The 54,891-nt window shown below is 63.6% G+C and carries 56 protein-coding genes (2 of these 56 running past the window's edge); 21 read left to right on the forward strand and 35 right to left on the reverse strand.

Translation table 11 applies throughout. The annotated features are described in order from the left end of the window. Positions 1-765 carry the 3' portion of an SDR family oxidoreductase gene (locus tag B9A31_RS03365; RefSeq protein ID WP_016712242.1) on the forward strand. Its footprint begins 3 nt before the window's first position, so only the last 765 of its 768 coding nucleotides appear in the window; the start codon falls outside the window, past its left edge; its stop codon occupies positions 763-765. Positions 766-846: 81 nt separating this feature from the next. Here B9A31_RS03365 and B9A31_RS03370 read toward each other — a convergent pair whose 3' ends face one another. The 3 genes from B9A31_RS03370 to B9A31_RS03380 all read right to left on the reverse strand — a co-directional run bounded on the left by B9A31_RS03370 (position 847) and on the right by B9A31_RS03380 (position 3,287). Further along, positions 847-1,944, reverse strand: coding sequence for an AGE family epimerase/isomerase (locus B9A31_RS03370; protein WP_019098908.1), 1,098 nt, complete (start codon positions 1,942-1,944; stop codon positions 847-849). A gap of 43 nt (positions 1,945-1,987) precedes the next feature. Continuing rightward, complete coding sequence (locus tag B9A31_RS03375) at positions 1,988-2,623, reverse strand: TetR family transcriptional regulator (RefSeq protein ID WP_019098907.1); 636 nt, start codon at positions 2,621-2,623, stop codon at positions 1,988-1,990. Between the two features lie 121 nt (positions 2,624-2,744). Beyond that, on the reverse strand, positions 2,745-3,287 hold the full coding sequence (locus B9A31_RS03380; RefSeq protein ID WP_028698492.1) for a hypothetical protein: 543 nt from the start codon (positions 3,285-3,287) through the stop codon (positions 2,745-2,747). A gap of 341 nt (positions 3,288-3,628) precedes the next feature. On the opposite strand from B9A31_RS03380, the gene B9A31_RS03385 reads away from it, so the two are divergent. Then, positions 3,629-5,695, forward strand: coding sequence for an AsmA family protein (locus B9A31_RS03385; protein ID WP_019096787.1), 2,067 nt, complete (start codon positions 3,629-3,631; stop codon positions 5,693-5,695). A gap of 66 nt (positions 5,696-5,761) precedes the next feature. On the opposite strand, the gene B9A31_RS03390 is transcribed toward B9A31_RS03385, so the two are convergent. After that, positions 5,762-6,292, reverse strand: coding sequence for a ferritin-like domain-containing protein (locus B9A31_RS03390; RefSeq protein WP_016712237.1), 531 nt, complete (start codon positions 6,290-6,292; stop codon positions 5,762-5,764). A gap of 42 nt (positions 6,293-6,334) precedes the next feature. Continuing rightward, positions 6,335-6,676 (reverse strand): osmotically-inducible lipoprotein OsmE, encoded by a 342-nt coding sequence (gene osmE, locus B9A31_RS03395; RefSeq protein ID WP_016712236.1) that lies wholly within the window; start codon positions 6,674-6,676, stop codon positions 6,335-6,337. 123 nt (positions 6,677-6,799) lie between these two features. Between osmE and B9A31_RS03400 the strand changes: the two genes are divergently transcribed. After that, the gene (locus B9A31_RS03400; protein WP_020424232.1) at positions 6,800-7,690 is read left to right on the forward strand and encodes an esterase/lipase family protein; all 891 of its coding nucleotides are present in this window, start codon (positions 6,800-6,802) and stop codon (positions 7,688-7,690) included. Here the strand turns inward: B9A31_RS03400 and B9A31_RS03405 are convergent. Further along, complete coding sequence (locus B9A31_RS03405) at positions 7,687-8,559, reverse strand: DMT family transporter (RefSeq protein WP_019096785.1); 873 nt, start codon at positions 8,557-8,559, stop codon at positions 7,687-7,689. The genes B9A31_RS03400 and B9A31_RS03405 overlap by 4 nt on opposite strands. Before the next feature lie 124 nt (positions 8,560-8,683). Here B9A31_RS03405 and B9A31_RS03410 point away from each other — a divergent pair, with 124 nt between their 5' ends. The 3 genes from B9A31_RS03410 to B9A31_RS03420 all read left to right on the forward strand — a co-directional run bounded on the left by B9A31_RS03410 (position 8,684) and on the right by B9A31_RS03420 (position 10,901). Beyond that, entirely contained in the window at positions 8,684-9,472 is a 789-nt protein-coding gene (locus B9A31_RS03410) for an AraC family transcriptional regulator (protein WP_084296655.1), read from the forward strand. Between the two features lie 63 nt (positions 9,473-9,535). Further along, a complete protein-coding gene (locus B9A31_RS03415) occupies positions 9,536-9,823 on the forward strand; it encodes a PsiF family protein (protein WP_025754342.1) in 288 nt (95 codons plus the stop codon). A gap of 70 nt (positions 9,824-9,893) precedes the next feature. Then, positions 9,894-10,901, forward strand: a complete 1,008-nt coding sequence (locus B9A31_RS03420; protein WP_016712232.1) for an AI-2E family transporter — start codon at positions 9,894-9,896, stop codon at positions 10,899-10,901. A 36-nt stretch (positions 10,902-10,937) separates the two neighbouring features. Here the strand turns inward: B9A31_RS03420 and B9A31_RS03425 are convergent, their stop codons facing one another. Continuing rightward, positions 10,938-12,209 carry an Hsp70 family protein gene (locus B9A31_RS03425; protein WP_016712231.1) on the reverse strand — a complete coding sequence of 424 codons (1,272 nt, stop codon included), beginning with the start codon at positions 12,207-12,209 and terminating at the stop codon, positions 10,938-10,940. A 164-nt stretch (positions 12,210-12,373) separates the two neighbouring features. Here B9A31_RS03425 and cbpA point away from each other — a divergent pair, with 164 nt between their 5' ends. Together cbpA and B9A31_RS03435 are read left to right on the forward strand one after the other, a co-directional pair. Continuing rightward, a complete protein-coding gene (gene cbpA / locus B9A31_RS03430; protein WP_019098567.1) occupies positions 12,374-13,330 on the forward strand; it encodes a curved DNA-binding protein in 957 nt (318 codons plus the stop codon). A gap of 2 nt (positions 13,331-13,332) precedes the next feature. Continuing rightward, positions 13,333-13,638 (forward strand): chaperone modulator CbpM, encoded by a 306-nt coding sequence (locus B9A31_RS03435; protein ID WP_019098566.1) that lies wholly within the window; start codon positions 13,333-13,335, stop codon positions 13,636-13,638. 68 nt (positions 13,639-13,706) lie between these two features. On the opposite strand, the gene B9A31_RS03440 is transcribed toward B9A31_RS03435, so the two are convergent. From B9A31_RS03440 to cbiE, 17 genes are all read right to left on the reverse strand, one after another. Continuing rightward, a complete protein-coding gene (locus B9A31_RS03440; RefSeq protein ID WP_019098565.1) occupies positions 13,707-14,222 on the reverse strand; it encodes a GNAT family N-acetyltransferase in 516 nt (171 codons plus the stop codon). A 31-nt stretch (positions 14,223-14,253) separates the two neighbouring features. Beyond that, complete coding sequence (gene urtE / locus B9A31_RS03445; RefSeq protein ID WP_084296656.1) at positions 14,254-14,952, reverse strand: urea ABC transporter ATP-binding subunit UrtE; 699 nt, start codon at positions 14,950-14,952, stop codon at positions 14,254-14,256. 19 nt (positions 14,953-14,971) lie between these two features. Then, positions 14,972-15,829 (reverse strand): urea ABC transporter ATP-binding protein UrtD, encoded by an 858-nt coding sequence (gene urtD, locus B9A31_RS03450; RefSeq protein ID WP_016712226.1) that lies wholly within the window; start codon positions 15,827-15,829, stop codon positions 14,972-14,974. Then, positions 15,826-16,905, reverse strand: a complete 1,080-nt coding sequence (gene urtC / locus B9A31_RS03455) for an urea ABC transporter permease subunit UrtC (RefSeq protein WP_019098563.1) — start codon at positions 16,903-16,905, stop codon at positions 15,826-15,828. The genes urtD and urtC overlap by 4 nt, the downstream gene beginning before the upstream one ends. Next, positions 16,905-18,425 carry an urea ABC transporter permease subunit UrtB gene (urtB, locus tag B9A31_RS03460; protein WP_371105410.1) on the reverse strand — a complete coding sequence of 507 codons (1,521 nt, stop codon included), beginning with the start codon at positions 18,423-18,425 and terminating at the stop codon, positions 16,905-16,907. The genes urtC and urtB overlap by 1 nt, the downstream gene beginning before the upstream one ends. 88 nt (positions 18,426-18,513) lie before the next feature. Beyond that, positions 18,514-19,779, reverse strand: a complete 1,266-nt coding sequence (urtA, locus tag B9A31_RS03465) for an urea ABC transporter substrate-binding protein (protein ID WP_016712223.1) — start codon at positions 19,777-19,779, stop codon at positions 18,514-18,516. Between the two features lie 184 nt (positions 19,780-19,963). After that, complete coding sequence (gene cycA, locus B9A31_RS03470; RefSeq protein ID WP_019098561.1) at positions 19,964-21,370, reverse strand: D-serine/D-alanine/glycine transporter; 1,407 nt, start codon at positions 21,368-21,370, stop codon at positions 19,964-19,966. A 159-nt stretch (positions 21,371-21,529) separates the two neighbouring features. Continuing rightward, a complete protein-coding gene (locus B9A31_RS03475) occupies positions 21,530-22,897 on the reverse strand; it encodes a PepSY-associated TM helix domain-containing protein (RefSeq protein ID WP_084296657.1) in 1,368 nt (455 codons plus the stop codon). A 58-nt stretch (positions 22,898-22,955) separates the two neighbouring features. Then, entirely contained in the window at positions 22,956-25,022 is a 2,067-nt protein-coding gene (locus B9A31_RS03480) for a TonB-dependent copper receptor (protein WP_028698500.1), read from the reverse strand. A gap of 66 nt (positions 25,023-25,088) precedes the next feature. Beyond that, entirely contained in the window at positions 25,089-25,520 is a 432-nt protein-coding gene (locus tag B9A31_RS03485; RefSeq protein ID WP_016712219.1) for a DUF2946 domain-containing protein, read from the reverse strand. Between the two features lie 22 nt (positions 25,521-25,542). After that, a complete protein-coding gene (locus B9A31_RS03490) occupies positions 25,543-26,028 on the reverse strand; it encodes a copper chaperone PCu(A)C (protein ID WP_019098902.1) in 486 nt (161 codons plus the stop codon). A 46-nt stretch (positions 26,029-26,074) separates the two neighbouring features. Next, positions 26,075-26,464, reverse strand: coding sequence for a DUF2946 domain-containing protein (locus tag B9A31_RS03495; RefSeq protein ID WP_019098903.1), 390 nt, complete (start codon positions 26,462-26,464; stop codon positions 26,075-26,077). A gap of 145 nt (positions 26,465-26,609) precedes the next feature. After that, positions 26,610-27,464: an SPFH domain-containing protein gene (locus B9A31_RS03500; protein ID WP_016712216.1), complete on the reverse strand. Its 855-nt coding sequence runs from the start codon at positions 27,462-27,464 to the stop codon at positions 26,610-26,612. Positions 27,465-27,490: 26 nt separating this feature from the next. Then, positions 27,491-27,928 carry an NfeD family protein gene (locus tag B9A31_RS03505; protein WP_016712215.1) on the reverse strand — a complete coding sequence of 146 codons (438 nt, stop codon included), beginning with the start codon at positions 27,926-27,928 and terminating at the stop codon, positions 27,491-27,493. 89 nt (positions 27,929-28,017) lie between these two features. Beyond that, positions 28,018-28,737, reverse strand: coding sequence for a cobalt-precorrin-6A reductase (locus B9A31_RS03510; protein ID WP_019098904.1), 720 nt, complete (start codon positions 28,735-28,737; stop codon positions 28,018-28,020). Then, positions 28,734-29,828 (reverse strand): cobalt-precorrin-5B (C(1))-methyltransferase, encoded by a 1,095-nt coding sequence (locus B9A31_RS03515; protein ID WP_084296658.1) that lies wholly within the window; start codon positions 29,826-29,828, stop codon positions 28,734-28,736. The genes B9A31_RS03510 and B9A31_RS03515 overlap by 4 nt, the downstream gene beginning before the upstream one ends. Then, positions 29,821-31,032: a precorrin-6y C5,15-methyltransferase (decarboxylating) subunit CbiE gene (gene cbiE, locus B9A31_RS03520; protein WP_084296659.1), complete on the reverse strand. Its 1,212-nt coding sequence runs from the start codon at positions 31,030-31,032 to the stop codon at positions 29,821-29,823. Before cbiE ends, B9A31_RS03515 begins: the two co-directional genes overlap by 8 nt. Before the next feature lie 139 nt (positions 31,033-31,171). Between cbiE and cobG the strand changes: the two genes are divergently transcribed. The 7 genes from cobG to B9A31_RS03555 all read left to right on the forward strand — a co-directional run bounded on the left by cobG (position 31,172) and on the right by B9A31_RS03555 (position 37,686). After that, the gene (gene cobG, locus B9A31_RS03525) at positions 31,172-32,503 is read left to right on the forward strand and encodes a precorrin-3B synthase (RefSeq protein ID WP_019099777.1); all 1,332 of its coding nucleotides are present in this window, start codon (positions 31,172-31,174) and stop codon (positions 32,501-32,503) included. Beyond that, positions 32,496-33,122: a precorrin-8X methylmutase gene (locus B9A31_RS03530; protein ID WP_016489386.1), complete on the forward strand. Its 627-nt coding sequence runs from the start codon at positions 32,496-32,498 to the stop codon at positions 33,120-33,122. The genes cobG and B9A31_RS03530 overlap by 8 nt, the downstream gene beginning before the upstream one ends. Next, on the forward strand, positions 33,119-33,853 hold the full coding sequence (locus B9A31_RS03535; RefSeq protein ID WP_178092332.1) for a precorrin-2 C(20)-methyltransferase: 735 nt from the start codon (positions 33,119-33,121) through the stop codon (positions 33,851-33,853). Before B9A31_RS03530 ends, B9A31_RS03535 begins: the two co-directional genes overlap by 4 nt. After that, entirely contained in the window at positions 33,841-35,538 is a 1,698-nt protein-coding gene (cobJ, locus tag B9A31_RS03540) for a precorrin-3B C(17)-methyltransferase (protein WP_081741844.1), read from the forward strand. Before B9A31_RS03535 ends, cobJ begins: the two co-directional genes overlap by 13 nt. A 99-nt stretch (positions 35,539-35,637) precedes the next feature. Further along, positions 35,638-36,327 carry a hypothetical protein gene (locus tag B9A31_RS03545; protein WP_025754332.1) on the forward strand — a complete coding sequence of 230 codons (690 nt, stop codon included), beginning with the start codon at positions 35,638-35,640 and terminating at the stop codon, positions 36,325-36,327. Positions 36,328-36,389: 62 nt separating this feature from the next. Next, positions 36,390-37,076: a hypothetical protein gene (locus tag B9A31_RS03550; protein ID WP_019099781.1), complete on the forward strand. Its 687-nt coding sequence runs from the start codon at positions 36,390-36,392 to the stop codon at positions 37,074-37,076. After that, positions 37,063-37,686, forward strand: a complete 624-nt coding sequence (locus B9A31_RS03555; protein ID WP_019099782.1) for a hypothetical protein — start codon at positions 37,063-37,065, stop codon at positions 37,684-37,686. Before B9A31_RS03550 ends, B9A31_RS03555 begins: the two co-directional genes overlap by 14 nt. On the opposite strand, the gene B9A31_RS03560 is transcribed toward B9A31_RS03555, so the two are convergent. The 9 genes from B9A31_RS03560 to B9A31_RS03600 form a co-directional block, all read right to left on the reverse strand. Beyond that, entirely contained in the window at positions 37,683-38,279 is a 597-nt protein-coding gene (locus B9A31_RS03560) for a MarC family protein (RefSeq protein ID WP_016712205.1), read from the reverse strand. The two genes, B9A31_RS03555 and B9A31_RS03560, sit on opposite strands and share 4 nt — an antisense overlap. A gap of 37 nt (positions 38,280-38,316) precedes the next feature. Next, positions 38,317-41,088, reverse strand: coding sequence for a hybrid sensor histidine kinase/response regulator (locus B9A31_RS03565; RefSeq protein WP_019099783.1), 2,772 nt, complete (start codon positions 41,086-41,088; stop codon positions 38,317-38,319). Positions 41,089-41,223: 135 nt separating this feature from the next. Then, entirely contained in the window at positions 41,224-42,519 is a 1,296-nt protein-coding gene (gene purD, locus B9A31_RS03570) for a phosphoribosylamine--glycine ligase (protein WP_019099784.1), read from the reverse strand. A 182-nt stretch (positions 42,520-42,701) separates the two neighbouring features. Further along, on the reverse strand, positions 42,702-44,309 hold the full coding sequence (gene purH, locus B9A31_RS03575) for a bifunctional phosphoribosylaminoimidazolecarboxamide formyltransferase/IMP cyclohydrolase (protein WP_019099785.1): 1,608 nt from the start codon (positions 44,307-44,309) through the stop codon (positions 42,702-42,704). 81 nt (positions 44,310-44,390) lie between these two features. Continuing rightward, entirely contained in the window at positions 44,391-44,711 is a 321-nt protein-coding gene (fis, locus tag B9A31_RS03580; protein ID WP_019099786.1) for a DNA-binding transcriptional regulator Fis, read from the reverse strand. Next, on the reverse strand, positions 44,708-45,721 hold the full coding sequence (gene dusB, locus B9A31_RS03585; RefSeq protein ID WP_019099787.1) for a tRNA dihydrouridine synthase DusB: 1,014 nt from the start codon (positions 45,719-45,721) through the stop codon (positions 44,708-44,710). The genes fis and dusB overlap by 4 nt, the downstream gene beginning before the upstream one ends. Positions 45,722-45,896: 175 nt before the next feature. Continuing rightward, positions 45,897-47,249, reverse strand: coding sequence for a DUF3426 domain-containing protein (locus B9A31_RS03590; RefSeq protein WP_084296660.1), 1,353 nt, complete (start codon positions 47,247-47,249; stop codon positions 45,897-45,899). Between the two features lie 42 nt (positions 47,250-47,291). Further along, the gene (gene prmA, locus B9A31_RS03595) at positions 47,292-48,170 is read right to left on the reverse strand and encodes a 50S ribosomal protein L11 methyltransferase (protein WP_019099789.1); all 879 of its coding nucleotides are present in this window, start codon (positions 48,168-48,170) and stop codon (positions 47,292-47,294) included. A 114-nt stretch (positions 48,171-48,284) separates the two neighbouring features. Then, on the reverse strand, positions 48,285-48,740 hold the full coding sequence (locus B9A31_RS03600; protein WP_019099790.1) for a MaoC family dehydratase: 456 nt from the start codon (positions 48,738-48,740) through the stop codon (positions 48,285-48,287). 143 nt (positions 48,741-48,883) lie between these two features. Here B9A31_RS03600 and B9A31_RS03605 point away from each other — a divergent pair, with 143 nt between their 5' ends. The 3 genes from B9A31_RS03605 to B9A31_RS03615 are packed head-to-tail and all read left to right on the forward strand — an operon-like array spanning position 48,884 to position 50,559. Continuing rightward, positions 48,884-49,246, forward strand: a complete 363-nt coding sequence (locus B9A31_RS03605; protein WP_019099791.1) for a CidA/LrgA family protein — start codon at positions 48,884-48,886, stop codon at positions 49,244-49,246. After that, positions 49,243-49,959 carry an LrgB family protein gene (locus B9A31_RS03610; protein ID WP_025754329.1) on the forward strand — a complete coding sequence of 239 codons (717 nt, stop codon included), beginning with the start codon at positions 49,243-49,245 and terminating at the stop codon, positions 49,957-49,959. Before B9A31_RS03605 ends, B9A31_RS03610 begins: the two co-directional genes overlap by 4 nt. A 9-nt stretch (positions 49,960-49,968) precedes the next feature. After that, positions 49,969-50,559 (forward strand): LON peptidase substrate-binding domain-containing protein, encoded by a 591-nt coding sequence (locus B9A31_RS03615; RefSeq protein WP_016712194.1) that lies wholly within the window; start codon positions 49,969-49,971, stop codon positions 50,557-50,559. Between the two features lie 14 nt (positions 50,560-50,573). Here the strand turns inward: B9A31_RS03615 and B9A31_RS03620 are convergent, their stop codons facing one another. Together B9A31_RS03620 and B9A31_RS03625 are read right to left on the reverse strand one after the other, a co-directional pair. Beyond that, positions 50,574-51,890, reverse strand: a complete 1,317-nt coding sequence (locus tag B9A31_RS03620) for a bifunctional DedA family/phosphatase PAP2 family protein (RefSeq protein WP_019099046.1) — start codon at positions 51,888-51,890, stop codon at positions 50,574-50,576. A 2-nt stretch (positions 51,891-51,892) separates the two neighbouring features. Next, on the reverse strand, positions 51,893-52,561 hold the full coding sequence (locus B9A31_RS03625) for a DNA-3-methyladenine glycosylase (RefSeq protein ID WP_019099047.1): 669 nt from the start codon (positions 52,559-52,561) through the stop codon (positions 51,893-51,895). A gap of 295 nt (positions 52,562-52,856) precedes the next feature. Between B9A31_RS03625 and B9A31_RS03630 the strand changes: the two genes are divergently transcribed. The 3 genes in view from B9A31_RS03630 to rsfS are tightly spaced (at most 43 nt apart) and all read left to right on the forward strand, a layout consistent with a single transcriptional unit that may run on beyond the window. Next, a complete protein-coding gene (locus B9A31_RS03630; RefSeq protein WP_027610061.1) occupies positions 52,857-54,128 on the forward strand; it encodes a glutamate-5-semialdehyde dehydrogenase in 1,272 nt (423 codons plus the stop codon). Beyond that, positions 54,097-54,789: a nicotinate-nucleotide adenylyltransferase gene (gene nadD / locus B9A31_RS03635; protein WP_019098025.1), complete on the forward strand. Its 693-nt coding sequence runs from the start codon at positions 54,097-54,099 to the stop codon at positions 54,787-54,789. The genes B9A31_RS03630 and nadD overlap by 32 nt, the downstream gene beginning before the upstream one ends. Before the next feature lie 43 nt (positions 54,790-54,832). Continuing rightward, a protein-coding gene (gene rsfS / locus B9A31_RS03640; protein ID WP_016712189.1) for a ribosome silencing factor crosses the window boundary here: on the forward strand, positions 54,833-54,891 show its start. Its footprint extends 361 nt past the window's final position; 59 of the gene's 420 nt are visible here — the first part of the coding sequence; it begins with the start codon at positions 54,833-54,835; its stop codon lies off the right edge, out of view.

Below are 54,891 nucleotides of genomic sequence, written 5' to 3' on the forward strand. Positions count from 1 at the left end.
ACGTCCACCGTATTCATCACTGGCGCCACGTCCGGTTTCGGCGAGGCCACCGCCCGCCGCTTTGCCGAGGCCGGCTGGAAACTGGTGCTCACTGGCCGTCGCAAGGAGCGCCTGGACGCCCTGTGCGCGGAACTGTCGGCCAAGACCGAAGTGCATGGCCTGGTGCTGGACGTACGTGACCGCAAGGCCATGGAACAGGCCATCGCCACCCTGCCGGCCGGTTTCGACAAGCTGCGCGGCCTGGTGAACAACGCTGGCCTGGCGCTGGGCGTGGACGCAGCGCAGAACTGCAGCCTGGACGACTGGGAAACCATGGTCGACACCAACATCAAGGGCCTGATGTACACCACCCGCCTGCTGCTGCCACGCCTGATCGCCCACGGCCGAGGTGCATCGATCCTCAACGTGGGTTCTGTGGCGGGCAACTACCCGTACCCGGGCAGCAACGTGTATGGCGGCACCAAGGCCTTTGTCGGCCAGTTCTCGCTGAGCCTGCGCTGCGACCTGCGCGGCACGGGTGTGCGCGTGAGCAATATCGAGCCGGGCCTGTGCGAGAGCGAGTTCTCGCTGGTGCGCTTCGGCGGTGACCAGGCCAAGTACGACGCTACCTATGCCGGTGCGGAGCCGATCCAGCCGCAGGACATTGCCGAGACCATCTTCTGGATCCTCAACCAGCCGGCGCACATCAACATCAACAGCCTGGAGCTGATGCCGGTGAGCCAGGATTGGGCAGGGTTCTCCATCGACCGTACGGTCAAGGGTTAGATTTGATGGCCTATTCGCGGGTAAACCCGCTCCCACAGGGCTTGTGCAATACCTGTGGGAGCGGGTTTACCCGCGAAAGCGTCAGCTCAGGCGCTGCAAACCTTCCAGGCAGGTCGCCAAGTGGTAGGGCGTAGTCGAAGGCATATCATGCCGGCTGACATTACCTTCCCCATCCCGGCATTCATACCAGCCCGCTTCCCGCAGGAACCGCGCTTCCAGCGCCTGCATCTGGGTAGCCAATTTCGCCTCACCCGCCTCACGTAGCACCAGCGCTCGCAGGTACTCCGCCTGCGCCCAGATCCGCTGGGTGGCGTCGATCACCTTGCCCTCCACATCCAGCATCGCCAATACCGCCCCTTCTTTCACCCCGTATTGCTCGGCAAAGCCGAATGCCCGGTCGATGGACGCATGCAGCGGCGTATCACGCAGCAGCGGCGAGGTATGCAGCAGGTAGAACCACTCGAACTGGTGCCCCGGCTCAAACCAGTTATCCACAGCCCCGCGTGGCTTTTCCAGCATCAGGCCGTGGGCCGGTTCGATGAAGTGTGTTTGCAGTGCCTCGCACAGTTGCAGCAGCGACTGTTGGGTATGCCCGTCATCACGCACCGCCAGCACTTGCAGGAACGCTTCGGCCAGGTGCATCTGCGGGTTCTGCAGCGGGCCGCTGCCCAGGTCGGCCCAGTCTTCGCCCAGGCTGGCTTCGTACAGGCCGTCGTCACGGGCGAACTGCTGATCGATGATGTCCAGCGCGGCGTTCAGGGTGGACTCGACCAGGTTTTCGCGTACCTTGCCCCAGTAGTGCGCGCAGGCGAAGACGATGAATGCGTGGGTGTACAGATCCTTTCGGCTGTCCAGCGGTTTGCCCTGGGCATCGATGCTGTAGAACCAGCCACCGTGCTCGGCGTCGTGGAAGTGCTTTTGCAGCGAGCGGAACAAGGCGGCTGCGCGCTCGGCTGCGCCCGGTTGGCCGATACGGCTGCTGAACAGGTACAGCTGGCGTGCGCAGGCCATGGCCCGGTAGCGCTGCACTGGCAATGGCTGATGCTGATTGTCCAGCGCCTCGTAGGGCAGGGCCATGTCGGCATTCCAGCCCGGGCCTTGCCACAGCGGTACGATGCGCTCGGCGAAGTGCTGGTTGAAACGGGCCAGTTCGGGCAGGGTGTGGCGGGGGTTGGACATGTCGGCGCTCGTCGCTGTCGGGCAGGGCGCCATGGTAGCAGAACTAGGGTTGTGGGTTGCCCAGCCCTTGCCAATGCCGCGCCCCGACAAAGATGAAGCGCAATTGCTGGGTGATTTTTTCCTGCGGCGTCAGTGCCTGTGGATAACCCGGTTCCGGGCTGTCGATAAGCTCTGGCAGGGTGGCAAACACCGTTTTCACCACCAAGTCGGCCATCACCGCCAGCGCGGCGCTGTCCAGGTGCTGCCAGCGTTTCATGCGCGCAAGGTCGGTGGCCAGGTCGTCGCTGATGTCCTGGCGCAGGCGGGCAATGGCTTGGCGCACGGCTTGTGAACCTCCGTACTGCTCGCGGGCCAGGAACAGGAACTGCGCGCGGTGGGCGGCCACCACGTCGAGGAAGATGCGCACCGAGGCGTCGGTGATGCCGCCCAGTTCGAATTCGTTTTGCCGTACCAGGCGGATGGTCTGACGGAAGGTTGTGTCGATTTCGGCCACCAGGGCCAGGCCCAAGGCGTCCATGTCGGAAAAATGCCGGTAGAACCCGGTGGGCACGATGCCTGCCGTCTTGGCCACTTCACGCAGGCTGATACTGCCGAACCCCCGGCCGCTCTCCATCAGCAGGCAGGCGGCATCGAGCAGGGCCTGGCGGGTCTGTAGCTTCTGTTCGGCGCGCGGCAGCATGGTGCGGGCTTCTGTGACGGTAAGGCTGGGCACTCTAGTTAAAAAAACAAAGCCCGGTCAATGACCGGGCCTGGAGGGGAGCAAGCGTTGTGACATGAGTTGTTCTTTTCGACCATGGCGATCAGCTCACACGGCTGAGTTCAACCAGGCGATCCGAACCACCTTCAGCGACGCGGCCACTGCGTTCGATCAGGCGATCAGAACCACCTTCGGCGACGCGACCACTGCGTTCGATCAGGCGATCAGAGCCACCTTCGGCGACGCGACCACTGCGTTCGATCAGGCGATCAGAGCCACCTTCGGCGACGCGACCACTGCGTTCGATCAGGCGATCAGAGCCACCTTCGGCGACGCGACCACTGCGTTCGATCAGGCGATCAGAACCACCTTCAGCGACGCGACCACTGCGTTCGATCAGGCGATCAGAGCCACCTTCGGCGACGCGGCCACTGCGTTCGATCAGGCGATCAGAGCCACCTTCGGCGACGCGGCCACTGCGTTCGATCAGGCGGTCAGAACCACCTTCGGCTACGGTTTTCAGCGGTTGGGCGATTTCGGCAGCGCTGGAGCGCGATTCAGCGGTCAGGTGTTGTTCGGCGGCTGGCAGGGCAAACGCGTTGGCAGCCAGGATGGACAGGGTCAGGGTCAGCAGATGACGTTTCATGATTTCGGTGCTCCTCTCGGGGGCTGGAAAGTGGGTACGGAGCCAATGCTACGCCGCGTAACGCCAGAGAGAAGTTCATACGGGTAATGGTAACAATCGACCGCATTGATAGAGGTGGGAAACGGCTCTATTCCGTACCTTGCAGGGATAGGCGCGGCGAGTTTCCCCTGCTGCGGGCGGGTAACAGGTAGGGCCTGGCGCGACAAATTGCTGAGCAAAAGGCCAGGAAAAACTTCGCTATCATGGCGCCATCGATAAAACCCTGCGGGTTTTCATCAGTCCCAGATATCAAGTGCCACCGCTGCGCCCGTTTTGTGCCATGCCGCAAGGAGAACCCCGCAATGACGCGTCCCGCCAGAATTCTCGTCTGGACCCTCACCAGCCTGCTGACACTGCTGGCGATCCTGGTGGTTGTGATTGCCACCTTTGACTGGAACCGCGTCAAGCCGCTGCTGAACGAGAAGGTGTCCGAGGCCCTGCACCGGCCTTTTGCGATCAATGGCAACCTTGCCGTCCAGTGGCATACCGAGCCCGAAGAAGGTGGCTGGCGTGCCTGGGTGCCATGGCCGCACTTCATCGCCGAAGACCTGACGTTGGGCAACCCCGACTGGCTCAAGGAGCCGAAGATGGTCGGCCTGGAGCGTGTCGAGTTCCGCCTGGCGCCGCTGCCGTTGCTGTTCCAGCAGATCAGCATCCCGCGCATCAACCTCACCAAACCGACGGCCAGCCTCACCCGCCTGGCCGATGGCCGGGCCAACTGGACCTTTGACCTCGGGCCAAAAGACGAAAACGCAGAACCTTCAAAATGGCAGCTGGACATCGGCGCCATCGGTTTCGACCAAGGTAATGTCAGCTTCGACGACCAGACCCTGCAAACCAGCATGAAGGTGCAGATCGACCCGCTGGGCAAACCGATCCCGTTCAGCGACATCGTCGGCAAGGCCAGCGCCGAAAAAGTCGGTGGTGCCCAGGACTACGCCTTCGGGCTCAAGGCCCAGGGCCGCTACAAGGGCCAGCCGGTGTCCGGCACCGGCAAAATCGGCGGCCTGTTGGCATTACAGGACGCCAGCCAGCCGTTCCCGCTGCAGGCCGACGTGCGGATTGCCGATACCCATGTGGTGCTCGCCGGCACCCTGACCGATCCACGCAACCTCGGCGCCCTCGACCTGCGCCTGCGCTTGTCCGGCGCCAGCCTGGGTAACCTCTATCCATTGACCGGCGTGACCCTGCCAGACACCCCGGCCTACTCCACTGACGGCCGCCTCAACGCCAACCTGCACGCGGCGCAAGGGGCGACATTCAACTATCAGGGCTTCAACGGCAAGATCGGTGACAGCGATATTCACGGTGACCTGGCCTTCGTCGCCAGCCAGCCACGGCCCAAGTTGTCCGGCAACCTGGTTTCGAACCAGTTGCTGTTCAAGGACCTGGCACCGCTGATCGGCGCCGACTCCAACGCCGAACAGAAGGCCCGTGGCGGTGCCAGCAAGCAGCCGACGGGCAAGGTGCTGCCGGTGGAAGAGTTCCGCACCGAGCGTTGGCGCGCCATGGACGCGGATGTCACCTTTGCCGGCAAGCGCATCGTGCACAGCGCGCAACTGCCGTTCAATGACTTGTCGGCCCACGTGATTCTGGAAGACGGCCTGCTGCGTCTGGAGCCCCTGCGGTTTGGCGTGGCGGGCGGCAACCTGGCCTCGAAGATCCGCCTGGACGGGCGCAACGTGCCATTGCAGGGGCGTGCCCAGCTGACTGCACGTGGTTTCAAGCTCAAGCAACTGTTCCCTTCCTTTGCACCGATGCAGACCAGCTTTGGCGAGCTGAACGGTGATGCCGACATCAGCGGCCGTGGCAACTCGGTAGCGGCTTTGCTGGGCACGGCCAATGGTGACCTGCGCATGCTGATCAACGATGGCGCCATCAGTCGCAGCTTGATGGAGATTGCCGGTTTGAACGTGGGCAACTACGTGGTCGGCAAACTGTTTGGTGACGAGGATGTGAAGATCAATTGCGCGGCGGCAGATGTGGGGATCAAGGATGGCCTGGCCACAACGCGCCTGTTCATCTTCGATACCGAGAACGCCATCATCTACATCAACGGCACGGCCAATTTCGCCAGCGAGCAGTTGGACTTGAAGATCACGCCGGAATCGAAAGGGCTGCGGCTGTTCTCGCTGCGATCGCCGCTGTATGTGCGCGGGCCGTTTGCCAAGCCCAGTGCCGGGGTGCAGGCGTTGCCGCTGGCGCTACGCGGTGCGGGAATGGTGGCGCTCGGTGTCGTGGCCGGGCCGGCGGCGGGGTTGCTGGCGCTGATTGCGCCCAGCAGTGGGGATGATCCCAACCAGTGCACGCCGCTGTTGCAGCAGATGAAGGCGGGCAAGGCGCCGGCTGCGGTGAAAGGCAAGAAATGATAGGGGGCCGCGTTGCGGCCCAATCGCCGGCAAGCCGGCGATTGGCTGCAGAGCAGCCCCTTGCGATTACAGCCCTTGTAGCAGATCGGACATATCGTCCGCGTGCTCTTCTTCCTGCGCCAGGATGTCCTCGAAGATGCGCCGCGTAGTCGGGTCTTTATCGCCGATGTACTGAATGATCTCGCGGTAGCTATCAATGGCAATTCGCTCCGCCACCAGATCCTCCAGCACCATCTCCTTCAATGAATTACCCGCGACATATTGGGCATGGGAATTCTTGCTCAGGTTATCCGGGTTGAAATCTGGCTCCCCGCCCAGCTGCACGATGCGCTCCGCCAGTTTGTCGGCATGCTCGGCTTCTTGGTTGGCATGCTCCAGAAACTCGCTGGCCGCCACACTGGCCTTGATGCCGCTGGCCATGAAGTAGTGGCGCTTGTAGCGCAGCACGCAGACCAGCTCGGTGGCCAGTGACTCGTTCAGCAGGCGCAGGATCTCCGTGCGGTCGGCGTTGTAGCCCTCGGTCACCGCGCCTTGCTCGACATGCTGGCGGGCACGCTCGCGCAGGGTTTGCACATCGGTCAGTTCAACGTTGCTCATGGTTATCTCCAGACGGGTCAGGACGGTAGATCAGGGTGGGACTCAGGCGCCATGCAAGGCGTCGCTGTCCTCTTGGCGTTGTTTGCAGGTTTTGAAGCCCTTGGCGTCGACATGGCCGGTGGCGTCGAAGCGCACGTAGTAGGGCTGCTGTTTGCCGTCGCGGTTGAGGATGTAGTCGTTGCAGGTGCCCCCGTGCGGCAGGTCGATTACGTTCGACGGGCTGCCGCCGATGGCGATGACCTTCTGCATGGTCATGCCGTGTTCCACTTGCTTGACCAGTGGTTCGTCGCGGTAGGTGACGTAGTCCACCGGGTTTTCCGGGCGGCTGCCGCAGGCGGCCAGGGTGGCACTTGCCAGAAGGATTGCCAGGGTCTGCTTGTACATGGTCCCGCTCCTTGCAAAGGGTCTGTGTGGTTTGGAACCACAGCGCGCGCCAGGAGTTCGATTGCGATGGTCATGATGGCCGCTGTAGTGTTGGCCGGTCGTCCACGGAAAGGGGCTGGGGCAATGCAGCAGGAATTGGCCACGCGATACCCGTTGGTGCTGGTGCCGGGCATGCTCGGGTTTGTCCGGTTGGTGCTCTATCCGTACTGGTTCGGCATCGTGCCGGCCCTGCGCAAGGGCGGGGCACGGGTGTTTCCGGTGCAGGTTTCGCCGCTGCACTCAAGCGAGGTGCGTGGCGAGCAGTTGCTGGCGATCATCGAAGACATTTGCCAGCGCACCGGCGCCGCCAAGGTCAACCTGATCGGCCATAGCCAGGGTGCCCTGAGTGCGCGCTACGCTGCGGCCAAGCGGCCGGATCGGGTGGCTTCGGTCACCTCGGTGGCTGGCCCCAACCACGGCTCCGAGCTGGCTGACCACCTGGAGCGCACGGCACCGGGCGATTCCCCCCAGGGCCGTATTCTCAAGGCCGTATTGCATGGTTTTGCCGTGTTGCTGGTGTGGCTGGAAACCGGTTGGCGCCGCGACCCGCTGCCGGTTGATGTGCACGCCTCGCACCAGTCGCTGACCCGCGCCGGGGTGGGGCTGTTCAACCAGGCTTATCCACAGGGGCTGCCGCAGACCTGGGGTGGGGAAGGGGCATATGAAGTCGATGGCGTGCGCTATTACTCGTGGTCCGGCACCTTGCAGCCCGGCCTGACCGACCAGGGGCGCAACCGCTTTGACGGCAGCAACCGCTTCTGCCGCCTGTTCGCGCGCAGCTTCGTCAAGGAAAAGGGCCAATGTGACGGCATGGTCGGGCGTTTCAGTTCGCACCTGGGTCAGGTGATTGGTGACGACTACCCGTTGGACCATCTGGATATCGTCAACCAGTCGCTCGGCGCCGTGGGTAAAGGTGCAGAGCCGGTGCGGCTGTTCACTGAACATGCCGCCCGGCTCAAGGCTGCAGGGCTTTAGCGGCGAATGGGCGTGGTCCAGCGCTCGGCCAGCACCACCCCGGCCAAGGTCAGCAAGCCGCCGACCAGGTGATAGCGGGCCAGTTGCTCGTCGAGCACCACGGCGGCGATCACTGCGGTGACAACCGGCAGCAGGTTGAAGAACAGCGTGGTGCGACTTGGCCCCAGGCGATGCACAGCTTGCATCCACACCAGCGGCGCGATCATCGAGGCCAGCACGCAGGCGTACAGCACCAGGCCGATGTTGTGGCTGTTCAGGCCGGTCTTGTCCGACAGCAGGAACAACGGCAGCAGCACGACGATGGCCACCAGCACCTGCAGGTACAGCAACTGCAGGGGCGGCAGGCGCAGCTGCCATTTCTTCAGCAGGAAGCTGTACAGCGCGTAAGCCAGGGTGGCCACCAGCATCAGCAGGTCGCCGCTGTTCAGGCCATGCGCCAGCAGGCTGGCGGGATGGCCGGCGCTGACCACTTCCAGTACGCCAAAGAACGACACCACTGCGCCCAGCAGGGCACCGTAGCTCAGGCGCTGGCCCAGCCAGGCGATGGAAAGTGCCAGTGACATCAGCGGCATCAGCGAGAGGATGATGCCCATGTTGGTGGCGCTGGTAATGCCGGCGGCGAAGTAGGCCAGGCTCTGGTACAGCGCCATGCCCAGCACGCCCAGCACGAACACCTTGCCCAGGTGCGGGCGGATCGCCGCGCGGTTGCGCCACACGGCAGGCAGCAGGAACGGGGTGAACAGCAGGGCGGCCAGCAGCCAGCGGTAGAAGCCGATTTCGGCGGGGTGGATGGCACCGGCGGACATCTTGGTGACCACGGTGTTGCCGGCCCAGATGAGGATGGCGGTGAGGGGGAACAGGTAGTTCATGTAGCGGCTTACTCGTGTAGGACTGAAAGGGCGTGCACAGCAGGCCCCGATGTCAGCCATTATCAACTGTCTGTCTACAAGGCTATACTTCTATCCAGACAACCCGCCCCGCAAGACAGTCAGCATGCCGCCCAAACACCTCGACATCCCCCAGTTCACCCAGCTCCCGGCCCCGGTGTACTTCCGCCACGACGAGTTCGGTGCCGACACCCTCAGCGCCCCGCACCGTCACACCTGGGGCCAGCTCAACTACTCCGCCCATGGCGTGATGCAGCTGGACGTCGCCGGCCAGCGCTTTCTGTCGCCGCCGCACTACGCCGTGTGGGTACCGCCCGATACCGAACATGGCTGCTACAACCCCCAGGCCATTGTCTACCGCTCGGTCTACCTGGACCGCACCCTGTGCGCCGGCCTGCCGCAACAACCGTGCAGCCTGATGATCAGCGACATTCTCAAGGCCATCCTCGCCGACTTTGCTCGGCGCGACCTCAAGGTGGCGGAGGACGAGCGCGACCAGCGCCTGGTGCAGGTGCTGCTCGACCAGTTGCTGCTGGCGCCCACCCAGGCCTGTTACCTGCCGTTTGCGCATGGCGAAAGCCTGCGTCGGGTGCTCGACGCCCTGGGTGCCGAGCCCGGCGACAACCGCCCGTTGGCCGCATGGGCCGCGCAGGTGCATGTCAGCGAGCGTACCCTGGCCCGCCAGTTCCTGCGTGAGCTGGGCATGAGCTTTGGGGAGTGGCGCTTGCGCCTGCGGTTCTTGCGTGCGATCGAAGCGTTGGAGGCCGGCCTGCCGATTCAGGCCATCGCCTTCGACCTTGGCTACAGCAGTGCCTCGGCGTTCATTGCCATGTTCCAGCGCCAAGCCCAGTGCACGCCGGAGCAGTACCGTAGGCACGCACGGGCAGGGCGCTGAAAAATCTTGGCTACACTCAGCTCGACCCCCGTGCATCGGGCGCGGAGCGAAGGAGACCACTCCATGAAAGTGCTGCACATTCCATTACTGGTGCTGGCCGTGCTGTTCAGCGCCCAAGGCTTCGCGGCCAACACCGCGCAGCAGGAAAAGATGAAAACCTGCAACGCCGACGCCACCGCCAAGGCCCTCAAGGGCGATGAGCGCAAAGCCTTCATGAGCACTTGCCTGAAAAAGGACGTGCCGCAAACCCAGCAAGAGAAGATGAAAACCTGCAACGCCGACGCCACCACCAAGGCCCTGAAGGGTGACGAACGCAAAGCCTTCATGAGCGACTGCCTGAAGAAGAAATGACCTGCGCCTATGCCTGCAGGCGCAAGGCTGGCAGACTGCGGGCATTCCCGCTGTCTGCCGTCGAGGCTGTATGACCTTTACCCCCCGTCAGATCACCCTGGCCAGCCTGATCATCGTCATGGCCGGGCTGCTGCTGGCCTTGCCCCTGAAGTTGCTGCCCAGCCTGCTTGCCGGCCTGCTGGTGTTCGAACTGGTCAACATGCTTACCCCACGTCTGCAACCGCTGCTGGCCGGCCAACGCGCCCGCTGGCTGGCCGTGGCGCTGCTCGGTACGCTGGTGGTCAGTACCCTGACGCTGCTGATTGCCGGTGCCTTCAGCTTCCTGCTGCACGAGGCGGAAAACCCCGGCGCCTCGCTGGACAAGTTCATGGCGTTGGTCGAGCGCGCCCGTGGCCAGCTGCCGCCGTTCATCGAGGGCTACCTGCCCGCCAGCGCCGCCGAGTTCAAGGTGGCCATCGGTGACTGGATCAAGAGCCACCTGAGCGATCTGCAACTGGTGGGCAAGGGCATGGCGCACATGTTCGTGACACTGCTGATCGGCATGATCCTGGGTGCCATCATCGCGTTGCAGCGCATTCCCGATGTTTCCCGGCGCAAGCCCCTGGCGGCGGCGCTGTTCGAGCGCCTCAATCTACTGGTGAAGGCGTTTCGCAACATCGTCTTCGCGCAGATCAAGATCTCGCTGCTCAACACGTTTTTCACCGGCATCTTCCTGGCGGTGGTGATGCCCCTGTTCGGCGTGCACCTGCCGCTGACCAAGACGCTGATCGTGCTGACCTTCCTGCTGGGCTTGCTGCCGGTAATCGGCAACTTGATGTCCAACACCCTGATCACCATTGTCGGCTTGTCGCTGTCGATCTGGGTGGCGGCGGCGGCGCTGGGCTACCTGATTGTCATCCACAAGGTCGAGTACTTCCTCAACGCGCGGATCGTGGGGGGGCAGATCAGTGCCAAGGCGTGGGAGTTGCTGCTGGCGATGCTGGTGTTCGAAGCGGCGTTCGGGCTGCCTGGTGTGGTGGCGGGGCCGATTTACTATGCCTATCTGAAGAGTGAGCTCAAGCGGGCTGAACTGGTCTGACAGATTGCCGGGGCTGCAAAGCAGCCCCAAGATGCTTCAGGCCGCCCCGTACCGCTTGCGCGCCTCGATGGCCAGCCCGCTACCAATGCTGCCAAAGATATTGCCTTCCACATGCCGCGCATTCGGCAGCATCGCCGCAACGCTGTTACGCAGCGCCGGAATACCGCTGGAACCGCCAGTGAAGAACACCGTGTCCACCTGGCCTTCGCTCACGCCAGCCTTGGCCAGCAATTCGGTCACGCTACCCCGCACTCGCTCCAGCAGCCCTTCGATCGCTTCTTCGAACAGCACGCGAGTCAGCTCTGCCGTCAGCTCAGGCTCGACACGGCGCAGGTCGATGTGGCGGCTTTCACTGTGGGTCAGCTCGATTTTGCTGGCCTCGACCTCCATCGCCAACCAGTGCCCGGCGCGCTGTTCGATCAGCTTGAACAGGCGGTCGATGCCGAAGCTGTCTTCGATGTCGTAGCGCATGCTGCCCAACGCCAGTTGCGACTTCTGTGAATACAGGGCGTTGATGGTGTGCCAGGTGGCCAGGTTGAGGTGATAGCTGGTGGGCATCAGCGCGCCGCTCTTCATGCGGCTGCCGTAGCCGAACAGCGGCATCACGCCCTGCAGGCTCAACTGCTTGTCGAAGTCGGTACCGCCAATGTGCACACCGCCGGTGGCGAGGATGTCACTTTGGCGCTCGGCGACCAGGTGGCGCTCGGGCGACAGGCGGATCAGGGTGAAGTCGGACGTACCACCGCCGATGTCGACGATCAGCACCAGTTCTTCGCGGCTGATGCTTGACTCATAGTCGAAGGCTGCGGCAATCGGCTCGTACTGGAACGACACATCCTTGAAACCGATCTTGCGCGCGACATCGGCCAGGGTGTCTTCGGCTTCCTGGTCGGCAGCCGGGTCTTCGTCGACGAAGAACACCGGGCGGCCCAGCACCACCTGGTCGAACTCGCGACCCGCGGCAGCCTCGGCGCGCTTTTTCAGCTCGCCGATGAACATGCCCAGCAGGTCCTTGAACGGCAGGGCGCTGCCCAGCACGCTGGTGTCGTGCTTGATCAGCTTGGAGCCCAGCAGGCTCTTCAGCGAGCGCATCAGGCGGCCTTCGTAGCCTTCCAGGTACTCGTGCAGTGCCAGGCGGCCATAAACCGGGCGACGTTCCTCGATGTTGAAGAACACCACCGAGGGCAAGGTGATCTTGCCGTCTTCCAGGGCGATCAGCGATTCCACGCCAGGGCGGTGCCAGCCGACCGTGGAGTTGGAGGTGCCAAAGTCGATGCCCAGGGCACGGGCCGGGGATACGTCAGACATGGGGAATGAGCTTCCGGAGGCAAAACGGCCGCGCAGTGTATGCCAGTTGGCTACAGAATCAAGACCAGTCGTCTGCCATGGAGCAAACCCAAAGCGGCCTTGAAAGGCTATGCTTGACCCCTATCTTCAGTGGCAACACGCACATTTACATTGGTGATCCATAAATGGACTTCAAAGACTATTACAAGATACTCGGCGTAGAGCCCACGGCGGACGACAAGGCGATCAAGGCCGCGTACCGCAAGCTGGCCCGCAAGTATCACCCCGATGTCAGCAAGGAGCGCGACGCCGAGGATAAATTCAAAGAGGCCAACGAGGCCTACGAAGTGCTGGGCGACGCGCAGAAACGTGCCGAGTTCGACGAAATCCGCAAGTACGGCGGCCAGCATGGCCGGCCGTTCCAGGCACCACCTGGCTGGGAAAGCCGTGGCGGTGGCGGCGGCTTCGAGGGTGGCGACTTCTCCGACTTCTTCAGCTCGATCTTCGGTGGGCGAGGGGGTGGCAACCCTTTCGGTGGCGCCCGTCAGCAACAACGCAGTGCCGGCAGGCGAGGGCAGGACGTGGAGCTTGAACTGGCGGTATTCCTTGAAGAGACCCTGAGCAAGGAGTCCAAGCAGATCAGCTTCCAGGTGCCGCAAACCAATGCCATGGGCCAGCGCACCGGCTTCACCACCAAGACGCTGAACGTGAAGATCCCGGCCGGGGTGACCGACGGCGAGCGTATCCGCCTTAAAGGCCAGGGCGCCCCGGGCAGCGGTGGTGGGGCCAATGGTGACCTGTTCCTGACCATCCGCATGGCACCGCACCCGCTGTTCGATGTCGAAGGCCATGACCTGATCATCACCGTGCCACTGGCACCGTGGGAGGCGGCCTTGGGCACCAAGGTGGCGGTGCCGACCCTGGACGGCAAGATCAACCTGACCATCCGCCCCGACAGCCAGAGTGGCCAGCGCCTGCGCGTACCGGGCAAAGGCCTGGCGAACAAGCAGGGCGAGCGCGGTAACCTTTACGCGCAGCTCAAGGTGGTCATGCCGACGACTTCTGACGAATCTACCCGTGAACTGTGGGCCAAGCTTTCCGAAAAGGCCGCGTTCAACCCGAGGGCACAATGGAGTAAGTGATCATGAGCAGCACCCTGATCGTTCAACTGGACATGCGTACCCTGTGTCAGGAAGCCGATGTCACGGCGGACTGCGTGATCGAAATCGTCGAGCACGGCATTGTCGAACCCTCCGGGCGAACGCCTGAGGACTGGTTGTTCGACGATCAGGCGCCGTTAGTGGCCAAGCGCGCGGCGAAGCTGCATCAAGAGCTGGAACTGGAATGGGAAGGGGTGGCGCTGGCGCTGGAGTTGCTGCAGGAGGTGCAGCAGTTGCGCAGCGAGAACAACATGTTGCGCCAGCGGCTGGGCAGGTTTACTCAGATGTGAGTGTGTTTGCCTGCACTGGCCTCTTCGCGGGCGTGCCCGCGAAGAGGCCAGTTTAGGCAACATCAATCTCAGGATGGCTCTGCACCTGGGTTCAGCACCAGCTGCATGAAAGTCAAATCCAGCCAGCGGCCAAACTTCACCCCCACCTGCGGCATCTGCCCGGTCACCACAAAGCCCAACCGCTCATGCAGGCGCACCGAGGCTGCATTGCCACTTTCGATGGCCGCGACCATCACATGCTTGCCGCAACCGCGTGCCCGCTCGACCAGCGCCGCCATCAACACCGGCCCCAACCCCTTGCCACGCTGGTCACCCCGGACATACACCGAGTGCTCCACGGTCAGACGAAAACCTTCGAACGGCCGCCAGTCGCCAAACGAGGCATACCCCAGTACACCCGTCTCATCCACCGCCACCAGGATCGGATATCCCTGCTGCGCGCGTGCATCGAACCAGGCCTGGCGGTTGGCCAGGTCTACCGGGGTTTCGTTCCAGATCGCCGTGGTGTTGCGCACGGCGTCGTTGTAGATGTCGAGGATGCCTGGCACGTCGGCAGGCAGGGCATCGCGTATTTCGTAACTCATGACAGCGTCTCGCAGGGGCGTTGCTTGCAGATTAAATGGTTACCAGCCCACGCACACCTTCGGCCTGCATGTTTTCGCCACGCCCGCGCTGGACGATCTCACCCCGTGCCATGACCAGGTACTGGTCGGCCAGTTCTTCGGCAAAGTCGTAGAACTGCTCCACCAGCAGAATCGCCATGTCACCACGCTCGGCCAGGCGGCGGATGACAGCACCGATTTCTTTGATGACCGAGGGCTGGATGCCTTCGGTCGGCTCGTCGAGGATCAGCAGGCGCGGGCGGCTGGCCAGGGCGCGGCCGATGGCCAGCTGTTGTTGCTGGCCGCCCGACAGGTCACCGCCACGGCGTTGCTTCATCTGCTCCAGTACCGGGAACAGCTCGTAGATGAAAGCGGGGACTTCGCGGGCTTCACGGGCCGGGAAGCGGGACAGGCCCATCAGCAGGTTTTCCTCGACGGTGAGGCGCGGGAAGATCTCGCGGCCCTGGGGTACATAGGCGATACCGGCATGTACCCGTTGCTGGGGCTTGAGGCTGGTGATGGGCTTGCCTTCCCATTCGATGCTGCCATCGCGGGCAGGTACCAGGCCCATCAGGCAGCGCAGCAGCGTGGTCTTGCCCACACCATTGCGGCCCAGCAGGCAGGTGACTTCGCGAACCTTGGCTTCGAAGGACAGGCCCCGGAGGATGTGGCTGCCGCCGTAGTATTGGTGCAGCGTGTCGATTTTCAGCATGTCATGTCCTTGGAATAGATCATCGGCCCAAATACACCTCAACTACCCGCTCATCCGCCTGCACCTGCTCCAGCGAACCTTCTGCCAGCACACTGCCTTGGTGCAACACGGTCACATGGTCGGCAATGCTCCCCACAAACCCCATGTCATGCTCCACCACCATCAGCGAGTGCTTGCCGGCCAGGCCTTTGAACAACTCGGCGGTGAACTCGGTCTCGGCATCGGTCATGCCGGCCACCGGTTCGTCCAGCAGCAGCAATTGCGGCTCTTGCACCAGCAACATGCCAATCTCCAGGAACTGCTTCTGCCCATGGGACAGCAAGCCGGCCTGACGTTGAGCCAGGGGCAGCAGACGCAAGGTGGTCAGCACCTCTTCGATGCGCTGGCGCTGCTCACCGCCCAGGCGCGCCGCGAGGCTGGCCCACACCGACTTGTCGGTCTTCAGCGCCAGCTCCAGGTTCTCGAACACGGTCAGCGCCTCGAATACCGTGGGCTTCTGGAACTTGCGGCCAATGCCGGCCTGGGCGATCTGGTATTCGCTCATGCGGGTCAGGTCGAGGGTGTCGCCAAAATAGGCGCTGCCGGTGTCGGGGCGGGTCTTGCCGGTGATCACGTCCATCATCGTGGTCTTGCCGGCGCCATTGGGGCCGATGATGCAACGCAGTTCGCCCACGCCGATGTACAGGTTCAGCGCGTTGAGTGCCTTGAAGCCATCGAAGCTGACGCTGATGTCCTCCAGGCTCAGCACCGTGCCGTGGCGGGTATCCAGGCCGGCCTTGCGGCTCTGGCCCAGGCCGATGGCATCACGGCCGGCGCCCAGGTTGTCGAACACAGGTTCCAGCATGAATTCCGGGTGGACCGGGGGCACGCCTCTCATGGCTGGCTCCTTTTCTTCAACAGGCCGACCACGCCTTTGGGCAGGTACAGGGTGACAAGGATGAACAGCGCGCCAAGGAAGAACAGCCAGAACTCCGGGAAGGCCACGGTGAACCAGCTTTTCATGCCATTGACCAGGCCGGCACCGAGCAACGGGCCGATCAGCGTGCCACGCCCGCCCAGGGCCACCCACACGGCGGCTTCGATGGAGTTGGTCGGCGACATCTCGCTGGGGTTGATGATGCCCACCTGTGGCACGTACAGCGCACCCGCCAGGCCGCACAGCACAGCGCTCAGCACCCACACCAGCAGCTTGAAACCACGCGGGTCGTAGCCACAGAACATGAGGCGGTTTTCGGCATCGCGCACGGCGGTGAGCAGGCGGCCGAATTTGCTACGGGTCAGGCGCCAGCACAGGTACAGGCTGGCCAGCAGCAAACCGACGGTAAGCAGGAACAGCACGGCCCGGGTGCCTTGCGCGGTAATGTCGAAACCGAGAATGGTGCGGAAGTTGGTGAAGCCGTTGTTGCCACCAAAGCCGGTTTCGTTGCGGAAGAACAACAGCATGCCGGCGAACGTCAGGGCCTGGGTCATGATCGAGAAGTACACGCCCTTGATTCGCGAACGGAAGGCAAACCAGCCGAACACCAGCGCCAGCAGCCCCGGCGCCAGCACCACCAGGCACAGAGCCCAGGCGAAATGCTGGGTGCCGGCCCAGTACCACGGCAGCTCGGTCCACGACAGAAAGGTCATGAACCCCGGCAGGCCGTCACCTGCCGCCTGGCGCATCAGGTACATGCCCATGGCGTAGCCGCCCAGGGCGAAGAACAGGCCGTGGCCCAGCGACAGCAAGCCGGCGTAGCCCCAGACCAGGTCCAGGGCCAGGGCGACGATGGCGTAGCAGAGGATCTTGCCGACCAGGGTCAGGGTGTAGGCCGACACTTGCAAGGCATGGTCCGCCGGCAGCAGTGACAACAGCGGCAGGGCGACCAGCAGCAGGACGACGAGGGCGCCGATGGCCAGCGTCAGGCGCGGCCCGGCCTTTTGCGTAGCGGTGACAAGCAGTGGCTGGTTCATCAGTCGATTACCCGTCCCTTGAGGGCGAACAGGCCTTGCGGGCGTTTCTGGATGAACAGAATGATCAACGCAAGGATGAGGATCTTGCCAAGCACGGCACCGATCTGCGGCTCCAGCAGCTTGTTGGCGATGCCAAGGCCGAAGGCGGCCCAGAGGCTGCCGGCCAGTTGGCCGACGCCGCCCAGCACCACCACCAGGAACGAATCGATGATGTAGCTCTGGCCCAGGTCCGGGCCGACGTTGCCGACCTGGCTCAGGGCCACGCCGCCGAGCCCGGCAATGCCAGAGCCCAGGCCGAAGGCGAGCATGTCGACGCGCCCGGTGGACACGCCGCAGCAGGCAGCCATGTTGCGGTTCTGGGTGACGGCGCGCACGTTCAGGCCCAACCGCGTGCGGTTGAGCAGCAGCCAGGTGAGCAGCACCACGGCCAGGGCAAAGCCGATGATGACCAGGCGGTTGTACGGCAGCACCAGGTTGGGCAGCAGCTGGATGCCGCCCGACAGCCAGGCCGGGTTGCTCACCTCGACGTTCTGCGCCCCGAACAGCAGGCGGATGGCCTGGATCAGGATCAGGCTGATGCCCCAGGTGGCCAGCAGCGTTTCCAATGGGCGGCCGTAGAGGTGACGGATGACCGTGCGCTCCAGCGCCATGCCGACCCCGGCGCTGATGGCGAAGGCCACCGGCAGGGCGATCAGCGGGTAAAACTCGATGGCGTCCGGGGCGTAGCGCTGCACCAGCACCTGGACCATGTAGGTGCTGTAGGCGCCCAGCATCAGCATTTCGCCGTGGGCCATGTTGATCACCCCGAGCAGGCCGAAGGTGATGGCCAGGCCGAGTGCTGCCAGGAGCAGGATCGAGCCCAGCGACAGGCCACTGAAGGCCTGGCCGAGCAGCTCGCCGACCAGCAGCTTGCGCTTGACCTGGGCCAGGCTGGTTTCGGCAGCGGTGCGCACCCCTGGGTCGCTTTCTGCATCGGGTTGTAGCAGGGCTTCGAGGCGGGTGCGGGCCAGCGGGTCGCCGGTTTCGCCCAGCAGGCGCACGGCGGCCAGGCGTACTGCCGGCTCGCTGGCGCCCAGTTGCAGGTTGGCCAAGGCCAGGCCGAGGGCGGCGTGCACGGCGGTGTCGGTTTCGCTGGCGAAGCGCCGGTCGAGGAAGGCCATTTGCGCAGGTTGTGCGCTTTTTTGCAGTTGCTGGGCGGCGGCCAGGCGGGTGTCGCTGTTGTCGCTGAGCAACCGGTGGCTGGCCAGGGCGTTGTCGATCAGGCCGCGCAGGCGGTTGTTCAGGCGTACTTTGCGGGTGTCGTCAGCGGCGATGCGACCTTGGCGCAGGTTTTCGAGCAGCGGCAGGCGAGTGGCATCGGGTTGCGCCGCCCAGCTTTCGAGCAGTTGGGCTTGCTCGGCGGGCTTGGCGGTGAGGAAGAATTCGCCCTCGCTGGCCTGGGTTGCCAAGGGCAATAGCAGGAGAAGGGTGAGCAGGAGTCTGAGCATGCGGGTAATCCTGGAAATCGGCGGTGGATTCATCGCGGATAAATCCGCTCCTACACGGTCGGCGCTGAACCTGTAGGCGCGGATTTATCCGCGAAAGGGCTGCAAAGCAGCCCCAATGCACTCAGTTACCTTTCACTGCATAGTCCGGGCGCTTGTCATTCCCCGGAATGAACGGGCTCCACGGCTGCGCCCGCAGCGGCTGTTCGGTTTCCCACACCACGCTGAACTGCCCGTCATCCTGAATTTCGCCGATCATCACCGGCTTGTGCAGGTGGTGGTTGGTCTTGTCCATGGTCAGGGTGAAGCCCGATGGCGCCTTGAAGGTTTGCCCGGCCAGCGCTTCGCGCACCTTGTCCACATCGGTGGACTTGGCTTTTTCCACGGCTTGCGCCCACATGTGGATACCTACGTAGGTGGCCTCCATCGGGTCGTTGGTCACGGCCTTGTCGGCGCCCGGCAGGCCCTTGGCCTTGGCGTAGGCCTTCCAGTCGGCAACGAACTTCTGGTTCACCGGGTTATCCACCGACTCGAAGTAGTTCCAGGCGGCCAGGTGGCCCACCAGCGGCTTGGTGTCAATGCCGCGCAGCTCTTCTTCGCCTACCGAGAACGCCACCACCGGCACGTCGGTAGCCTTCAGGCCCTGGTTGGCCAGTTCCTTGTAGAACGGTACGTTGGAGTCGCCGTTGACCGTTGAGATGACCGCCGTCTTGCCGCCTGCGGAGAACTTCTTGATGTTGGCGACGATGGTCTGGTAATCGGCGTGGCCGAACGGCGTGTACACCTCTTCGATGTCCTTGTCGGCCACGCCTTTGCTGTGCAGGAAGGCGCGCAGGATCTTGTTGGTGGTGCGCGGGTAGACGTAGTCGGTGCCCAGCAGGAAGAAGCGCTTGGCACTGCCGCCGTCTTCGCTCATCAGGTATTCCACGGCCGGGATCGCTTGCTGGTTGGGCGCGGCGCCGGTGTAGAACACGTTCGGCGACATTTCTTCGCCCTCGTACTGCACCGGGTAGAACAGCAGGCCGTTGAGCTCCTCGAACACAGGCAACACCGACTTGCGCGACACCGACGTCCAGCAGCCGAACACCACCGCCACCTTGTCCTGAGTCAGCAGCTGGCGGCTCTTTTCGGCGAACAGCGGCCAGTTGGAAGCCGGGTCGACCACTACCGGCTCCAGCATCTTGCCGTTCACACCGCCCTTGGCGTTGATCTCGTCGATGGTCATCAGCGCCATGTCCTTGAGCGAGGTCTCGGAAATGGCCATGGTCCCGGACAGCGAATGCAGGATGCCGACCTTGATGGTCTCGGCGGCCTGGATACTCCAGCTCAGGCCCATCGCCGCAATCGATGCGCTGAGGGTAAAGGCCTTGATCAGACTGCGACGCTTCATGTGCTCTCTCCGCTGAGTTTTTATGTGTTGGGCAAGCGGGGAGGGGGTTGCAAGGGGTGTGCCTAGTGGCGGAAGGTGCGTAATAGAGGGGTTGTGCGAGGTGTTGGGGCGTTGGTTGGATCCAGATTGGTGCCTGGGATATTTGTGTGCACAGGATTGGGGCTGCAAAGCAGCCCCAGGGCTATCAGCCGTTACGCACAGCCGAGCGTGGATGACGTCTGCTGCGCACACCCTGATAAGTCACTGCCAGCAGCACGAACCAGATCGGCGTCACCAGAAGCGCCGAACGCGTATCTGCCTCCAGGCTCAGCAACACCAGGATGAAAGCAAAGAACACCAGGCACACGTAGCACATGAAGCGCCCGCCCGGCATCTTGTACTTCGACGCCTGGTGCAGCGCTGCACGATGCTTGCGGTACTTCAGGTACGACAGCAGGATCAGCGTCCACACGAACATGAACAGCACCGCCGAAACGGTGGTCACCAGGGTGAACGCCTCGACCACGTTCGGTACCAGGTAGATCAGCACCGCACCCAGCAACAGGCAGGTGCAGGAGAAGTACAGGCCGTTGGCTGGCACCGAGCGGCTCGACAGTTTTTCGAACGCCTTGGGTGCGTCACCTTCCTGGCTCAGGCCATAGAGCATGCGGCTGGTGGAGAACACGCCACTGTTGGCCGAAGAGGCCGCCGAGGTCAGTACCACGAAGTTGATGATGCTGGCTGCCGCCGGCAGGCCGGCCAGTACGAACAGTTCCACGAACGGGCTCTTGCCCGGCACCACGTCGCGCCACGGGGTCACGGCCATGATTGCAATCAGCGCCAGCACATAGAAAACGATGATCCGTACCGGGATCGAGTTGATAGCCCGTGGCAGGGTGCGCTCCGGGTTCTTCGCTTCGGCTGCGGTGGTGCCCACCAGTTCGATACCGACGAACGCGAACACGGCAATCTGGAAACCGGCGAAGAAGCCCATCAGGCCATTAGGGAACATGCCGCCGTCATTCCACAGGTTGGCCAGTTGCGCCGTGCGCCCGCTGGGCGAAGTGAAGCCGGTGATGACCATGTACAGCCCGGTGGCGACCAGGCCGAGAATGGCGACGATCTTGATCAGCGCGAACCAGAATTCCATCTCGCCGAACATCTTCACGGTGACCAGGTTCAGCGACAGCAGCAGCCCTACACAGGTCAGCGCGGGTATCCACTGTGGAAGGTCCGGGAACCAGAACTGCGTATAGGCCGCGATGGCCACCACGTCGGCAATACCAGTGACCACCCAGCAGAACCAGTAGGTCCAGCCGGTGAAGTAACCTGCCCAGGGGCCGAGCAGGTCGGCCGAGAAGTCGATGAACGACTTGTAGTTGAGGTTCGACAGCAGCAGTTCGCCCATGGCGCGCATGACGAAGAACAGCATGAAGCCGATGATCATGTAGACGAAGATGATCGATGGCCCGGCCAGGCTGATGGTTTTGCCCGAGCCCATGAACAGGCCGGTTCCGATGGCGCCACCGATGGCGATCAGCTGGATGTGGCGGTTGGTCAGGTTGCGTTGCAGGTGTTGCTCTTCGGGTGCTGTGGATGAGGTTTGCGTCATAGGCTGCATTCCCTTGTAAGGTCGGTCTTCTTGTCTGAGGTAGCCGGCTAGGCTAACACGCGCGTTCCAGTTCGGGGCGCGACAGATCGACTCTACATTTGGGTAGCAGTGTTCTGCCTGTGCCGGCCTCTTCGCGGGTAAACCGGCGCAGGCTAAAACTCAGGCGCTGGCCAGCACCCGACGACGGCGTACCACCAGGCTATCCACCACCCACATCACCACCATCGACACCCCCACCAGCGGGAACATCACCCCCAGCACCAGCATCACCCCCACCGCCGTCTTCCAGCGCGGCAGGTCATGGCGCAGCGGCGGTACGCCCAGCCCACCCGTTGGACGGCGCTTCCACCACATCACCAGCCCGCTCACCGAGCCCAGCAGGATCATCAGGCACACCAGCAGGATGATGATCTGGTTGAGGGCGCCGAACATCTTGCCTTCGTGCAGCATTACCCCCAGCTCGGTGGCGCGGGCGACCGGGCTGTAGTCCTGCCAGCGCACATCAGCCAAGACCTTGCCGGTATATTGGTCGACATGCAGGGTGGCGTCGTTGCGCGGGTCGTCGGCAAACACGGCAATGGTGAACACGCCGTCTGCCGTGGTCGGCAGGGTGATGCTGTAACCCGGCTCGACCAGGCGGGCAGTAGCGATGTCTTCGACCTGCTGCACGCTCACCTGGGGGGCTGCGGGCATGTCCGACATCATGTGGTGCCCGGCGTGTTCGGCGTGCGCGCCGGACTGCGGCATCGGCGTGTTCTCCATCGCCCAGGGCACGGTCTGGCGGTGCGCACTGTTCAATTCACCCGCCTGCTGGTCCGACTTGGGCACGTCGTTCCACATGGCCGCCGGGAAGCGGTTCCACACATCGGCGTACTGCTTGCCCCACAAGCCGGTCCAGGTCATGCCGCTGACCAGCATCAGCAACAGCAAGGCCGAGCCCCAGAAGCCGGTTACCGCATGCAGGTCGCGCCACAACAGCCTGCCGCGTGACGACAGCCGTGGCCATAGCACGCCGGCACCGTTGCGTCCGCGCGGCCACCACAAATACAGGCCCGACACCACCAGCACGATGCCCCAGCCGGCCGCCAGCTCCACCAGGCGGTCACCAACCGTGCCGACCATCAGTTCGCCATGCAGGGCGCGGGCGATGGCTTGCAGGTTTTGCTTGCCGTCCTGCTCGCCGAGGACCTTGCCGCTGTACGGGTCGACAAACACATTCAGTTCACGCCCGCCGTCATGCACCACGAACTGCGCACTGCGCTCCGCGTTCAGCGGCGGCAGGTACTGGCCGACGTGAGCCTTGGGGTAGGCCTGGCGCACTTCGGCCAGCATTGCATCGGCGCCCTGTCGGTGGTGGCCGGCTTCGACCACCATCAGGTCGCGGTACAGCAGCGGGTCGAGCTGCGGCTTGAACAGGTAGATGATCCCGGTGATCGCCAGCAGGATCATGAACGGGGCCACGAACAGCCCCGCATAGAAATGCCAACGCCAGGCCAGGTTATAGAAATTGATGCGTGTTCCTCTCATGGGAACCTCCTGTGTGACCAGCTGATGGGCGCAACCGAAGTTGCGCCCGTTGTTGTTGTCAGAAGCTGAAATCGACCTTGGTCCAGAAGGTCCTGCCTGGCTCATTGACCGGCTGTGGATCTGTAGCCGGGTAGCCGAACCCGGCGTTCCCGGCCAGGTTCAAGTGCTCGGCGTAGGTTTTGTCGAACAGGTTGTCGACCCCCGCGCTGAGCTTGAGGTTGTTGTTCACCTTGTAGGCGCCATTGAGCGAGAACACGCCGAAGCCGGCGCTCTTGTCGTAGTCCTTGCCGACCACGTTGCCCTGGTTCTCGGCAATGCGGTTTTGCGCCGCCACCAACCGCCACAGTGCGCCGACGCTCCACACATCACGGCTGTAGGTCAGGCCCAGGCGGCTCTCCAGGGGTGGCATTTGCGGTAGCGCTTTGCCATCACTGCTGTTCTTGCCCCAAGCGTAGGCCAGCGTGCCGTCGGCCTTCCAGTTTTCGGTCAGCTGGTAGGCCGCGCCCAGTTCGCCGCCCATGATGCGGGCGTCGATGTTCTGGGCCTGGGAGGTGCTCATGCCCATCATGCCGGTGCGGTAGTCGAACAGGATGTAGTCGCGGATCTGCCCGACATAGCCCGAAGCCCAGGCTTCCAGGCGCTCGGTGCGGTACTGGATGCCGAAGTCGAGCTGGGTGGTTTTCTCCGGCTTGATACCGTCAAAGGCGTTGGCCGCCCCCGGTGGTGCCAGCTTGGGCGAGAACAGCTCCCAATAGTCGGGGAAGCGCTGGGCGTGGCCGAGGCCGATGTAGGTGGTGGCCGGGATGGCTGCCAGGTCGTGCTCATAACGGACGAAGCCGCTGGGCAAGGTGTCGGCGCGAGTGTCGCCTTCGGTGGCGCTGCCTTTGCGCAAGTCACGGGCCGAGGCGCGGTCCAGGCGGGCACCGGTAATCAGCCGGTCCTCACCGCTGACGTACCAGGTCAGTTCGCTGAAAGCGCCGTAGTTGTGGAAGTCGGCGTCCTTGGTCCAGGCCTGGCCCTTGTGCGCGTCCACGCCCATGCCACCGCGCTTGCGGTGTTCGTTGGTCTGCGCGTCGATGCCGCCGATCAGTTGCACGTCGGCCCAGCGCCAGGTGGCCTTGATGCGTGCGCCCATGGTGCGGCGGTCGACGTTGCTGACCATCGGCATGCCCATCATGCCGCTGCCCGATGGGGTGCGCAGGCTGTAGTTGTCCATCACATGGTCGGCGTAGTTGTAGTAGACCTGCGCCTCGACCTTGTCGAGCACCTCGCCGAGGTTGGACTTTTCAAAGCGCAGGCCCAGGCTTTCGCGCTTGAACTGCGAGCCGTCCATACCACGCCCGGCATAGCGGGCCTCGCCATCGCCCTTGCCGGCAGTCAGCTCCAGCAGGGTGTCCTGGTCGGGCGTCCAGCCGAGGGCGACATCGCCGTTCCATTTTTCCCAGCGCGACGGCACGGTGTCGTTGTTGCCGTCGTGGTAGTCGTCCGAGCGAGACTGGTTACCGACGAAGCGGGCATAGGCCTGGCTGTTGCCGGCGGCGGCATCCAGCACCTTGTCGAAGCGGCCGTTGGAGCCGGCCAGCAGGCTGGCGTTCACCCGGCTGCCGAGGGTGCCGAATTTCTCTGGTTCGCGTTCGAAAAGGATGGTGCCTGCCGAGCCGCCCGGGCCCCAGATCACGCTTTGCGGGCCTTTGATCACGGTGAGGCGGTCGTAGGTTTCCGGCGAGATGTAAGACGTGGGCGCGTCCATGCGGTTGGGGCAGGCGCCCAGCATCAGGCCACCGTTGGTGAGGATGTTCAGGCGCGAGCCGAACATGCCGCGCAGTACCGGGTCGCCGTTGGTGCCACCGGCACGTATTGCCGAGAAGCCGGGGATGGTCTTCAGGTAGTCGGCGCCGTCGCTGGCCGGTACGGGCTGGCGCGGGTCTTTCGGGTTGGTGACCACGGTCAGCGGCGAACTCGGGGCCACGGCGGTGATCACCGTCGGGCTCAGCTCGGGGGCTTCGTGCACATGGCCCTCATGGCCAGGGTCGGCGGCCAGGGCCACGGGCGCGAGCAGCGAGCCGCACAGGGCGGCGATGGTCCCACGCAGGGACAAGGCAAAAACAGGGGTGCAGCCGGACATAATGATTCCAGTCGATCAGTCATGAGTTAGCGCGAAGCCTCCTGGCTCCGTGCGCAAAATGTGGGTTCAGACGCTGATCGCGGAAGGTGGGGCGCGGCTGCGCGCACCGGGGAATACAGCCTGCCGGGCATGGCCCTGGTGCGTTGGCGCAAGCAGGTGGGGGGTGGGGACGACACTGCCGGCACTGAGCGGGCTGAGGGCCTGGGGCAGGGCCGGGCAGTTGAACAACAGGCTGCAGTAACCGCACTTTTCCCACATCACATGCAGCTGGCCATCGTTGCCGTGGCCGTGATGGGTGTCGCCGCCATGCTGATGGGCAGCCGTCATCGGCATGTCCATCGGCATGCTCATGCCGGCATGGTGGTCCATCGGCATCGACTGGGAAATCAGTGGGCCGATGAAGATCATCCACATGGCGAACAGGCTCAGCCATCCACCACCGGCGCGCCTGCGGTCAGGGCGGGTGGTACGGCTGATGCTGTTGCGCGGCAGGCTCATGGCGAGTGCCTGTCAGCAGGTGTCAGTGCGCGTGTTCGTGGGCTTGCGGCTGGTCCGCTGGCGCCTGCTTCTGCACGGCCACCTCAACAGTGATGTTGCCGGCCTTTTCGAAGTGCAGGGTCAACGGGAAGCGCTTGCCGTCGGTGAGCAGGCTGCGCTCCTTGGGCTGCATCAGCATCACGTGGTAGGCGCTGGGGGCGAAGGTCAGGTCCTTGCCGGCAGGTACCACCACGCTGGGCACCTGCTGCATCTTCATGGCGCCGCTGGCGCTCATGACATGCTCGTGCAGTTGCGCGTCATCGCTGATGGGGCTGTTGACGCTGAGCAGGCGGTCATCGGTCTTGCCATTGTTGTGCACCACGAAATACGCCGCGACGTTCGGCGCGTTGGGTGGTAACTGCAGTGACCAGGGGTGGGCGATGTGCAGGTCGCCCACGCTGTATTCGTGGGCATTGGCAAAGGCGCCAGGCAGCAGCAGGGCGGCCATGACGAGGGCGTGCTTGAGCATGGTGAATCTCCGTTCTGTTCAGGTTCAGGCAGACAGCGTGATGAACTCAGGCCAGCGGAGAGGCACGGGGGTTGAGCGCAGGCCAAAGTTGGCGCGGCGAGGGTTGGTAGTCAGCCGGTGGCGACAATAGCCCGGCGAGCAGTGTCGGCGGGTTGTGCAACTGTGGCGGGTAGCCGGGCAGGGCCAGCAGCGGTGCGGCGCCCGAGCAGCACCAGCAGTTCATCATGCTGGCGCTGTCGTCGTTTTGCGTGCCGAGGTCGATCTTGGCCAGGGCCTGGACGTCGACTTTGGCCTTGTTGGCCATGCTGGAACAGAAAGCCCCCCACAGCAACTGCTCGGCCGGGCCCTTGGGCGCAGCAGAAGACAGCGGCATGGCCAGCAGGTTGAACAGCACTGCAAGGCAGGCTATCCAGGCAATGTGCCGACGTGGGGGCATGGAGAGATCCGGTCAGGAATCGTGGTGGGTATTGTAAGGCGGAGTATAGGTAAAAATGGCGGGGTGCGGTGAAGTGACGCAGGTGGGCAGTTGAAGCGGTGTCGTCTGCTTCGCGGGCGTGCCCGCGAAGCAGGTCAAATCAATCTCAGGCCTTGTTGCGGCCCATCAACCCCCGCACGGTCTCTTGCAGGTCAGCTGGCAACACCACCACCTTGGCATTGCTGCTGCCCGCCAGGTTCTCCATGGCCCCGACATAGCGCTCGCCCAGCAGGTACATGGCCGGCACGGTCTCGTTGCCCACCGCTTCCTTCACCAGCGAAATCGCCCGCGCCGAGGCCTCGGCCAGGCTGATCTGCGCTTCGGCATCCAGCCTGGCGGCCTGCAAGCGTGCTTCCGCTTCAAGGATCGCCGCCTGCTTGGCGCCTTCGGCACGGGTTACATCGGCCTTGCGCTCACGCTCGGCTGCCGCCTGACGCTCCATGGCGAGCTGCATGTTCTCGGAGGGCTTGATGTCCTGGATTTCTACCGAGCGCACGGTCACGCCCCAGTCTTCGGTTTGCTCCGACATCGCATCGCGCAAACGTGCCTTGATCTGCTCACGGCTGGACAAGGCTTCGTCCAGGTCCATGGCACCGACGATGGCGCGCAGCGAAGTCATGGTCAGGCTGGTGACGGCGAACGAGAAGTTCTGCACGCCGTAGGAGGCCTTCTGCGGGTCGACCACCTTGGCGAAGCACAGCGCGTTGGCGACGATGACTGCGTTGTCCTTGGTGATGATTTCCTGTTGCTGCACATCGAGGATGATGTCTTTGGTCGGCAGGCGGTAGGCGACCACATCCATGTAGGGGATGAGGATGTTCAGGCCGGGCTTGAGCGTGCTGTGGTAGCGGCCCAGGCGCTCGACGATCCATTCCTCGCCCTGGGGCACGATACGCACCCCCTTGAACACGGTGATCAGGACGAACAGGGCGATGGCCGCGACGACGATAAGGCTGGTCATGATGCGAAATTCCTTTTAGTGCAGGTTCAGGCCCGGATGACGCGGGCGGTGTTCCCCTCGATGGCGGTAAGGCGCACCCGCTCGCCAGCAGGGATCTCGCTGTCGGCGATGCAGGTCCATTCTTCGTTACCCAGAATCGGCTTCTGGAAGCGCACGCGGCCTTTCTGGAACTCCGAAACGCCAGCGGTCAGCAAGCCCACTTCACCGATCACGCTGTCGGCGGTCCAGCGCACATCCGGCTGCTTGCGCCGGAACAGCTTGAACCAACACGCGGTGGTGACCGACGACAGCAACACCCACAGCAATACCTGCATGTCCAGTTGCAGACTGGGGGCGGCCAGCGAGGTGAGCGAGACCAGCACGGCACCGATGCCGAACCAGAGGATGAAGAACGTCGGCAGGACCAGTTCGAGCAGGATCAGCGCGATGCCGAAGACCAGCCAGATCCACCATTGCATTTCCATATGGGTGAAACCTTCCGGGGTGGGGGAATTGAGTTTAAGGCAGTAGGGCGGTATCGGGCCACTTGGCAGGCTGGAAGAAAAATCTGAAATCAGTGTAGGAGCGCTGTTGCCAGATCAGTCAGTGAGCCGAATTGTCGGTCAACTTCCGGCAGCACCGGGCGCTTCAGGATCAGTACCGGCACATTCAACTCCCGCGCCACTTCGAGCTTCGGTTCGGTCGCCACACTGCCGCTGTTCTTGCTGATCAGCACATCGATCCTGCGGCGCCGGAACAACGCCCGTTCATCCTCGATATGGAATGGCCCGCGGGCACCAATCACTTCGCAACGCTCGTTGCCAGGGCATGCCTCCAACGCCCGCAAGGTCCAGAACTGTTCCGGCGGTATTTCGTCCAGATGTTGCAGCGGCTCTCGCCCCAGCGTGAACAGCGGCCTGCGAAACGGCTTGAGCGCCTCGATCAACGCCGCCCAGTCCTCGACCTCGCGCCAGTCGTCCCCCGCTTGCGCCTGCCAGGCCGGGCGTCGCAAGGCCCAGCACGGGATGCCGGCAATACGCGCAGCACTGGCGGCGTTGCGGCTGATCTGCGCGGCGTAAGGGTGGGTGGCATCGATCAACAGCGTGATACCGGCCTCGCGCAGGTAGCTGGCCAGGCCTTCAGCGCCGCCAAAGCCACCGACCCGCACCTGGCATTGCAGGTCCTGCGGCACGCGGCCGATACCCGCCAGGCTGTAAACGTGCTGCGGGCCGAGGCGACGGGCGATGGCCAGGGCCTCGGTGACGCCGCCCAACAGCAGAATGCGCGCAGTCATTGCACGCCCGCCCGGCCAACGATGCCGCCTTGGCGGTCGATGGCGAACACTTCCACTTGCACCTGTGCCGGCACCACGCTGCGGGCGAAGGCCAGGGCGTGGGCACACACGGCATCACCGAGGGCAACGCCGGCCGCATGAGCGAGAGCGAGTGCTTGCTGGCTGGTGTTGGCGCCGATGATGGCGGCCTGCAACGCTTCGTCAGCGCCAATGTCTGCAGCCCAGCCAGCCAGTTGCGGCAGGTCGATGCTGGAATGGCGGCTGTGCAGGTCCATGTGCCCGGCCGCCAGTTTGCTGATCTTGCCGAAGCCACCGCACAGGCTCAGGCGTGGCACCGGCACCTTGCGCAGGTGCTTGAGCACTGCGCCAACGAAATCACCCATTTCGATCAGGGCGATTTCTGGCAGGCCGTAGACGCGGCGCATGGTGTCTTCGCTGGCGTTGCCGGTGCAGGCGGCGATATGCGTGTAGCCGTTGGTGTGGGCCACGTCGATGCCTTGATGAATCGAGGCGATATAGGCTGCACAGGAAAACGGCCGCACGATGCCGCTGGTGCCGAGGATCGACAGCCCGCCCAGTATGCCCAGGCGCGGGTTCATGGTCTTCAGGGCCAGTTGCTCACCGCCCTGCACATTGACCGTGACCTCGAAACCGCCGGGATAGCCACACTCATCGGCCAGGCGCTGCAGGTGTTCAGTGATCATGCGCCGAGGTACCGGGTTGATGGCCGGCTCGCCCACCGCAAGCACCAGCCCCGGCCGGGTCACGGTGCCGACGCCGATCCCCGCGACAAAGCGGATGCTCGTCTCGGCCAACAGACGCACCTGGCTGTAGAGCAAGGCGCCGTGTGTCACATCCGGGTCGTCGCCCGCATCCTTGAGGGTGCCGGCTTCGGCGCCTTCGCCGATCAGGCGGCAGAACTCCAGGCGCATCTGCACCACCTTGCCCTTGGGCAGGGTGATATCCACTGCATCGTCTTGCTGGCCGGTGAGCAGCAGCTTGGCCGCTGCCAGGCTGGTGGCGGTAGCGCAGCTGCCGGTGGTCAGGCCGCTGCGCAGGGGCGCCGGCTGTTCGCGGGTTTCTTCACGCATCGGCGGGCTTCATCACTTCCAGCAGGGTGATCGGCAGCGCCTGGCGCCAGGTGTCGAACGTGCCCAAGGGTTGGGCATGGGCGACATGCAGGCGGGTCAGTTCACCCCCGTGCTGTTCGCGAAAGTGCGCCAGGGCCAGTTCGCTTTGCAAGGTCACTGCGTTGGCCACCAGCCGGCCGCCGGGGCGCAGGTTCGCCCAGCAAAAGTCCAGCACGCCTTCACGGGTGACGCCGCCGCCGATGAAGATGGCATCGGGCTGTTCCAGGCCTTGCAGTGCCATTGGCGCCTTGCCGCGAACCAGTTGCAGGCCAGGTACGCCCAGCGCATCGCGGTTATGTTCGATGAAGCCCTGGCGGCCTTCGTCGGCCTCGATGGCCAGTGCGCGGCAGGCCGGGTGGGCACGCATCCATTCGATGCCGATCGAGCCGCAGCCGGCGCCCACGTCCCACAGCAGTTCGCCGGGCTGGGGCGCCAGGCGCGCCAGTGTGATAGCGCGGACATCGCGCTTGGTCAGCTGGCCGTCGTGCCGGAAGGCAATGTCCGGCAGCCCGGCCAGGCGATGCAGGCGTGGCGCTTCGGGTGAGGCCAGGCATTCGATGGCCACCAGGTTGAGCGCTGCGGTTTCGGCGTGCGGCCAGTTTTGGGCGGTGCCCTCCAATGCGCGTTCATCCTGGCCACCCAGGTGTTCGAAAACCCGCAGGCGGCTTGGCCCGAAGCCACGTTCGCGAAGCAATGCTGCAACGGCCGCCGGGCTGTCGCCATCGTTGCTCAGCACCAGCAAGCGCACACCGCTGTGCAGGTGGGCATTGAGCGCCGCCAAGGGGCGGGCGACCAGCGACACCACTTGCACGTCCTGCAGCGGCCAGCCCAGGCGCGCAGCGGCCAGGGCGCAAGAGGAGGGCATCGACAGCACGCGCATTTCATCGGCAGGCACCTGGCGCGCCAGGCTGGCGCCGACGCCGTAGAACATCGGGTCACCGCTGGCCAGCACGCACACTGGCTCGCCGCGCAAGGCCAGCACCGGGGCCAGCGAGAACGGGCTTGGCCAGCCCAGCCGTTCGCCGGGCACGCAGCGTGGCAGCAAGGCCAGCTGGCGCGGGCTGCCGAAGATCCGCGCAGCACCCAGCAGCGCGCGCCGGGCCTGTTTGCCCAGGCCACTGAAGCCGTCTTCGCCGATGCCTACTACTGTCAGCCAGGGTGCCATGTATACCTCTTCAAGATTTTGGGGCCGCGCACCCAAAAATCTGCTCAAACTCGAATGATGCTCGACCACCGGCTTTTCATGCCGCCGGACAAAGCAGGCATAATACCGCGCCTTCTACACTCAAGCGCATTTTCACAGATTGCCGGACGCCCCTTTGACGCAGGCCCATGCTCCCAACGTTTCGCCCCGCCCCTCGGCCTGCCCGGGGTTGTGGCGCATCGTCAGTGCCCGTGACGGCGGCATCTGCCGCATCAAGCTGCCGGGCGGCCTGCTGCTGGTCAGCCAGGCCGAAGCGGTGGCGGCGGCGGCCGAGCGCTTCGCCGGCGGTGTGATCGAGGCCACCAACCGTGGCAACCTGCAAATTCGTGGCATCGGCAGCGAGCACCGTGCGCTGATCGACACGTTGCTCCTTGCCGGCCTGGGCCCCCGCGAAGCGGCCGGTGATGATGTGCGCAACCTGATGCTAAGCCCGCTGGCCGGGCATGACCCAGCCATGCTGCTGGATGCGCGGCCGTTGGCCGAGCAGATCCTCCTTATGCTGGAAAGCACCCCGCGCTTCCATCAACTGTCGGCCAAGTTCGCCGTGCAGCTGGATGCCGGCGAACGCCTGGCCATGCTCGAACACCCTCACGACCTGTGGCTGTCGGCCCTGCGCCTGGAGCAGCAGACCTGGCTGGCGTTCGGCCTGGCGGGTTGCCCGGCAGATGGCCTGGCGCTCGGTGCGGTGCCGCTGGAGCAAGGTCTGGCGCTGGTGCGTGCCGTGCTGGAGCGCTTTCTCGACCTGGCAACCCCTGCGCAGGCGCGCATGCGCCAGTTGCTTGAGGTGTACCCGGCAAGCGATTTCGTCGATGGGCTCGGGCTGGACATCCGCCGCGACGACGCTGTGCTCACATGGCGACGCGAACCACACCGTGCTTCTTGGCTGGGGGTGCTACCCCAGGCTCGAGGCCTTGCCCTTGGCGTTGCCCCGCCCCAAGGCCGCCTGACCCCAGCCATGTTGCGCGGTGCTGCATGTATTGCCCGTGAATGGGGCGATGGCAGCCTGCGCCTTAGCCCCTGGCAAAGCCTGGTGGTGACCAATCTGCAAGAACGACACATCGATCAGGCCCAGGCCGAACTGTCTGCGCTGGGCTTGCTGTGCCACGACCATGAACCCTTGGCACGTATCAGCGCCTGCACTGGCGCCAGCGGCTGCGCCAAGGCCCTTGGCGAGACCAAGGCCGACGCCGTTGCCTTGGCCGCGCTGCTGGGCCCAGGTGTACCCGCCAGCGTGCACCTGTCCGGTTGCCCCCGTTCCTGCGCCGTGGCTCATGTAGCCCCGGCCACTTTGCTGGCCCGTTCACCGGGCCGTTATGACCTGTACCTGCGTGATGCGCGCCATCCGGGCTTCGGAGCCCTGCGCGCCACCGACCTTACCTTGAATGAAGCAGGCGCCATGCTCGACCTGCCGACGGAGCACCTTGATGATTGACTACATCCGCGATGGTCAGGAGATCTATCGCAATTCCTTCCGGATCATCCGTGAGGAAGCCCGGCTCGAGCGGATTCCCGCAGACCTCGAAAAGCTCGCCGTGCGCGTGATCCACGCCTGCGGCATGGTCGATGCCATCGACGGCCTGCAGTTCTCCGAAGGTGCCGGCCGGGCCGGGCGCGAAGCGCTGCTTAACGGCGCGCCGATCCTTTGCGATGCGCACATGGTGGCTGAAGGCATTACCCGGGCACGCCTGCCCGCAGACAACAAGGTTATCTGCACCCTGCGCGACCCGAGCGTGCCAGGCCTGGCGAAGGATGCTGGCAATACCCGCTCCGCCGTAGCCCTCGAGCTGTGGCGCCCATACCTGGAAGGCAGCGTGGTGGTGATCGGCAACGCGCCTACCGCGCTGTTCTACCTGCTGGAGATGATTGACGCGGGCGCTCCCAAGCCGGCGCTGATCCTCGGCTTCCCGGTCGGTTTCGTCGGCGCCGCCGAGTCCAAGGCGATGCTCGCCGCCGACAGCCGTGGCGTGCCGTTCGTGATCATGCAGGGCCGCCTGGGCGGCAGCGCGATGGCCGCCGCCGCGGTCAACGCCCTGGCCACGGAGGTGGAATGATGGCGCCGCGTGGACGACTGCTGGGCCTGGGCGTGGGCCCTGGCGACCCTGAACTGATCACCCTCAAGGCCCTGCGCCTGTTGCGCGAAGCGCCTGTGGTCGGTTACTTCGTGGCCAAGGGCAAGCGTGGCAACGCCTTCGGTATCATCGAGGCACACCTGCAGCCTGAGCAGACCCTGCTGCCACTGGTCTACCCGGTTACCACCGAAGCCCTGCCAGCGCCGCTGTCCTATGAACAGGTGATCAGCGACTTCTACGACGAAGCCAGCGTGCAGGTGGCCGAGCACCTGGATGCCGGCCGCGACGTGGCGGTGATCTGCGAAGGCGACCCGTTCTTCTACGGCTCCTACATGTACCTGCACGATCGCCTGGCGCAGCGGTATGAGGCCGAAGTGATCCCGGGCGTCTGCTCGATGCTCGGTGGTGCTTCGGTGCTGGGCGCGCCGTTGGTCTACCGCAACCAGAGCCTGTCGGTGTTGTCGGGTGTATTGCCGGCCGAAGAGCTCAAGCGCCGCCTGGCCGACGCCGATGCTGCGGTGATCATGAAGCTTGGTCGCAACTTCCCCAAGGTGCGCGAGGTGCTGGCCGAACTGGGCCTGGACGGGCGTGCGCTGTATGTGGAGCGGGCCACCATGGCCAACCAGAAGATCGTGCCGCTGGACCTGGTTGACCCGCGGTCGTCGCCGTACTTCTCGCTGATCATCGTGCCGGGTGAAAAATGGCAGGGTTGAACATGCACAAGGCACCCGCCATCGTCATCCTTGGCCCAGGCAGCCTGGCCACCGCGCAGCGAATCCAGAAGCGTTACCCGCAGGCGTCGATCCATGGCCTGGAAGGCCGGGTCGAAGGTGTCGACCTTCACTACACCGCGTTCGGCGACACCCTGCGCCGGCTGTACCAGCAGGACACGCCGATCATCGCCCTGTGCGCTGCAGGTATCGTCATCCGTAGCCTGGCCAGCCTGCTCAGCGAGAAGGGCGTCGAGCCGCCGGTGCTGGCCGTGGCCGAAGATGGCAGCGCGGTAGTGCCGTTACTCGGTGGCCTGAGCGGCGTGAACGTGATGGCGCGTGAACTGGCTGAAGCACTGGGGGTTGCCGCTGCCATTACCACCAGTGGCGAGCTGCGTTTTGGTACCTGCTTGCTGAACCCGCCACAGGGCTATGCCCTGGCGGATATCGAGCAAGGCAAGCGCTTTGTCTCCGACCTCCTGGCCGGCGAATCGGTGCGCATCGAAGGTGATGCCCCTTGGCTGCAGCAGGCGCAGTTACCCGCCAGCGAGGCGGCTCGGCGCACCATTCATGTGGGGCATCAGGCGCGCCCGGCCAACCGCGACGAATTGCTGATTCACCCGCGTTCGGTGGTTGTGGCTGTTGCAGGCGGTAACCTGCACGGTATTCGTGCCGCACTGCAGCAGGCTGGCATCGCCGAGCCATCGGTAGCCTGTCTGCTGGCGGACGAGCAGGCCATGGCCGACAGCGGCTTGCATGAGGCCGCGCAGGCGTTGGGTGTGGCCTTGCGCTTCGCTGCCAATCCAGACGGGGTGGCCAGCATGATTGCGGCGGCGTTGCCCGATGCCCGGCTGACCGAGCTTGAGGGTGCGGCCATTGCCGTGGCGCCTGCCCCGGTCGAGGTGGCGCAGGTTGGCCGCCGTCGTGGTCGTCTGGCCGTTATCGGCCTGGGGCCGGGCGCTGCCGAACTGATGGTGCCGGCGGTGAAGGCAGAGCTGGCGCGTGCCGAAGACGTACTTGGCTATGAAACCTACGTGCGCATGGCCGGGCCGTTCCGTGACGACCAGGTGCTGCACTGCACCGACAACCGTGAAGAGATGCAGCGCGCCCGGCATGCCTTCGAGCTGGCGGCCCAGGGCCGTTCGGTGGTGGTGGTGTCGTCGGGTGACCCGGGCGTGTTCGCCATGGCTGCTGCGGTGCTTGAAGCGTTGCATGAGTCCAGTGACCCGGCGTGGCACCGCGTCGACCTCGAGATCCTGCCTGGCGTTTCGGCCTCGCTTGCAACGGCCGCCCAGGCAGGTGCACCGCTAGGTCACGACTTCTGCGTGATGTCGCTGTCGGACAACCTCAAGCCCTGGTCCATCATCGAGAAGCGCCTGGACCTGGCGGCTCAGGCTGACCTGGTGCTGGCCTTCTACAACCCGATCTCCAAAGCCAGGCCTCATCAGTTGGGTGTGGCACTGGAGGTTGTGCGCCGGCATCGCGATGGCAACACCCCTGTAGTCCTTGGACGTGACATCGGTAGGCCGGGGCAGACGCTGAAGGTAGTCACATTGGCCGAGCTGTTGCCAGAAATGGTCGACATGCGCACCATGGTTCTGGTCGGCTCGTCCACGACCTGCCAATTCCCCAGCGCCGACGGCAAGCAGTGGGTGTATACCCCGCGCTGGTACCCGTCTGCCGAGTGAGGCACCGAGGGAACCGGTTCATGCCTGTTCCCTCGTCGTTTACGGCATAGGGTGAATGCCCCTCGATGATTCCCATCGGGGCATTCAAGGACCCTGTACATGAACGATATCAACGCTTCCAGTGGCGATAGCATCGCTGTTGTCGAACAATCTCTTCTGGCGCTGAGCGCAGGCATGTCGGCGCAAAGCCGACGCGATGCCAAGACCACCTTCCAGTTCGCTTCGCGCGTGGCGTCCAAGCTGCATGACCGTGACGGTGAGTCCGAAGCCTGGTTCAACAAGTTTCTGGAGGTGATGCGCACCCTGGGCTGGGTGGCGGGCCGACGCTCTTACGAACGTGACTACGACCAGAGCGCATCGCTGACCCTGGGCCCGATTGCCTTCAAGGTCGCCAGTGCCGCAGGTAAGGCCTTGCTCGGCGGGCCGGTAGGCGAGGCCATGGCCAAGCTGGCCGGCGATGCCATCAATGCGCTCGGTAACATTGAAGAAGCACAGAAGGTCTACAAGCAGAACGTCAAAGGCAACCCGGTCTCGACCACAGGGTTGGGAACGTGCATTGAAACGCCTGAGGGCGAACTGTTCATGCTGGTGAACGCATTCAGTGCTTCGCCAAGTGAAAACGACCTGAATACCACGGTGTTCGAATGGAAGAGTTCAAGCAAAGACCGCTACTGCGGTTCGGCAGTACTTGCCTTGAATGAAGTGGTCTACACCGACCAGGTGCGCGCAACGATCGAGCAGAAACTCGCTGACAAGGCCGTCAAGGCCGCCGACGAATACGAGATTTGAGAGCAAACGGGGCCTGCGGGCCCCGTTCTTCATTCTGCACGTTTGAAATTCGAGGTATTGCAATGAGTAAGGAAGGCTACTCCTTGTGGCTCGTTGGTGGCACCGCGCTGCTGGTCGCGGACGCGGCGCAGCCCTTGAGGCAGTATGCGCTGGACTCGATTCTGTTTGCCCAGCTGCGCTCGGACAAATTGAACGGCTCACGGTTTATCCACTACGGGCGCTGGTACAGCGGGTACCGCACGGCACTGGAGGAGCGAGGCTGGGTGGTCGTGCGCAGCCGCAGTGATCACCAGCAGGCGCAGGCTGGGCAATCACTGGTGCCGGTTCAGCGGCTCAGCGACGATTTGCAGGCCCGTCATCCCAGCCTGGCGGGTCATTTGCGGGCTGCCATTACCCTGCTCTCGCAGGTGGTGGTGCAGAAGCACCTGCAACCCTTCACGCTGGCGGAGCAGGACAAGACCACACACTGCGCCTACGAGCTGGGCGTGATGCTGCCTGATGCGTCTCTGGATATGTGTGGGTTGGCGTTCAAGAGTGCCTTGCCTGCATCACAGATTCGTCCCGATACCCGTTTGCAGCCCATACCGGCCGAGGGGATAGACCTGCGGGCCAGTGCCGGAACATTGAGCGAATACCTGACTGTCGCTCATCGCCAAGGCCTGCACGATCTGCTTGAGCGAACACAGCATGTTGGAAAAATCATTGATCTAGGGGTGTTGAAGCCGGAGGGTGGCGATGCAACAGCATGAAGCCGTAGTCGTAGGCGCAAGCCTGGTTTCGTTCATTCCCGGCGTCAGCCTTGAGCAGCGTCAGGCCGTGAAGCTTGCTTCGTTATGGGCCGAGACCGTGACGTTGCAAGACATGGCCAAAGCAACGCAGCAGGAACAATACGATTACTACCGCAAGAAGTTGATGTACCTGGGGTGGGACGCGAAGTCTGCTGAAGAAGTCCATTGGCCGGACCCGCAGCGGCCCAGAATTGTCGATCAGGCGTTGAGCAAGATCGACGCCGTCGCAGGGGCTCAGCATTCCAGCAGCATGGCGCTGGCGTTCGAGGCGCTAAAGAGAAACGGCAAACCCTTGCTGCATTTCGAGTCTCGCAGCAGGGACCGAGCGCAGTTTCAACTGTTGTCCTGTGCGCCAGTCAGTGGCAACTACGTGGACATTGTGGTGTACCACGAGGCTGGCAACACGGCGGTATTCACCAATGGCTTTCTGTTTCGCGAGCGCCGCAACATGCAGGTGGCCGCAGAGCTGGTGCGTTTCAATACACGCCTGTTCAATCAGGAACGTCGCAGCGGTGTCGAGCGGGCACTGGTGAAGATTGCCTTGAAGGAAATCCATGAAATGGAGGTTTAGGGCATCAGGTATCCCTTGATACCGGTAAAGATGATCTGCGCTGCCAATGCGCAGACAAACAGGCCCATCAAGCGGCTGACGATCTGCAGGCCCTGCTCGCCAAGAATGCGTTCGATACCGTGTGACAGGTACAGCACCAGGCCCACGGTGAAACTGGCCAGGGCAATGCTGATGATGGCGAGCAACTTGTCATCCCAGTGCGGCTGGCCGACGCCCATCACCAGCAGGGCACCAATGGTGCCGGGGCCGACGGTCAGCGGAATGGTCAGCGGCACGATGGTCACATCTTGCTGCACGTTATCGGCCTGCACGGCCGGTTTGCCCTGGGCCATGCCCAGGGCCGAGATGAACAGCACGCTGCCGGCTCCGATGCGGAAGGCGTCAGCGGTGATGCCAAAAATACCGAAAATCACCCGACCGAACAGGTACAGCAGCACGCTGGCGACCAGCGCCGCGAAGGCCACCTTCCAGGCCAGTTGCTTGCGCTCCTTGCTGGAGTGGCCGCGGGTCAGGCTGATGAAGCACGACAGCACGAAGAACGGGCTGTAGAGCACGAGCATTTTCAGGTAGACGCTGAACAACTCATGGAGCATGGGGCGTAGTCCTCAGCAATACTGATGCTTGTGTCAGCTAGGAAGTATGCGCTGGATCTACCAGGGTTTCCCGCTGGTTGGCCCAGTACTGGATCAGCTCGCGCAACTGTGATAATTCCACCGGCTTGGCCATGTGCCCGTCCATGCCCGCCAGCCGTGCGCGCTCCTTGTGTTCGGCCAGAATGTGCGCCGTCAGCGCCACCACCGGCGTGCGCTGGCGCTGGTTGGCCGCTTCCCAGGCGCGCAGTTGCTGGGTAGCGGAGAAGCCGTCCAGTATCGGCATCTCGCAGTCCATCAACACCAGGTCATAGCGCTGCGCTTTCATCGCCTGCAGGGCTTCTTCGCCATTGCAGGCCGTGTCGGGCTCGAGGTTGAGCTTGCCGAGCATGCCGCGGATCACTTTGGTCGAAATGCTGTTGTCCTCGGCGACCAGCACGCGGAAGTTGCCAGGCAGGTCCAGCGCCTGCGGGATGCCTGGCAGGCTGGCAGGCACCGCCTGCTCGCGGCCGCGCTGTGCCAGTTCCTCGGCCAGGGTGGTTTTCAGCGTGTAGCCGGCCACCGGCTTGGCCAGTATCCGCTTGACCCCGGCGTTACGCGCAATGACCTTGCTCGGCGCATTGCTGATACCGGTGAGCATCACCACCAGGATGTCGTGGTTCAGGCTCGGGTCTTCCTTGATTTTGGCAGCCAGCTGCATACCGGTCATGCCGGGCATGTTCTGGTCCAGCAGCACGGCGTCGAAGTAGTCCCGCAGGTGCGCCTTGGTACGCAGCAGCGCCAGGGCTTCTTTGCCCGATGGCACCGCGCTGACGTTCATGCCCCAGGCGCTGCACTGCTGTACCAACACCTTGCGGCAGGTGTCGTTGTCGTCCACCACCAGCACACGGGCATCGCGCAGCGGGCCTTCGAGGTCGGCCGGTGGTTGCTCCAGGCGTGAAGGGTCCAGCGGAAGGGTCAGCCATAGGGTGTTGCCCATGCCCGTGCTGCTCTTGATGCCGAACTCGCCCTGCATCAGGCCGATCAGCTGCTTGGCAATGACCAGGCCAAGGTGGCCGCCCAGCTTATTGCTGGACAGGAAGTGGTGGCTGTGCAACTCGGCCTGCAACAAGGCTTCGCGGTCGGCGGCGGGCAACGGCTCGCCGCTGTCCTGAACGGCAATGCGCAAGCGTGGTACCTCGCCGCGCTGGTCCAGCGCCACCACCAGCAGGATCTCGCCCTGGTCGGTGTTTTTCAGCGCATTCTCCAACAGGCTCGACAAGGCCTGGCGCAGGCGCGTCGGGTCGCCACTGATCACGCGCGGCACCTGTGGCTGGGTGAAGCTGATCAGCTCGATGTTCTGTTGCTCGGCCTTGGCGCGGAAGATGTTCAGGCAGTCCTCGATCAGCGCGTTAAGGTCGAACTGCACATCATCCAGCTCGATCTGCCGGGACTCCAGCTTGGAAATGTCGAGAATTTCGTTGATCAGCGTGAGCAGCTCGTTACCGGCACTGTGGATGGTCTGCACGTAGTCGCGTTGCTTGACCGACAGCGGTGTGCCCAGCAACAGTTCGGTCATGCCCAGTACACCATTCATAGGGGTGCGGATTTCGTGGCTGATCTTGGCCAGGAACTCGGCCTTGGCATTGATTTCGGCATCGCTGGCGGCCAGCGCACGGCTGGCGCTGAAGCGCTCCTCGCTCATGCGCCGCAGGCGTTCGCTGACGGCCAGGTTCAGCAGCAGCCCGCTGACCACGGTCAGACCCAACAGGATGCACAGCAACCAGGGCGTCGAGGTGCGGGTCAGGCCCAACAGGGCCGGCAGCAGCACCAGGCCACCCAGGTTGAACACCACCATGGCCAGGCTGAACAGGCGCCCCGGTGCATAGCCACGGTACCAGTGGTAGCTGCTGACAAGCAGCATGCTCACGCTGCCCAAGGCCAGCAGGGCGTAGGTCATCAGGTTGAGGGGCAGGGTGTCGACGAACAGCAGCACCAGGCCGCTGACCCCGACCACCAGCATTTCACCTTGCAGCAGGCGGTTAAGCCGTGGCGAATTGCACGGCGTGAAGAAATGTTGGGTGAAATACAGCCCGGCCAGGCCTGCCAGCACCAGTGTCAGGTAGGCGGCGGGTGTTTGCGCGTTGTGCCACACATGCCACCAAGGACCGCTGAGGTTCAGCAGGATCAGGCCGCTGAGCAGCATCAGGCCGTGGTACAGCGCCAGGATCAGGGTGGTGGTGGAACGGCTGTAGAGGAAGCGGATCAGGTTGTGCATGATCAGCATCACCAGGCCGCCGAACAGCATGCCGAACAGCAGGGGCTGGCTTTGGTCTGAGGCCGCTACGGCTGCCGGTTCCAGGCTGATGGCCGGGCGTAGCTGGTGTTCTGAGACCAGGCGCAGGTAGATGTCCAGCGGTTGTTTGCTGTTGGGCAGGGGTAATACATGGTCGCTGCCACGCAGGGTGGGGCTGGCGTTGCCGGCCAGGCGCCCGTGGTGCAGCTGACGCAGAAGCTGGTTGCCCTCGAGGGCGTAGAGGTCCAGGCCAGAAAGGTCCGGGGCAAATACCCGCAGCAGTTGTTCCTGGTCGCCGGGTTGCAGGCGATAGTGCAGCCACAAGGCCTGTTCCGCAGGCGCTGCATCCAGCTCGGCGAGAATCAGAGGGCTGAACTGGTTGCGGTAGCGCTCGGAGCGCACATCGCTCAGTTGCAGGTTGGCCTGTTCGTCGAGCAGAACGGTCCAGCCTCCGTCATGTTCGGCAGCTGCCGGGAACATGCAGAGCAAGGTCAGCAAGCTGACGATCAGAGCTGAGGCAATCCGAAGCCGACGCACTACGAAATCCCTTCTTGGTCGATGTGCCGGGTACTCACTATGCGCGGCGCGCCAAGTCGAAGGCAAGGCCCGTGGCGGGCCTTGTCGACGAGCCGGATGCCGTGCGCTGAAAGCGCTACGGCGCTCCGGTAGTACTTACTGCTGGTGCTCACCGCGCTCGCGGGCGATGGCCCGATAACCGATATCGGTACGGTAGAAGCTGCCGTTCCAGCTCACTTCCTTGGCCAGACGGTAAGCTTGCTGCTGCGCGTCAGCAACGGTGCTGCCCATGGCGGTGGCACACAAAACGCGGCCTCCGTTGGTGACCACTTGGCCATCCTTGAGCGAAGTACCGGCATGGAACACCTTGCCTTCGATCTTGGCCGCAGCGTCCAGGCCACTGATCGCCTCGCCCTTGGCGTAGTCGCCAGGGTAACCGCCAGCTGCCAGCACCACGCCCAGGCTTGGACGCGGGTCCCACTGAGCTTCGACTTTGTCCAGCGCCTTGGCGAAAGCGGCTTCGATCAGCAGCACCAGGCTCGACTCCAGGCGCAGCATGACCGGCTGGGTCTCTGGGTCGCCGAAGCGGCAGTTGAACTCGATGACTTTGGGGTTGCCCGCCTTGTCGATCATCAGGCCTGCGTAGAGGAAGCCGGTGTAGACGTTGCCTTCCTCGGCCATGCCGCGCACGGTCGGCCAGATGACTTGGTCCATCACGCGCTGGTGCACGTCGGCGGTCACCACCGGGGCAGGGGAGTAGGCACCCATGCCGCCGGTGTTCGGGCCGGTGTCCTGGTCGCCGACGCGCTTGTGGTCCTGGCTGGTGGCCATGGGCAGCACGTTGTGGCCGTCGACCATGACGATAAAGCTGGCTTCCTCGCCGTCGAGGAACTCTTCGATTACCACACGCGAACCGGCTTCACCAAAGGCGTTACCGGCCAGCATGTCACGCACGGCGGCTTCGGCTTCTTCGAGGGTCATGGCGACGATCACGCCTTTGCCCGCAGCCAGGCCGTCGGCCTTGATCACGATCGGTGCGCCTTTCTCTTGCAGGTAGGCAAGTGCAGGCTCGATTTCGGTGAAGTTCTGGTAGTCGGCGGTCGGGATCTTGTGGCGTGCCAGGAAGTCCTTGGTGAAGGCCTTGGAGCCTTCCAGCTGGGCCGCGCCCTTGGTTGGGCCGAAGCAGTCCAGGCCACGGCTGCGGAACAGGTCCACCACGCCGATGACCAGCGGTGCTTCCGGGCCGACGATGGTCAGGTCGACGTTCTTCTCGGCGAAGTCGGCCAGTTGCTCCAGCGCGCAGACGTCGATGGCGACGTTTTCGCACTTGGCTTCAATGGCAGTGCCGGCGTTGCCCGGGGCAACGAAGACTTTCTCGACGCGTGGGTCCTGGGCGACTTTCCAGGCCAGGGCGTGCTCACGGCCGCCGCTGCCGATGATCAAAACTTTCATGTCAAAACCTCGAATTCTTTCGGGCGTAAGGCAAAGCTTCACGCTGTACGAGGTCGCACTGGAGCAGGTAGATGCAAGGCGGGGCCGGTTCCGATGAGCGGAGTTGCCTTTTGGCAATGAGCATCAGCGGAACCGGCCCCAACGCAGCAGATGCCTGCTTCAGTGCGGCCGATTGTCGTAAATCAGTGGCGGAAGTGGCGCATACCGGTGAACACCATTGCAATGCCGGCTTCATCGGCAGCAGCAATGACTTCAGCATCACGCATCGAACCACCCGGCTGGATCACGGCGCTGATACCCACTTTAGCCGCATTGTCGATGCCATCACGGAACGGGAAGAACGCGTCCGAGGCCATGACCGCACCCTGCACCTGCAGGCCAGCATGCTCGGCCTTGATTGCAGCAATGCGCGCGGAGTTGACGCGGCTCATCTGGCCAGCGCCTACGCCGATGGTCTGGCGCTGCTTGGCGTAGACAATGGCGTTGGACTTGACGAACTTGGCCACTTTCCAGGCGAACACCAGGTCATGGATTTCCTGTTCGGTCGGGGCGCGCTTGGTGACGATTTTCAGGTCATCAGCGGTGATCATGCCGATATCGCGGCTCTGCACCAGCAGGCCACCGTTGACGCGCTTGAAGTCCCAACCGGCGGCGCGCTCGGCAGGCCATTCGCCGCACTCAAGCAGGCGTACGTTCTGCTTGGCGGCAACCACTTCACGGGCAGCCTGGGAAATTTTCGGCGCGATGATCACTTCGACGAACTGGCGGTCGACGATGGCCTTGGCGGTTTCGCCGTCCAGCTCGCGGTTGAAGGCAATGATGCCGCCGAATGCCGACTCGGTGTCAGTGGCATAGGCCAGGTCGTAGGCCTTGCGGATACCGCCTTCGTCTTCAGGCACAACGGCCACGCCGCACGGGTTGGCGTGCTTGACGATGACGCAGGCCGGCTTGACGAAGCTCTTCACGCACTCCAGCGCGGCGTCGGTGTCGGCCACGTTGTTGAACGACAGTTCCTTGCCTTGCAGCTGGATGGCGGTGGAAATGCTGGCTTCGCCTTTCTTGGCTTCTACGTAGAACGCCGCGCTCTGGTGCGGGTTCTCGCCATAACGCATTTCCTGGGCCTTGACGAACTGGCTGTTGAAGGTGCGCGGGAATTCGCTGCGATCGGCAGTCGAAAGGGTGTCCTTGGCCTGGTCGATGGTGCCCATGTAGTTGGCGATCATGCCATCGTAGGCGGCAGTGTGCTCGAACGCCTTGAGCATCAGGTCGAAGCGCTGGGCGTAGGTCAGGCCACCGGCTTTAAGGCCTTCGACGATGCCGGCGTAGTCGCTGGCGTTGACCACGATGGCCACGTCTTTGTGGTTTTTGGCAGCCGAACGGACCATGGTCGGGCCGCCGATGTCGATGTTCTCGATAGCGGTCGGCAGGTCACAGCCCGGCTTGGAAATGGTGGCTTCGAACGGGTACAGGTTGACCGCGACCAGGTCGATCGGCTTGATGCCGTGCTCGTTCATGATGGCGTCGTCGGTGCCGCGACGGCCGAGGATGCCGCCGTGGATCTTCGGGTGCAGGGTCTTGACCCGGCCATCCATCATTTCGGCGAAGCCGGTGTAGTCGGCCACTTCCACCGCGTTCACGCCGTTGTCCTTGAGCAGCTTGTAGGTGCCGCCGGTGGACAGGATCTCGACACCGAGCTGTTGCAGCTCACGGGCGAATTCGAGGATACCGGTCTTGTCGGAGACGCTGATCAGGGCGCGGCGGACTGGCAGGCGGGTAGTCTGGTCGGTCATTTCGGGTTCCAATAACGCGGTGGAGTCAGCAAAAAAGGCGCCTCTGTTCAGGGAGCCGCCTTTTCTGGTTGGGATTCTGGCTTACAGCAAGTCGTACTGCTTGAGCTTCTTGCGCAGGGTGCCTCGGTTCAGCCCGAGCATCTCGCTGGCCTTGGTCTGGTTGCCCTTCACGTAGTTCATCACGCATTCGAGCAGGGGCGCCTCGACTTCGGAGAGCACCAGGTTGTACACGTCCGTCACGGTCGCGCCTTCCAGGTGGGCGAAGTAGTTGTGCAGCGCCTTCTCGACGCTGTCGCGAAGGGTCTGGCCCTCTTCGCTCGGCGTGTTGAGGTGCTGTTTCAGGTTGGCGTTGTCGCTCACGGGCGTTGTTCCACTCACAAATGTCTCGGTCATCATCGTCATGCGGCCACCCCTTGTCCGTCCTCTGTCTCAAGGCTCTGTCGACGTTCACCGAAAAACGCGCGAACGTTGGCGCACTGCGCTTGTGTGTCTTCCAAAGCGTTGAACCGGGAGCGAAACTCCTTGCCGCCGGGTCGTGTTGCCAGGTACCAGCCAACGTGCTTGCGGGCGATACGTACGCCCATCACATCGCCATAGAAGGCATGCAGCGCGGCCAGGTGCTCCAGCAGGATGCGTTCCACTTCGTCCAGCTGCGGCGCTGGCAGGTGTTCGCCAGTGCGCAGGTAATGCTCGATCTCGCGAAAGATCCACGGCCGCCCCTGGGCGGCGCGGCCGATCAACAGGCCATCGACCCCGGTGGCATCCAGCACCGCCCGGGCCTTTTCTGGCGAAGTGATATCGCCGTTGGCAAAAACCGGGATCGACACCGCCTGTTTGATGGCAGCGATGGTGTCGTATTCGGCCTCGCCGGTATACAGGTCGGCGCGTGTACGGCCATGCACCGCCAGCGCCTGGATGCCGGCCTGTTCGGCGATCTTCGCCACGTTCAGGCCGTTCTTGTTCGCCCGGTCCCAACCGGTGCGGATCTTCAGGGTCACCGGAACATCCACGGCGCCTACAACGGCGTGGAGGATTTCGTGGACCAAGGCTTCATCTCTCAATAAAGCAGAGCCTGCAGCTTTGTTGCAGACTTTTTTTGCCGGGCAGCCCATGTTGATATCGATGATCTGGGCGCCCGCTTCGACGTTGGCCTTCGCCGCCGCTGCCATCATCTGCGCATCACCGCCGGCGATCTGCACCGAGCGTGGCTCGGGATCACCTTCATGGATGCGGCGCAGGCTCGACTTGCGGCTGTTCCACAGGCTCATGTCGCTGCTGACCATTTCCGACACCACCATGCCCGCGCCCAGGCGCTGGCAAAGTGTACGGAAAGGCTGGTCCGTGACCCCGGCCATGGGCGCGAGGATCAGGTTGTTACGCAGTGTGTATTGGCCGATGCGTACCGCCGACATAGGTGATCCCTGTTGTGGGGCCGAATCTTGGAGTTCGAAAAAGGGTTGGCATGATACCCGCTCTCGGTGACCGGATAAAGATGGATCTGGATAAAATCTGAACAGTTGTCGGCTTATGACTTTTGGTGCGACATATGGACAGCGGGGCCGCCTGGCAGCCCCGCTGGTGCACTGCCTATTCCGGGGAACGGAAGCTCAGGCTGTAGTTGACGGCCTTCGGCCCCGGGTCGAGGATGTCCAGGGCAATATGGATCGGCGTCTGGCTGGGCATGTCGCCACGCCCTGCCAATTCGCCTGAAAGGTACTCGCTGGGCTTGAAGCGACGGCTGGCGATCAGCTGGCCATTGAGGTCGGCAAAGCGCAGTTCCAGCAGCGGGAACGGCTGGGAGAAGGGGGCGCGGTTGTAGATGATCGCATCGACGATCAGTGCACCCTTGAAGTCGGGGTGGCTGCGCACCACCAGGTTGCTGCTCTTGATGCGTGCAATATCGACGCGGGTGGGCACCTGGCAACCGACCATCGGGCAGATCTGCTGGAAAATTGGCCGGTATTGGTCCTGGCGGGCCATTTCGTCGAAGTGGAACCACACGTACTGGAAGGCCAGCAGGCCAGCAGCCAGCAAGGTCAGAAAACCCCACAGCAAACGCTTGCCCCAGTTGGGGGCGGGTTTTTCCCAGCCCAGCTGCAGCGGGTCGTCGACCACGTCGACCAGCGGTTCCTTACGTGCCGGGCGCTCGGGTTTACTGGCAAGGCCTGGTTCAAGGCGGTCGCCGGGTAGTGGCTCGTCAGGTTCATCGTCGCGGGCCGACAGATGCAGCGCCAGCGGCTCATCGTCGCGGGCGCTCAGGCCTTTTTCCGGTATTTCGTCATCGCTGGCGTGCAGTGGCTCGCTGAAGGCAGGCTGCTTATCGATTTCGGGCGCGCGGTGTACGGGCGGCTCGTCATCGATATCCAGGTCGAGGTTGCTGCCCAGGGTCGGCTCGGTGCGCTCGCCGGGTGCCGGTTCCAGGTCCAGCGCCAGGGGCTCTGGCTCCGGCAGCACCGGGGCGGCTTCTGCCGGCTGTTGGGGTTCGAAGGGCTCGTCGGTGGCCGTGCCAAACAGGTCGTCTGCGTGCTCGTCCGGGTGCAGCTCGTCGCGCCGTGCCTGCAGCCCACCCTCCAGGTTGGCCGGGCGTGTGGGTGCCGGTTGGCCACGACGTTCCAGGCGCTCCAGTTCCTTGTCGAGGTCAAGCTCATCCAGGGCCTGGGCGGTAAGCGCCCAGGCATCGTCAGCGCTATCGTTGCGTACTTCGATGGTGGGCTCAGGGGTGACCGCCTGTTCGATCAGCGGTTCGGCCGGCACAGCGGGTACTGGCGCAGGCACCACCGGAGCATTGGCGCGGTTCTGCTCCAGCAACTGCTTGGCGGCATTGAACACCTGCAAGCAGTGACCGCAGCGCACCACACCGCGAGCCACGTTCAACTGGTGGTGGGTGACGCGAAAGCTGGTCTGGCAATGCGGGCACTGGGTGACGAAACTGTCGGTCATGCGGCAATCCGGGAGCTGTGCAGAAGACTATTCTAGGCCCGCTTAACGGCGGCGACCACTGATGCGCACCCAGCCGTCGCGCACGACGATCGGGTCCAGCTCGAAGTCGGCGGCGTAGGCGGCAGCCACTTCTTCGCCCTGCTCGGCGAGGATGCCCGACAGGGCCAGCAGGCCACCTGGGCGGACCAGGCCGGACAACTGCGGCGCCAGCGATACCAGCGGGCCGGCCAGAATATTGGCGACCAGCACGTCGGCCTGCATGGCCGGCATGTGCTCGGGCAGGTACAGCGCCAGCTTTTCATCGGCAATGCCGTTGCGCTGGGCATTGTCGCGCGAAGCCTCGATGGCCTGCACGTCGATGTCGGTGCCGACAGCTTCACGGGCGCCCAGCAGTAGCGCGGCAATGGCCAGGATGCCCGAGCCACAGCCGAAGTCCAGCACCTGGGTGCCTTCCATTTGCTGGGCATCCAGCCACTCCAGGCACAGGGCCGTGGTGGGGTGGGTGCCAGTGCCGAAGGCCAGGCCCGGGTCGAGCAGCAGGTTGACGGCGTCCTTTTCCGGGGCATCGTGCCAGCTCGGCACGATCCACAGACGTTGGCCGAAACGCATCGGCTGGAAGTTGTCCATCCAGCTGCGTTCCCAGTCCTGGTCCTCGATCACTTCGGCCTGGTGCTCGGGCAGCTCGGCGCCGGTCAGCAGGCGCAGGTGGGAAAACACCTGCTCAGGCTCTGCATCGGCCTCGAACAGGGCCAGCAGGTGGGTGTGCGACCACAGCGGGGTGGTGTTGAGGTCTGGCTCGAAGATCGGTTGATCTTCGGCGTCCATGAACGTGACCGAGACGGCGCCTACTTCAAGCAGGGCGTCTTCGTAGGTTTCGGCTTGTTCCGGGCTGATGGCCAGGCGTACTTGCAGCCAGGGCATGGCGGGCACCTTTGGTAAATCGACAGGGGCAGCCCTAGGCTGCGCGAAGGCTGGCAGTTTACGCGAGTGCGGGGGATTTGTGGATCGGGGCGCACGCGGCGCCCCCGGAATGAGTCAGACAAAACACAGGGAAAGCGACTCAGCTATATAAGCAGGCTTCTCCTCACCCTCAATTTCCAAGGTGGCAATCGCCTTCAGCAACCACTGCCCCGGCTTTTTCTCTGTCACCTCGGCCAGCTCCACTTTCAACCGCACCTGGCTGTCGACCTTGACCGGCTGAATGAACCGCACACTGTCCAGCCCATAGTTCACCACCATCTTAAGCCCTTGCGGCAGGACCAGGATGTCCTCGATCAGCTTGGGAATCAGCGACAACGTCAGGAAACCGTGGGCAATCGTGCCGCCAAACGGTGTTTTTGCCGCCTTCTCAGGGTCGACATGAATGAACTGAAAATCGCCGGTTGCCTCGGCGAACAGGTTGATGCGCTGCTGGTCGATCTTGAGCCAGGCAGAGCGGCCCAGTTCCTTACCAACGTACTGCGAAAGCTCTGTAACCGGTACATAGGGCATCGCGGACTCTCCGGGTTGTCAGTTGGTACGAAAGTGCAAGATCAGCACGGCTAACCGTTTCAGTCAAGTTGCCCGCTTTTCGGCGAATATCGGTCTATAGCCGGGCGTGCTTATAATGGCCACCATGCCCGAGGGAGATGCTTATGCTGTTGCGTGGTTTGACCTGGCTGGTGCTGTTCCAGCTGCTGGGGACGGCGATCAATCACCTGTTGGTGCCGGTTTTGCCGGGGCCGATTATTGGCCTGTTGCTGCTGTTGTTCTTTCTCATGGCTCGCGGTGAAGTGGGCAAGCCGTTGAACGAGGCCGCCAGTAGCCTGTTGCGCTACCTGCCGCTGTTGCTGGTGCCGCCGGCGGTAGGGGTGATGGTGTATGCCAAGGACATTGCCGCTGATTTCTGGGCCATTGTCGGTGCCTTGCTGATTTCCTGTCTGGTGACGCTGGTGTTTGTCGGGGTGCTGATGCAAAAGCTCATCCAGCGCCAGGGCAAGCGTGAGGAGCAGCCATGATGCTCGACTGGCAAGGCGCGCTTGACGCAGTCGTCCATCACCCGTTGTTCGGTATCGGCATTACGCTCGGGGCCTACCAGGTTGTGCTGGCGGCCTACGAAAAGACCCGCTTGATCTTTCTGCAGCCGGTGCTGGTGTCGATGTTGCTGGTAATCGGTGTATTGCTGCTGTGCGGTATCGACTACAGCGAGTACCGCAAAAGCACCGAAATCATGAACATCCTGCTGGGGCCTGCCACTGTCGCCCTGGCTGTGCCGCTCTATCTCAACCTGCGGCGTATCCGCCAGCTGTTCTGGCCCACATTTACTACGCTGGTAGTCGGGGGCCTGTTCGCCACCCTGTTCTGCCTGTTGCTGGGCTGGTGGTTTGGTGCCGAACACATGATCCTGATGACCATGGCGCCGAAGTCCGTGACCTCGCCGATCGCCATGCTGGTGGCCGAACAGATTGGTGGCGTGGCGGCCTTGGCTGCGGTGTTCGTATTGATTACCGGGGTGATCGGGGCCATCTTCGGCCCGGCACTGCTGAATCGCTTCGGGGTACACAGCCCTGAGGCGCGAGGGATGTCGCTGGGGGTGACCGCGCACGCGGTGGGCACTTCGGTGGCCCTGCAGGAAAGTGATGAATGCGGCGCCTTTGCCGCGCTGGCGATGAGCCTGATGGGCGTGGCCACGGCGGTGTTCCTGCCGCTGGCGGTCAGCCTGGTGGCTTGAGGACTTGTCATGACGCTACCGCTGTTTCCGCTCAATACCGTGCTGTTTCCTGGCTGCTTTCTCGACTTGCAGATTTTCGAGGCGCGCTACCTGGACATGATAAGCCGCTGCATGAAGCAGGGCGAAGGTTTTGGTGTGGTGTGCATCCTTGAGGGCGAGCAGGTTGGCAAAGCGCCGCCGATGGTCGCCTCGATTGGCTGTGAGGCGGTCATCCGCGACTTCGTGCAGCAGGACAACGGGTTGCTGGGTATCCGGGTTGAAGGCGTTCGGCGCTTTAACCTCGACAGCACCGAAGTGCAGAAAGACCAGTTGCTGGTGGGGCAGGTGCAGTGGTTGCCGGAGCAGGCGGACAGCCCGTTGCTGGAGGCGGACGACGACCTGCTGGCGTTGCTGGTGGCGTTGGGTGAGCACCCGATGGTCGAAGCGCTGGACATGCCGAGGCCAGTGGACGGGCGTCAGGCGCTGTCCAATCAGCTGGCGTACCTGCTGCCATTCATGGAAGAGGACAAGCTGGACTTGTTGACCCTGGATTCACCGCAGCAGCGGCTGGGGGAGATCCAGAAGCTGCTGGAGCGGATTCAGGGCGAACTGTTTGCCTGAGGGTACTGGCTACATCAATATTGGTATCGAAGCAAAGCCTGCGGCAGCGCATGCATGGCAAAGAACGCCAGCAGCGCCACGCAGGCCGGCAACACCAGCCACCACGCCCGCTGCGGCAAGGCTGGCAGTGTCTGGCGCCGTTGCACCAGGGTCAGGCTAAGCGCACACACGCAACACGCCAGCAGTGCTCCGGCCAGAATGTCTGTCGGCCAGTGAGCCCCCAGGTAAACCCGCGACAGGGCAATCGCCAGGGCCGGAATGCAACCCAGCATCACCCAAGTCAGGCGCATCCGCGGCGGCTGCCCACGCCCCGCCAGCACGGCCATCACCAGAAAGAACGCAAACGACGCCGAACTGTGCCCGCTGGGCATGCTGTAGCTGGTCAGCGGGTCGGTCAGCACTTCCGGCCGTGCCCGGGCGAACAGCCATTTGAGTGTGCCGTTGGCAATCGCCGTGCTCATCAGGGCGCCGGCAGCGAACATGGCGTGTCGCCACTGCCGGGCAAGCAGCAACAGGCCTGTCAGCAGCCCGCCGAGGAACAGCTGGGTACGAAAATCGCCCAGCCGGGTCACCAGCACCACGCTGCCATCGATGGCCTGGCTGCGGTGCTCCTGCACCAGTGTCATCACGCCCTGATCGAACTCATGCAGGTAAGGCCAACCGATAAATATCCCGGCCAGGGCGATGAAACTGAGGCCGGCAACCAGCCGGGTGCCGTGGCGCTGGTCACGCAGGCTGCTGTTGAGGCTAAGGCCAATCAGCACGGCCAGGGTGCCGGCGATGATGCCCGCATCCAGCCAGAAGCCTTCCGGCAGCGGCAGGCGCATGGCTGCGCCAGTGGCCCAGCCGGGCAGCAGGTAGGCGACCGACCAGCCAGCGCCGGCCACCAGGCTGACGGCGATGAAGCGCGGCAGAGGCATGTCGAACATGCCGGCCACCATCGGCAGCATCGGCCGCAGAGGGCCGATGAAGCGGCCTACCAGCAGGCTGGCAATGCCATAACGCTGGAAGTAGGTCTCGGCGCTGCCAATCCATTCCGGGTGGTGCCGTAGTAAGGGCAGACGGCGGATGTTCTGGTGAAAGTACTTGCCCACCGTGTACGACAGCGCATCACCCAAAAGGCCGCCAAGGAAGCCCAGCAGCAAGGTTTCACCCAGGCTGAAGGTGCCACTGCCGGCCAGTACCGCAACGGCGAACAGCAGCACGGTGCCCGGCACGATGATGCCGGCGATGGCCAGGCATTCGATGCAGGCCACCAGGAAAATCGCCAGGCCAAGCCACTGCGGGTTGGCGCTGAGCCAGCCGGTCAGGCTGTCGAGCCATTGGCCCATGTTCAGCTTCCTTGTTCGAGAATGAAGAAGTCACGGCCTTCGACTTGGCCGCGACGTAACGGGTTCCGCGTGCAGAAGCGGGCATAGTCGGCGTCGACGAAACGGTAGGGCAGGTGTTCGTCGCGCCCGTGCGGGATGCCCAGGCGCGCGGTCTGGATGACCCGTGGTACGGCGTTGCCGCAATCGTCCACATACAGCCGCTCGGCGTCGAAGCGCTGGGCATCCCAGTGCGGCACTTTCAGGCCCAGGGCCCGGCATAGCAGGGTCTGGCCCGCGCACAGGCGCTCATCCGGGCGCAGCTTGCCACTGGCATCGGGGTTGTTCAGTTGCATTTGCGCCAGGCTGTTGGGGCCTGAAAGGGCATCCTGCCAAGGATAGGCGGACTTGATCAGCACCGCGTTGCCCGGCCCGTGGGCGCTGAAGTTTAGCGAGTCTCCGCCGCGGGCGTAGTACATGTAGATGTGACCACCATCCAGGAATAGCGCCTTGCGCTTTTCGGTGTAGCCGAGCGAGGCGTGGCTGCCTTTGTCGGTGAGGTAGTAGGCCTCGGTCTCGATGATGCGCGCGGCAAGCCACAGGTCGCCGTGGCGATGGCGGATAACCTTGCCTAGCAGGGCTTTGGCCAGGGTCTGGGCATCGCGGTCGAAAAAGCTGTCGGGCAGGGCTGGCATGCGGGCGGTTCGTGGCTGGGGAGGCGGGATGATAGCAATGAATGGCTTAATCGAGGCTGAACCAGGGGCGCGATTGAATGGTATCTGTATGTTTCATTGGTGGGGCTTCGGTGTGCTCGCCGTGGTGTATTCGTTGTCGTTGAAATCGAGCGCCGCCCGCGCGGCGCTCGATTTCACAGGCGCAGATAATCGTGAGACGAACTACCATTTTCTACCATCCGCCACCCGCCGCTGGGCGTACACCTGCGCGGCAGTTATAATCAGCCGATTTCCCCTTCGCCAAGACACCGAACCCATGACTGAGTCCGTTCTTGACTATATGACCCGCCTGGGTCGCGCTGCCCGTGAGGCTTCCCGGGTGATCGGCCGTGCCAGCACCGCGCAGAAGAACCGCGCCCTGCAAGCCGCCGCCGATGCGCTGGATGCTGCCCGTGCCGAGCTGACGGCCGCCAACGAGCTGGACCTGGCCGCCGGCCGCGCCAATGGCCTGGAGCCGGCGCTGCTCGACCGCCTGGCGCTGACCCCGGCACGCATCGACAGCATGATCACCGGCCTGCGCCAGGTGGCCAGCCTGCCGGACCCGGTCGGTGCGATTCGCGACATGAGCTACCGCCCATCGGGCATTCAGGTCGGCAAGATGCGCACACCGCTGGGGGTGATCGGGATCATCTACGAATCGCGCCCGAACGTGACCATCGATGCCGCCAGCCTGTGCCTGAAGTCGGGTAACGCGACCATCCTGCGCGGCGGCTCCGAAGCCATCCATTCCAACCGCGCCATCGCCACCTGCATTCAGCGTGGCCTTGCTGAAGCCGGCCTGCCGGCCGCCGTGGTTCAGGTGGTCGAAACCACTGACCGCGAAGCCGTGGGCGCGCTGATCAGCATGCCGCAGTTCGTCGACGTCATCGTGCCGCGCGGCGGCCGTGGCTTGATCGAACGCATCAGCCGCGATGCCCGGGTGCCGGTCATCAAGCACCTGGACGGTATCTGCCACGTCTACGTCAGCCAGCATGCCGACCTGGACAAGGCCTGGAACGTGGCCTTCAACGCCAAGACCTACCGCTATGGCATCTGTGGCGCCATGGAAACCTTGCTGGTCGACCAGCAGGTGGCCGAGCGCTTCCTGCCGGAAATGGCCCGCCGCTTCCAGGAGAAGGGCGTGGAGCTGCGTGGCTGCGAGCGTACCCGTGCGCTGATCGAGGCCAAGCCTGCCAGCGAAGACGACTGGCACACCGAGTACCTGGACGCGATCCTGTCGATCCGCATCGTGGACGGCCTGGACCAGGCCATCGAGCACATCAACCACTATGGCTCGCACCACACCGACTCGATCATCAGCGAACACCAGGGCGAAGCTCGCCAGTTCATGGCTGAAGTCGACTCGGCGTCGGTCATGCTCAACACCCCGACGTGCTTTGCTGACGGCTTCGAGTACGGCCTGGGTGCGGAAATCGGCATTTCCACCGACAAGCTGCATGCCCGTGGCCCGGTCGGCCTGGAAGGCCTGACCTGCGAGAAGTACGTGGTCATCGGCGATGGCCAGTTGCGCGGCCAGGGGTCGTGCTGAGTTGAGCAAGGCCCAGGCAGTCCGGCGCATCGGCATTCTAGGCGGCACCTTCGACCCCGTGCACATCGGCCACCTGCGCAGCGCGCTGGAAGTGGCCGAGTTCATGGGGCTGGATGAGTTGCGCCTGCTGCCCAACGCCCGGCCGCCGCACCGCGACACCCCGCAGGTGGCCGCCGAGGATCGCCTGGCGATGGTTCGTGAAGCGGTGCAAGGCGTTGCCTGCCTGAGCGTCGATGCCCGCGAGCTGGAACGTGACAAACCGTCGTACACCATCGAAACGCTGGAGTCGATCCGCGCCGAACTGGCCGACAACGACCAGCTGTTCCTGGTGCTGGGCTGGGATGCCTTCTGTGGCCTCCCTACCTGGCATCGCTGGGAAGAATTGCTGCAACACTGTCACATCCTGGTGCTGCAACGCCCGGATGCCGACGTAGAACCCCCTGACGAGCTGCGCAACCTGCTGGCTGCGCGCTCGGAGAGCGATCCTGCCGCCATGTCCGGCCCGGCGGGAAATATTTCGTTCGTCTGGCAGACGCCGCTTGCGGTGTCGGCTACACAGATCCGACAGCTGCTGGCCAGCGGCAAATCGGTGAGGTTCCTGGTGCCGGACGCCGTACTGGCCTACATCGAGGCGCACGAACTGTATCGTGCGCCCAACTGACGGTGCCTCTGGCGCCTCATCCAACGAGTTGAACGAGTTTTATATGACCAAGCAGAAAATTTACGGCGAAGAACTGGTCGCCCTGACCAAGGCAGCGCTGGA

Source organism: Pseudomonas sp. URIL14HWK12:I5, assembly GCF_900176445.1.
In the GTDB taxonomy this organism is placed as follows: Bacteria; Pseudomonadota; Gammaproteobacteria; order Pseudomonadales; family Pseudomonadaceae; genus Aquipseudomonas; species Aquipseudomonas monteilii.

What these genes read in the sequence shown, in the direction of transcription:
- B9A31_RS03610 (WP_025754329.1), top strand. Translation starts at nt 49,243, where the DNA reads ATGATGCTCGACTGGCAAGGCGCGCTTGACGCAGTCGTCCATCACCCG.
- cobJ (WP_081741844.1), top strand. Translation starts at nt 33,841, where the DNA reads ATGGCAGGGTTGAACATGCACAAGGCACCCGCCATCGTCATCCTTGGC.
- urtD (WP_016712226.1), bottom strand. Translation starts at nt 15,829, where the DNA reads ATGAGAGGCGTGCCCCCGGTCCACCCGGAATTCATGCTGGAACCTGTG.
- urtA (WP_016712223.1), bottom strand. Translation starts at nt 19,779, where the DNA reads ATGAAGCGTCGCAGTCTGATCAAGGCCTTTACCCTCAGCGCATCGATT.
- B9A31_RS03410 (WP_084296655.1), top strand. Translation starts at nt 8,684, where the DNA reads ATGCCGCCCAAACACCTCGACATCCCCCAGTTCACCCAGCTCCCGGCC.
- B9A31_RS03500 (WP_016712216.1), bottom strand. Translation starts at nt 27,464, where the DNA reads ATGACCAGCCTTATCGTCGTCGCGGCCATCGCCCTGTTCGTCCTGATC.
- B9A31_RS03630 (WP_027610061.1), top strand. Translation starts at nt 52,857, where the DNA reads ATGACTGAGTCCGTTCTTGACTATATGACCCGCCTGGGTCGCGCTGCC.
- B9A31_RS03490 (WP_019098902.1), bottom strand. Translation starts at nt 26,028, where the DNA reads ATGCTCAAGCACGCCCTCGTCATGGCCGCCCTGCTGCTGCCTGGCGCC.
- B9A31_RS03620 (WP_019099046.1), bottom strand. Translation starts at nt 51,890, where the DNA reads ATGGGCCAATGGCTCGACAGCCTGACCGGCTGGCTCAGCGCCAACCCG.
- B9A31_RS03510 (WP_019098904.1), bottom strand. Translation starts at nt 28,737, where the DNA reads ATGACTGCGCGCATTCTGCTGTTGGGCGGCGTCACCGAGGCCCTGGCC.
- B9A31_RS03605 (WP_019099791.1), top strand. Translation starts at nt 48,884, where the DNA reads ATGCTGTTGCGTGGTTTGACCTGGCTGGTGCTGTTCCAGCTGCTGGGG.
- B9A31_RS03385 (WP_019096787.1), top strand. Translation starts at nt 3,629, where the DNA reads ATGACGCGTCCCGCCAGAATTCTCGTCTGGACCCTCACCAGCCTGCTG.
- B9A31_RS03405 (WP_019096785.1), bottom strand. Translation starts at nt 8,559, where the DNA reads ATGAACTACCTGTTCCCCCTCACCGCCATCCTCATCTGGGCCGGCAAC.
- B9A31_RS03480 (WP_028698500.1), bottom strand. Translation starts at nt 25,022, where the DNA reads ATGTCCGGCTGCACCCCTGTTTTTGCCTTGTCCCTGCGTGGGACCATC.
- purH (WP_019099785.1), bottom strand. Translation starts at nt 44,309, where the DNA reads ATGACCGACCAGACTACCCGCCTGCCAGTCCGCCGCGCCCTGATCAGC.
- B9A31_RS03415 (WP_025754342.1), top strand. Translation starts at nt 9,536, where the DNA reads ATGAAAGTGCTGCACATTCCATTACTGGTGCTGGCCGTGCTGTTCAGC.
- B9A31_RS03560 (WP_016712205.1), bottom strand. Translation starts at nt 38,279, where the DNA reads ATGCTCCATGAGTTGTTCAGCGTCTACCTGAAAATGCTCGTGCTCTAC.
- B9A31_RS03370 (WP_019098908.1), bottom strand. Translation starts at nt 1,944, where the DNA reads ATGTCCAACCCCCGCCACACCCTGCCCGAACTGGCCCGTTTCAACCAG.
- osmE (WP_016712236.1), bottom strand. Translation starts at nt 6,676, where the DNA reads ATGTACAAGCAGACCCTGGCAATCCTTCTGGCAAGTGCCACCCTGGCC.
- urtB (WP_371105410.1), bottom strand. Translation starts at nt 18,425, where the DNA reads ATGAATCCACCGCCGATTTCCAGGATTACCCGCATGCTCAGACTCCTG.
- B9A31_RS03390 (WP_016712237.1), bottom strand. Translation starts at nt 6,292, where the DNA reads ATGAGCAACGTTGAACTGACCGATGTGCAAACCCTGCGCGAGCGTGCC.
- B9A31_RS03615 (WP_016712194.1), top strand. Translation starts at nt 49,969, where the DNA reads ATGACGCTACCGCTGTTTCCGCTCAATACCGTGCTGTTTCCTGGCTGC.
- B9A31_RS03380 (WP_028698492.1), bottom strand. Translation starts at nt 3,287, where the DNA reads ATGAAACGTCATCTGCTGACCCTGACCCTGTCCATCCTGGCTGCCAAC.
- B9A31_RS03505 (WP_016712215.1), bottom strand. Translation starts at nt 27,928, where the DNA reads ATGGAAATGCAATGGTGGATCTGGCTGGTCTTCGGCATCGCGCTGATC.
- B9A31_RS03440 (WP_019098565.1), bottom strand. Translation starts at nt 14,222, where the DNA reads ATGAGTTACGAAATACGCGATGCCCTGCCTGCCGACGTGCCAGGCATC.
- prmA (WP_019099789.1), bottom strand. Translation starts at nt 48,170, where the DNA reads ATGCCCTGGCTGCAAGTACGCCTGGCCATCAGCCCGGAACAAGCCGAA.
- urtE (WP_084296656.1), bottom strand. Translation starts at nt 14,952, where the DNA reads ATGCTGAAAATCGACACGCTGCACCAATACTACGGCGGCAGCCACATC.
- B9A31_RS03530 (WP_016489386.1), top strand. Translation starts at nt 32,496, where the DNA reads ATGATTGACTACATCCGCGATGGTCAGGAGATCTATCGCAATTCCTTC.
- B9A31_RS03625 (WP_019099047.1), bottom strand. Translation starts at nt 52,561, where the DNA reads ATGCCAGCCCTGCCCGACAGCTTTTTCGACCGCGATGCCCAGACCCTG.
- B9A31_RS03420 (WP_016712232.1), top strand. Translation starts at nt 9,894, where the DNA reads ATGACCTTTACCCCCCGTCAGATCACCCTGGCCAGCCTGATCATCGTC.
- cbpA (WP_019098567.1), top strand. Translation starts at nt 12,374, where the DNA reads ATGGACTTCAAAGACTATTACAAGATACTCGGCGTAGAGCCCACGGCG.
- B9A31_RS03555 (WP_019099782.1), top strand. Translation starts at nt 37,063, where the DNA reads ATGCAACAGCATGAAGCCGTAGTCGTAGGCGCAAGCCTGGTTTCGTTC.
- B9A31_RS03400 (WP_020424232.1), top strand. Translation starts at nt 6,800, where the DNA reads ATGCAGCAGGAATTGGCCACGCGATACCCGTTGGTGCTGGTGCCGGGC.
- cbiE (WP_084296659.1), bottom strand. Translation starts at nt 31,032, where the DNA reads ATGGCACCCTGGCTGACAGTAGTAGGCATCGGCGAAGACGGCTTCAGT.
- B9A31_RS03545 (WP_025754332.1), top strand. Translation starts at nt 35,638, where the DNA reads ATGAACGATATCAACGCTTCCAGTGGCGATAGCATCGCTGTTGTCGAA.
- B9A31_RS03495 (WP_019098903.1), bottom strand. Translation starts at nt 26,464, where the DNA reads ATGCCCCCACGTCGGCACATTGCCTGGATAGCCTGCCTTGCAGTGCTG.
- B9A31_RS03485 (WP_016712219.1), bottom strand. Translation starts at nt 25,520, where the DNA reads ATGAGCCTGCCGCGCAACAGCATCAGCCGTACCACCCGCCCTGACCGC.
- B9A31_RS03590 (WP_084296660.1), bottom strand. Translation starts at nt 47,249, where the DNA reads ATGACCGACAGTTTCGTCACCCAGTGCCCGCATTGCCAGACCAGCTTT.
- urtC (WP_019098563.1), bottom strand. Translation starts at nt 16,905, where the DNA reads ATGAACCAGCCACTGCTTGTCACCGCTACGCAAAAGGCCGGGCCGCGC.
- dusB (WP_019099787.1), bottom strand. Translation starts at nt 45,721, where the DNA reads ATGTCGGCGGTACGCATCGGCCAATACACACTGCGTAACAACCTGATC.
- B9A31_RS03550 (WP_019099781.1), top strand. Translation starts at nt 36,390, where the DNA reads ATGAGTAAGGAAGGCTACTCCTTGTGGCTCGTTGGTGGCACCGCGCTG.
- fis (WP_019099786.1), bottom strand. Translation starts at nt 44,711, where the DNA reads ATGACGATGATGACCGAGACATTTGTGAGTGGAACAACGCCCGTGAGC.
- B9A31_RS03475 (WP_084296657.1), bottom strand. Translation starts at nt 22,897, where the DNA reads ATGAGAGGAACACGCATCAATTTCTATAACCTGGCCTGGCGTTGGCAT.
- B9A31_RS03535 (WP_178092332.1), top strand. Translation starts at nt 33,119, where the DNA reads ATGATGGCGCCGCGTGGACGACTGCTGGGCCTGGGCGTGGGCCCTGGC.
- B9A31_RS03515 (WP_084296658.1), bottom strand. Translation starts at nt 29,828, where the DNA reads ATGCGTGAAGAAACCCGCGAACAGCCGGCGCCCCTGCGCAGCGGCCTG.
- nadD (WP_019098025.1), top strand. Translation starts at nt 54,097, where the DNA reads ATGGCCAGTTGCGCGGCCAGGGGTCGTGCTGAGTTGAGCAAGGCCCAG.
- B9A31_RS03435 (WP_019098566.1), top strand. Translation starts at nt 13,333, where the DNA reads ATGAGCAGCACCCTGATCGTTCAACTGGACATGCGTACCCTGTGTCAG.
- B9A31_RS03600 (WP_019099790.1), bottom strand. Translation starts at nt 48,740, where the DNA reads ATGCCCTATGTACCGGTTACAGAGCTTTCGCAGTACGTTGGTAAGGAA.
- purD (WP_019099784.1), bottom strand. Translation starts at nt 42,519, where the DNA reads ATGAAAGTTTTGATCATCGGCAGCGGCGGCCGTGAGCACGCCCTGGCC.
- B9A31_RS03375 (WP_019098907.1), bottom strand. Translation starts at nt 2,623, where the DNA reads ATGCTGCCGCGCGCCGAACAGAAGCTACAGACCCGCCAGGCCCTGCTC.
- B9A31_RS03425 (WP_016712231.1), bottom strand. Translation starts at nt 12,209, where the DNA reads ATGTCTGACGTATCCCCGGCCCGTGCCCTGGGCATCGACTTTGGCACC.
- cycA (WP_019098561.1), bottom strand. Translation starts at nt 21,370, where the DNA reads ATGACGCAAACCTCATCCACAGCACCCGAAGAGCAACACCTGCAACGC.